Raw genomic sequence first — 57,531 nt, 5'->3', positions numbered from 1 at the left:
TTTTCAAAAGTCTGCTGAACAGTGGGTCGATGAATTTGGCGCATCCATTGGCTTTGATCAACAGCTCGTTATGGAAGATTTAACGGGAAGTATAGCGCATGTAAAAATGCTCGGTGATTGCAAAATTTTACCGCAAGATGACGTTACAGCTATCTTAGGTGGTCTTGAGCAGCTGAAAGTAAAGGCAGCGAACGATGAATTGGTTTTTGAAGTTGCAAACGAAGACATTCATTTGAATTTAGAAAAGCTACTGATAGATTTAATCGGTCCGGTTGGAGGGAAGCTGCATACTGGACGTAGCCGTAACGACCAAGTGGCGACAGATATGCACCTCTTTTTAAAACATCGTGTAGTTGAAATTATAGACAGTATCAAAGCGTTTCAAAAAGCCATAGTTAATCAAGCTGAGCAACATGTCGAAACCATTACACCTGGTTATACGCACCTACAACGTGCGCAACCTATTTCATTTGCTCATCATTTAATGGCCTATTTTTGGATGCTTGAGCGAGATCAGCAACGTTTGTCAGAATCGCTAAAACGGATTGATATATCACCACTAGGTGCCGGTGCACTTGCAGGTACGACATTCCCAATTGACCGTGAAAAATCAGCCAATTATTTAGGGTTTGAGCAAGTGTACCAAAATAGCATGGATGCCGTGAGTGACCGTGATTTCATCGTGGAATTTTTAAGTAATGCATCACTTGTGATGATGCACTTATCTCGTTTCGCTGAAGAAATCATCCTGTGGTCGAGCCAAGAGTTTCAATTTATTGAACTCGACGATGCGTTCGCCACAGGCTCAAGCATCATGCCACAAAAGAAAAACCCTGATATGGCGGAATTGATTCGTGGCAAGACAGGTCGTGTGTACGGAAACTTATTTAGTTTGTTGACCACGCTAAAAGGTTTACCACTCGCGTATAACAAAGATATGCAAGAAGACAAAGAAGGCATGTTCGATTCGGTTCAAACCTTGAATGGGTCATTACAAATTTTCGAGGGTATGGTTCGCACGATGACGGTCCATAGGAAACGATTAAATGAAGCGGTACATCAAGACTTTTCAAATGCCACAGAACTCGCAGATTATTTAGCGACGAAAGGCATGCCGTTCCGTGAAGCACATGAAGTCACAGGGAAGCTTGTTTTCCTTTGTATTCAACGTAAGATTTTCTTATTGGATCTAACACTTGAAGACTTACAAGAAGCTAGCAACTTAATTGAAGAAGATATTTTTGACGTATTGTCACCAATATCCGCAGTTAAGCGACGCAATTCGCTAGGTGGAACAGGATTTGACCAAGTACGATTGCAAATTGTGAAAGCAAAGACACTTATATAACATTCAAAAAATCCCATTTGTCTTTTTAGACAAGTGGGATTTTTTGTTGGGACTAAAGTTACGACAGCCAACTTACATTGATGGAAAAAAGCTGTATTCCTCAACATCGTGTATCCATACTCTTGCATTTCTTCCATCCGAATCAGCTATCCACAAATCCCCTTTTCCAGAGACAATATCACTTTTTCTTAACCAGGTTAATTTATTTATTGAAGGTAAGAAAATGGGATTGAAATCTACTTGATCTTTTGGAGGTGTCGTTATTTTCATCTGTTTTTCTCCTGTTAGTGTCAAAAAATATAATGAAGGTTTCGGTCGCTTATTCGCATCATTTGACCATTCACTTTCAGTAACCCTCGAAACAATGAGCGAGGTATCATCAACCCAAGTAAAATCCAGTTCCGCATAGGTTTTAGGCGTAAGATCGAAAGTATAATAAGCAGGTGGTTCCGTTACTTTTAAATTTTTATTTTTAAAACCAAATACAATGCGTCCTCCGCCCGCTATATACCCTAGGAAATCATGGTTATAAGCCCACTTTGGTGGGAATCCGAAGGCAAGCTCATCAATTACAGTAAACTCTTTACCGTCTACAGAAATCACACATAGCATCTCACTATCCATCGCCCATGAAGCAGTAGGAGACACAATAAAGGATATCCATTTTTTATTAGGCGAGAAAGATATTGAACTTGCGGTAATCGAAGGTATTTTAATTTCACCCGTTCCTACTTCTTTAGGAATTACAAAAAACCTCTTTACAATTTTTGTTGGAATTTTGATGTTTCGATAACCTTTCTCTATTGAAATGGTGTAAAGAATCGGATTAGTCCATCCATCTGGGCGAAGAGAAGCACTAGATGAAACAATAAAACCTTTTCCATCGGGCTGCCATTCATAATCGCTTACTCCTAGAGCGATATTATAAAAGCTGTTTAGGTCAGATATATTTAGAACGGGGCCACTTTGAAATGCCACAATATTTTCGTGTGGTGCCCATTTTGGATTATATCCATCGTAGAAGATTTTGGAATGCTTTTTTGTCTTTATGTCATAAACCCATAATTCATTTTGCATTTCCTTATTTTCATTGATGGTTTCTGTCACTTCTTTTTGATAAAGAAGCATCTTCCCGTCGAAAGACCACTGTGGAGGATTAGAGTACACTGCTTTTTTATCGGTCAGTACTTCTAGTTTGTCATTTTCTTGTATCCACAAAAATCCATCCTTAATAAATGCTACTCTCACACTTGGATCGGTCGGCTCTACATTTGCATGGATAATGGATGGGGAAATCAAACATAAGATAACAAGGATATGAAGTAATTTTGCCATATTATCACCTCTTGATTCATATGTTCTCCAAAAAATGAAAAATTAAGTATGACTGCATTTACATCTAACCTTTTGCTTTATTTCATGCATGTTTTGTTTATTATATGAATCAAATTATTTGAGGGAGGATTTGGAAGTTATAGGTCGAATATCTTCAAAGATAGTTTTTTCTGGCAAAGATAGCTCTTGGTTATTATCTGTCTATTTTCTAAAAGGTGTATATGGTAATCTTAACTTTAAATGTATATCTTTGGTTTATGCGTTAATGGAGGGATTTTTATGAGCTCAACTTTTACTGTATTGACACGTTTTTTATTTGTTGTAATTGGCATTATTCTGATAAGCGCTTTTGTCGGGTTATTTACTAATGGGATCCAGCTTGATGCCATATTGTTTTTGGAAAATATACTTCACATTGTGAAATCCTTGGTTTTTCCTGAAAATCTATTAATTTTAGGTCCAACTAACCGTCAGTATTCAATTTTCATTAATTTTTGGGATTATTACATTTACTCCCTAATAATTTTCCTCTCATCAATATGTATTTCGATGATCATTGGTTTGTTCATCACTTATGTAACGATTCTACTTCCACAAAAATTAAATGAAGGTGTATCCAAAATTATTTCTTTGTTGGAATCATTGCCAGATTTATTCATCATTATCGTTATTCAATTTACAGTGATTTATTATTTCCAGCAAACAGGGACCTTATTATTTCCTGTTGCGGGCTCTTCACAAAACAATACTTATTTCTTACCTATCTTTTCATTGGCTTTAATTCCGTCCTTTATGATTTATAGGATTAACCTCCATTTAGTAAATGAAGAGTGGAAAAAGCCATACATTGAATTAGCCAAAAGCAAAGGCTTTAACAAAAGCTATATTTTTTTCTCTCATGTATTAAGAAATATAGTACCTAGTCTGTTTAGTCATAGTAAAACGATAGTTCTCTATTTATTATCCTCAATGGTAATTTTCGAAAAATTATTCAATGTTTATGGAATATTTACATTCATTACGAGTTATCCAAATCCTAATGTAATTGCATTCACCTTAATTATGTTTTTTCTTCCCGTGTTCATTTTATACGCACTTATTACCACTCTGATTGAAAAAAATACTGGCCAAAGATTGGAATGGTGAAATAAATGTTCATTATGAAACGGTTGTTTTTAAATAAGCTGTTTATAACAGGATTTTTCATCATTAACTCGATGCTTTTAGTCAGTATTCTTTATTTTTTCATATTTAACGACCGTATACCCACATCACCATTACTATTTGATAGCAGTGGAAAACCTCTTCCAGCTCCATATAGTATGAAAATATTTCCTCCTTTTGGAACAGACAACTTTGGTCGAGATTTATTAATTGTGATGATAGTTGGTACGAAGTATACGATTGCAGCAACATTAATCATTACTTTTTTACGTGTTTTCCCATCCATATGGATCGGTTTATTCATTCATTTCTTTCTTCAGAAGATTGAACGACCACTTAAATCGATTGCAGATGCATTAAATTACTTCCCAATCACATTGTTGGCATTCTTGCTTTTGAATGTGATTCTAATCCAAGAAGTTATCGTATATGATATCGATGGGGTATTAGTGAGGGGCCCTGAACCTCTACCATATTGGAATAGGATTGTCCTTTTTTTAGTTGTATTGGCTGCGCTTTTTATTCCAACAAATTCTATCTTAATAGCAAATGAAGTTAAAGCTATTTACAACAAAGAGTTTATTGAAAGTTCAAGAACACTTGGGGCAAGTAATTGGCGTATAGTTTCAAAACATATAAAACTCTTTTTAGTTCCTCAAATAGCTATTATCTTTTTAAGAGATTTCATACAAACTTTGATTCTGATGTCACATTTAGCTGTATTGGGTATTTTTATTGGTGGATTTACTAGAAGAGGAGATTTATTTGGTTACACAAAACAACTCTCCAATTCAAACGAATGGGCTGGACTGTTAGGGATGTGGTGGGATTATTTATGGACTTCTTATCCGTGGATATCCTTCATCCCAATCCTATTTATATCAATTTTAATTTTATCCGCTAAAGCAATGATGGAAGGGCTTACGAATGTTTTAGCAACTGCTGATCACTTAAGGGAACCTATTGAGAGAAGAACAGAAACGGAATTTATCAAAAGCGATAACTCTTTTCAAAGAATTAAACTTTTTTAGATTGAATAGAATGGAGAGCGAAAGATGTCATTAAATGACAGTAGTAAAAAAAGTGACCTTCCAACTGAATTAGCGAAGCCAGCACGAAGAGCACTCGAGGGCGCTGGCTATGTAAAACTTGAACAATTCACTGTACTGAGTGAAGTTGAGGTCTTGAAATTACATGGTATGGGACCTAAAGCACTTGAACAAATTCGACTTGCTCTTAATGACAGAGGATTATCGTTTAGGAATTAATCTTAAAATAGCTCGTTGTTGTTTGACTGAAAATAAAAATGATGATAAAGGGGAGATTCTATTATGTACGAACTAAAAACGGAGGAAACTGAATCTAGTGTCATAGAGTTTATTGAAAACGTTGAAAATCTAAAAAAGCGAGAAGACGCATATAAATTGTTAGATATTTTTACTGAAACGACAGGTTTTCCGGCAAAAATGTGGGGACCAAGTATTATTGGATTCGGATCATATCACTATAAATACGACTCTGGACATGAAGGCGATGCTGCACTTGTTGGTTTTTCGCCTCGCAAAGCAAAGATCAGTTTGTATTTTACAACAGATGAAGCTATACGAGGTGAATTATTAAAAGACCTTGGAAAACATACGTCCGGGAAATCTTGTGTTTACATTAATAAAGTTTCAGATATTGATGTAGATGTCATGAAGGCCTTAATTGTCCAAACCGTCACTTTCATGCAAAACCTATATCCGAGCCGTTAAAAAGCTGCATGATAAGCTTTTTAAGGGAAACAGTCTTAACAAAAATTAGATGGTTTTGAGTTATCGAAGTAGATAACAACGAGGATTTAACATGCAGTGTTAAATCCTTATTTTTATTTCATGCAAATATAACAAATTGAAACTCTGAATGCTTCAATCTCGTCTTAGGTGTAATTAAAAAAGAGGTGAATGGATGGAGCTGACCAATATCGAGAGTAAGGCCACTTCTGAAACAAAACAGGATGAATGGTTAGAAGAAATAATGAACGAATATGGGGACAGATTGACGATACTGGCTTTTAGTTATCTTAAAGATTGGGGAAAAGCGCAGGAAGTGGTTCAAGATGTGTTTGTCACATGTTATAAAATGTACAAAACAATACCGGAAATCATTTCGTTTAAATCATGGATTTACCGTGTTACCGTAAATCGTTGCAAAGATGTGTTGAAGAGTTCACTTCTAAAACGGGTCATTGTAAATAATAGCCTTTTTGCAATTCTTCGTTCTCCTGAGCCATCTCCTGAACATACATCAATTAAAAAGGATGAACGAGAATTAGTTTCCGAAGGTGTTTTGTCATTGTCCATTAAGTATAGAGAAGTGATTATTCTTTACTATTATGAAAACCTGTCTATTCAAGATATTAGTGAATTATTGAAAACCAATCCAAATACCATAAAGACTCGATTGAAAAGAAGTAAAGCCATGTTGAAAACTTTATTAGAAAGCAGTGATATCAATGACGAATAAACTGACTAATCTGCGCGCTGCTATGGACAATACAGTTTTTAAAGGCCAAAAATTTACTGAGGAAAGTAAAATAAATGTCCGAAATCGTATTTCAAAAAAACATATTAGGATTAATTTGATTCCAAATTTCTTAACTTTAACTATAGCTGTTGGGTTTTTAGGCTTTGGTGCTTATTTCATGGGAGAAGAATTGAACTTGTTCAATCAAGGAAATCCAAACACAACACTGTCTAAAGAAACTCAGGAAATAGAAACAATTACAGATATTAATACAAAACAAGAAGTTGAAACTGTTGAACCTCCGGAAAACTCGATATTAATAGAATGGACTTCAGATAACATGGATAGCGGAAATCATGATTATGATTCTTTGACTCACAGTAACTTAGTAGTTGGCCTAGATTATTCAAGTATTGAACGCGGAGATGTCATTTACTTTAAATCGCCTAGCTTTAGAATAGAGAGCAATCCTGAATTCAAAATGCCTGATTATTATATAGCAAGAGTAGTGGGTTTACCGGGAGAAACGGTTGAAATGAAAAGTGGTCAAGTATATATTGACGATAAAAAATTAGAGGCTTTTTATGCCCAAACATTAAAAACAGGTATGGACGAAGAAGAATATTTTAAAAGAGTTGATCCAGTCAATAGAGGAAATGAAGAGGATGATAAAGATTACTTTGCTACTACAACTGATCCTGTAAAAGTTGTTGAGAACACGGTTTATGTTTTAGTGGACAATGGTTCGAGAGGTGTAGATAGTAGATATTTTGGGGTTTTATCCATAGAGAGTATTGTTGGAAACGTATTAGGTTATTCAAAGTAAAATGCATATTTAATTTTAAATAGGTAGCAAAGAAAAGGTGAGGTTGTGTTAAGTTTTCTAGTGGATATTATTGCAGGGTTGCTAGGTGGAATTAATGTTGATAATTCTTTAAATACGAGAAAAATTGACCGGAATATTGAGCGGTTAAAAAAACTAGAGTGGTTTAAAACGATATATGACGAAGAGAAATACCACAGTATGTTTTTTGTAAATAGACATGTTAGAGGCTATTTACAAAGCACAATACGAGTTAAGAAAATTATTCGTAGTGAAAAAGCCCAACTTAAATTTATGCGTTTTCTTGATAAACAAATATAACTGTAATTATCGTTGATAAAAAGAACTCCATTCAGTTATTCTTTGATTTATTAAGTAGGATACATTATTATTTTTCACATTTAAGTTGTATCTATCTAGAATTTTTCCACTACGAATAAAAGACGTTTTATTATGCAGGGTCTTATAAGGATCTCTAAGCTGTCTTTGTGATATCTTTTTCTTTTTGTATTAAAACAACGCTTCAGCCTTATCCATGAATCAATAATGATAAGAGATACAAAATCAACAAGTGAGCGGGGTAGAAAGCTCGGTAGAAAAGTCTTGGAATTTTTACTTTAGGTAGGTAATTTTTAAAAATTATTATGATTGTGGCAAAGATACTAAATGATTGTATAGAGTGCCAAAAACCAAAATAATTCAGGCTATATAAAACGTCTAAAATGATATGACCTATTAGTAGTGCTACTGATTTTTCTTTCAGAAAATAATAAAGTAAAAACAGTAAGTATCCATAAATACCATAGTCAGTAAAATCAGAAATAGGTAACATGATGAGACCTAATATCACGAGAATGAAAATTCCCCAAATCCTACTAACTTTTTCATACAGTACAACAGCACTCGCTCCGTACAATAAGGTGAAGATTACGTTTAGTGTATAGATTTCGAATAGGAGCGTAAAAGGAATTTGTGCTAATACGGCAATACCGACTAATCTATTAAAGTAGGTAGACCTATTTCTCGTTAATGTTAACCCCCTCACTAACAGGAACGTGTAAATAGGAAATGCAATTCTTCCTATGGTTCTCCAAGTTAGATCACCTGGGAAAAACTCATATCCAATATGATCAATTAACATGGTAATTATCGCTATCCATTCCAACATTATGAGCCCCTCATTTACTTAATAAATTCGATTTACACTAGCTATTAGTCATGTCGTTCTTTGAATTGATTTCTTATATTATATAATGTTTTTTGAAGAAAAAGGAAAATATCTGTACATGTAGAATAATGTAAAGGGGGCTAAACCCTTGGATGCATCGAATTTATGAAATGAGGTATAAATAATGTCTGATCAAGTACATTTAAAAGAACATCTATTACAGCTAGAAGAAAAATTATTGTTACCTGAAATACGAAGTTCACGTGAAGAACTTACAAATTTACTTGCGAGCGATTTTTTTGAGTTTGGAAGTTCCGGAACAGTATGGTACAAAAATGGAATTGAGGTAGATGGTAATGGCGTAGTAAAGATGACATTAAGTAATTTTGAAATTCATCAACTTTCTACCAACACAGTGTTAACCACTTACCGAATATATAACGAAATAAAAATGCAACATACTTTGCGTAGTTCCATATGGAAATTCAGTGATGGCAAATGGAAAATGTTTTTCCATCAAGGGACACCCACTCAAGCACAATAAAACGGGTTTTTCATTTCATACTGTTTTGTTGCAGGAGATGATTCTAAATGGGGGAATACAAATGATACGAAACATTATTGATAAAATACATAACTTGCAAAGTAATAATCAGTTCTCGGGGACAGCATTTGTTAAAAATGAAGACCAAGTTTTAGTAGATGTAAGCTACGGATACGCGAATCGTGCTGAACAAATTAAAAATCAAACAGACACTAGGTTTGGAATAGCTTCAGGCTGTAAGCTCTTCACTTCAATCGCAATTTGTCAGCTTGTAGAGGAAGGAAAAATTTCCTTTGACTCTACTTTAAGAGACAGCCTAAATGTAAAGTTTCCGCATTTTGACGAAACGATTACGATTCATCAGTTGCTAACTCATACTTCTGGAATACCTGATTATTTTGATGAAGAAGTAATGGATGATTTCGAAGAATTGTGGATTAATAATCCAATGTATCACATTAGATGTTTGAAAGACTTCTTACCTTTATTCCAAAATAAAAACATGAAATCTTCAGTGGGTGAACGTTTTCACTACAATAATGCAGGTTATATTTTGTTAGGTTTGATAATCGAACAAGCGAGTGGTCTTGCCTTTACTGACTATGTTCAGAAAAATATTTTTAAAGTAGCAGGCATGAAGGATTCAGGGTATTTTGCTTTTGACTCTCTCCCGAAGAAAGTTGCGCTAGGTTACATTGATAATGCTGATGGGACATGGAAAACGAATATTTATTCTTTACCAGTAAAAGGTGGGTCGGATGGTGGAGCATTTGTTACAGTAACTGATATGTCGAGGTTTTGGGAAGCCCTAATCAATTATCGACTGATAAACAAAGCACTCACCATTCAGTTACTCACTGATCATACCCAAGTCAAAGAAGATAGTTTTTATGGTTATGGAGTATGGATAAAGAAATATGGAAACCTGATATCGAAGTACCATATTATGGGCTATGATCCTGGAGTTAGCTTTCATTCAGCTTATTATCCTGATTCTTCATTCAAGCTGGTTGTATGCTCAAACAAGTCCGAAGGAGCATTTGCCATAATGAACGGAATTGAAGAAGAATTGTCGAAAATAACAAGTGACAAGACCACTATATAATATGAGGGAAGAAGAGGGCTAGGTAAACTTCCGGATACAATTAGATGTGTCCTAATATTGATAGGTACTCACTTTTTCAAATAGCAAAAAATAATAACAGATTGTAGGTTTCCTTATGTATCTTTTGAACGGAGTAACGGGATTTAGTGATGAAAAAGGTAATCCTGCTCCAACAGTTGATGGAAAGCAATTTAAAAAGATTTGTTTTGCTTTGGTCACGGAGAATGGCGGAGAAGTCTTGTCTTTTGGAGAACTGAAAGTAGCAACTAACTTTTATAAAGTAAATGTAAAGATTTTCGATGTCTATTTTTATATCTTACTCAATAGTAGTTATTCTTTTATTGCTTTTGCTTCTTCAGTTGAATATGGAAGTATAAGATTTGTTGATAATCAGCACCTAGCTAGAATGTTTAGTTCATTTTCTTGTGTGTTGAGTTCAATGGAACTGAATGAAACAGTAGTGTTTAAAAAGGTTAGGGGTAAAGTTATTTTAAGCAACGACAATGAATTAAACGACGCTGAATTACATGAATTATTCTATTGGAAACCTAGGAGAGTTGGAGATGTAATCTTTAATTTTTGGGATTAGGTTTTATTTCATATAACACCAAACCGACATGCATTTAGTTACTGGGATCAATCATTTCTCAAGTGCACATCTAAATTTAATAAACAATAATTACATAGAATGTTATAGGGAAGTGCATCTTATGTTTTTTCTTCAAATGTCTGGATTTCCGGGTTCGGGAAAATCAACTCTTGCTCGACAAGTTTCAAAAATAACAGGTGCTGTCATTATTGACCACGATATCGTCAAATCTGCATTATTAAAATCATTAGATACAGATAATATCGATTCGAATGCTGCTGGTAAAATAGCCTACGATATCGATTGGTCATTAATCGATTTTCATTTGTCTCAAGGCCAAAGCACCATATTAGATAGCCCATGCTTTTATACAGAAATGGTGGAAAAGGGCATAAGTATGACAGAGAAATATCAGGCAACATACAAATATGTGGAATGTTATCTTAATGAAATCCATGAAATTGAACGTAGAATAAAAAATCGAACACCTATGATTAGCCAAATTCAACAGGTTCCCTCTGAGAAGGCATTCATGGAATGGGTGAATAAAAGTAAAAAACCGTTAGACCTCGAATGTCTTAAAGTCGATTCTGGAAAACCTATAGAAAAATACATAGATGAGGTTATGTTGTATATCAATAAATAACGTGGACCAACATTCATTTAGGAGTGGGATTTTTGCTTATTGTTAATGTAGAAATCGCCATATATAAAGACGATAAGTGGCTTTTAATCCTTTAATGAATTTTTCACTAATTAAAATAGAACTTAGGAGGAAACTCAATGTGGACAAAACCAACTAATGAAGAATTCCCCTCATATTTTGAAAAGTATATTGATTTAGTTCCTGAAGATTCTTTAGAAGATACTCTTATCAAGCAGATTAAGGACACAACTGCATTCCTTTCAAACATGTCAGAAACACAGGCAAACTATCGGTATGCAACAGGGAAATGGACGCTCAAAGAAGTAATTGGTCATATCACAGATACGGAACGCATCATGAGTTACAGATTGCTTCGCATAGCAAGAGGAGACCAAAGTCCACTTGCTGGTTATGATGATGAGACGTATGTAAACGAAGCTGCATTTCATTCCCGCTCATTACCAGATTTACTTAAAGACTTTTCAGCCGTAAGACAATCCACAGTTTCACTGGTTCGAAGTATATCTGAGGATGTTTGGTCTAGAAAAGGGATTGCAAACAACAGCGAAATTTCATTAAGAGCTTTGGCATACATTATTGCAGGACATGAACTTCATCATGTGAAAATCATCAAGGATAAGTATGTAAATAGCTTATAAAATAGATTTAAAAACTGAACCAAGCAAGCTTCCCCCTTAACCTAAAGTTGTAAAAACTACATATCATAAGTGAGGAAATATGCAAAATAAAACAATAAGTCTTATTATGAGAAAATTAATTACTACGATTGTTGCTACAATTATCTTTTCGATTATGTTAGCTTTTGGAAACCAGAGTGGAAATGATTTAGATAGTGTTTATAACCAAGGAAATGATTTTATAGGTTGGTTTATTATTTACTTTCTGTATATAGGTGTAATTATCTTGATATATGGTAATTTGGTTTCTGTATGCATAGAATTTGTGCAAAGAAAATGGTTTCAACAGCACGATTGGCTTTATATTGTACTGCACAGTATTTTCGGGTTAGTTAATGGTGTATTTTTTCAAGAAAAGACTCTAGCCTTTTTTGGCGTGTTAGCTGCCTTATTATACGCATGTATAGATAGATGGTTATTTAAAAGAGAATTAAACAGTACGAGTGTGAAAATACTATTTGTTTTACCGATTATTTCACTGTTCTTATGTTGGGGTTATTTTCAATTAATTTCTCCACCTATGCCTCCGTTTACAAAAGAAGATGCGATTGAATTTGCTACAGATGGAGAAGGAACAATTGAAGATTCTTTCCCTAAGAAAATTGGCAAATGGCAAGGTGCAATAGATGGCTTTCAGGTCGAAAGAGAGACCGATGTAATTGAAATAGATGATGAAATTTATATTGTTAAGTTTAAGGAAAACTGGAGACAAGGAACGGTAACTGGGTTTTGGTCATCATCCTTTAAAGTAGAACGTGGAACTTTATCCGCTACAGGTGAAAAGGGCATTATGCCTCCCTACTATGAAGGGAACTAAAATAATCTTAAAACAATAAGGTATGTTTATTACAGTGTCAGTGTCGATCTATAAGGCGCCTTTAGCTTTTCTTTTCATAAATCGAAGTGGTACCGGAAAATCATTGAGCTGCTCAGAAACAGCTCTTTTTTTCGTCTGAAATTATGTATTGAGTAAAACGGGGTTGGTGAAGGGAAAACTAAACTGCTTGTCGAATTACATTTTATGCTTTTGGAAAAAGGTGGAATGCTTATGATTGAGAGAGCAACAGAAAAAGATATAAAATTCATATCGACTAGGGCTGCTGAATCTGCAAGTGAAGGTGCTCAGCAAGCACTAAGTGCAGAAAAAGCAATTAGTATGTTTGAAAGCATATTAAGTAAAGGTGGTTTTTACTTAGTCTATCGAAATGCAGATTGTTCAATAGCGGGTTGGATTTTGCTCGGTGAAAATACGGATTATTTTTCGGATAAGAAATTTGGTTTCATTTATGATATTTATGTTTTACCAGAATATAGAGGTAGAGGGATATCAAAGGAGTTTATACAAGAAGGAATAAGTACATTAAAAACATCTGCTATGAAGAAGTTCGATTAAATGTATTTGCCACTAATTATGCTAAAGAAATATATAAGAAATTAGGATTCAAAGATCTAAACTCTATTATGACGTTAGCTATTTAAATTAATATCATTACACCTAGTGCGTTACTAATAAGTAAGGCTATTTTCAAATAATATAGAAAATGAGGAAATGAAATGTCACCTACAGTAGAACTCACAAGATTTAAGGTTAAAGAAGGTAAAACAGAAGCAGTTGACCAATGGATGAAGCTTCTAAATGAAAATATGTCTAGTGTTTTATTGACACTTAATGATGAAAAGATGTACATAGAGACGATTTTTCGAGAAGAGATTGAAGGGGTTGAGTATCTTTACTGGTATTCTGTTCAGGGCAAAGGTGGAATTGAGGTTCAAGATTCACATCATGATATCGATAAACAGCACTTGGCATATTGGAATGAATGCATTGACCAAGATTTCCGACCAATCGATTTGAAAACTGAAGTGGTTATGATCCAAGAAAATATTCTTGCTGCGATGGAGTAAAAGAGTTTTTTAGACAGTCCGAGCAACCATCATCCTAAAGGAACCGATCCGTTTAAGTAAAATTGATAATTTCAATTGAAAAGCTCCGAAACACGATTGTTAAATACAATATGATTAAAGGGGATTCCCAATGAATCTTATATGGTTAATTATTTTATCAATGACTTTAGGATATTTCCTATTTATTATGGGTCCACTAATTGGTGGTATTATTGCCTTCGGTATTGTCGTTGGGTGTTTGTTTAAAGGGTTATTCTTACTAATTGATATTAAAAAGAAACTTTCAGTTCTTGTACCCGAAGCTGAGGAGATAGCAGCGAAGCGTGTTACTGTTAATTATTTGAGAGATAGAGATGTATATTTAAACTATCTGAAACAAAAGGAAAATAACACTGAACAATAGGATCATGCATCGACTTTCTTGCAGATAGGTTATACACACTAGCCTCTTTAGTATTTATTTGCTGTCAATTTGTAGTAAATACTAGAGAGAAATAAAGAATGTAAAAAACGACCGAAATTGCATCTTCGGTCGTTTTCTTTTTTGATAAATGGGTGTCACTTCTTTCGTTAAAATTAATGCTGGCACGACGGTTGTAGGGGAAAGAGTAGGAATAACGACTGATTTTGCTTAATCATCTAATAGAATTTGCTATATCGACTAATACTTCTTTTGTAACTGTATTTGAGATTCTCTTATCCACCAATAATGTATATTGCCACTCATGTTTTTCGAAAACTAATACATCTAGGGGTAATTTGGTACTGTAAATTGCTGCACTTCCATCATTTAATTTTATGGTGTGATCAATTTTTTCATCACTAAATTCTAACTTGTACTGTACTGACTTAACTCGTATTTGATAATGATTTTGTCCGACATTCTCATTTATATAGGTTATTTCAAGTTGATCGTTCTCTTTTCCAAAAGAGTGATTAAATCTGCCAAAGTTGTGAGTGAAAGTAACTGGAGGTAGTTGTGTTGGCAATGCAATATCACGCTTAAAATAATCTTTACTTTCTTGCAGTGCTTTATTAACTTCCTTATACCCAATATTTAAAAAAATTTTTTCAAGTGAATTTACATTTGTTTTGACCTTAGTGGCACTTGAAGGTTTTTGAAGATTAACTGCAACTGAATAATCTTTAAAAATAGTTTCTTGTGCTAATTCATTTGCTACTTCTTTCACGTCTTTTTCCACTTTATTTAGATACTGTTTGTTACCATTTACTCGAATTCGGATTTCTTTAATTTGGTAACTGATTCCTATTGCTGCTAAGTCTATATTTTTCTCCTCTTGAAGTTTATTCTCTATTTTTCGGGTTAACTTACGGGTAGTGTTCAAGAGAACTTCATCGGAGAATTCTTTCTCATCTTTAGAAGTCTGTATTATTTGATTTGACGTTTCAGAAGGTAGTGTTGATTGAAAGAAGGAATTAAAAAGCACAGCAAAAGTTAATACTATTATTTTCATATATGTAACCTCCAGTGTTTAAAAATCACCTTATCATTTCCTCGTTTTGTGTTATCTATGCTAATTTAATAAACGAAAGCAGCATTGTGCCCATTGAAAGTTGTAAAATGCGGATTTCTTTTCTCATAATAAAGAAAAGGAGGGATGTAAGATGAACAAAAACGTTCTTGTCATTGGTGCTGGAATCGGTGGGTTGACCGCCGCTTCCCTGTTAGCTAAAGATGGAGCAAACGTGACTCTTCTTGAATCGTCATCTGAACTTGGTGGGTGTGCGGGGAAGTTTAAGCGACATAATTATGTATTCCCTGTCGGTGCGACTCTTGGTATGGGATTAGAGCCAGGTGGCATTCATGAACGCGTATTTCGATATCTAGAAAAGCCAATGACCTTACAACCTCTTAATCAAGTAATGCAAATGGTACATCCGCAAGCAACGTTTACTTTTTATAAAGATCGCAAGCAACATGTTGAACAGATGGTGAAATATTTTCCACAAGCGGAACAAAATATCACAGCGTTTTATCGAGAAATTTATCAAACTGCTGAGACTGTGCGTTCCCTAATGGACAGATTGCCCGTCCTTCCGCCAACGACAGCTATAGAATGGCTTTATTTACTTGGCTCATTACAACCAAAACATATAAGATTACTGCCTTATTTTAATCAAACTTTAGAGAAGCGGCTACGTGTATATGGATTATCAGATTTGCACGAGTTTCGTCATATGTTAGATGGCTTATTAATTGATAGCATGCAAACGGGGAGTGAGGATGTATCTTATTTACTCGCAGCGATCGCACTCGATATTTATCATGAAGGCGCTTATTACGTACCAGGCGGTTTGTATCAATTAGCAGAAAGAATGGGAGAAAGCTTTATTGAAAACCGTGGCACTCTCAAAAAACGTCGGACGGTTAAGCAGCTCGAACGAAAAAATAATCAATGGAGAGCAACGGATCACCGTGGCAATACATATGAAGCACAACACGTGGTATTGAATGTACCGATTCACCAATTACCTAACATGCTGGCACCAGATTTGTTGGAACAGGTAAAGAAACCACTACGTGAAGGAATAACGACACCAACATGGACGACGTTGACGTTGTATATTGCAGTCGACTGGAGAAAGCTCCAAGCGCCACTTCCACCATTTCGGCAAATATCACTTGATGGTGAACAAGGACTTGCGGAAGGAGGACATTTTTTCATGTCAGTCTCAACTCCTGAAGATTCATTGAGAGCACCAGAAGGCATTCAAACCATTACGATTTCCACGCATTCGGAAGGGCACCGCTGGGATACAAAAGAAAAATATGATGCGGTACGTGACGAATTAAGTGAACGCATGCTCGAAGCAATCGAAAAAGTGATTCCTCATTTTAGGGAAGCAATTGTTCATTTTGAAACGGGTGCACCAAGAGGATGGGAACGATACACAGGTCGACTAAGCGGCTATGTCGGTGGATTTCCTCAAACGCTGAAGTCTTCTCTATTTAATTCCATCTCTCATCGATCAGGGCTACCGAATCTATATGTATGTGGCGATCATATTTTCCCAGGTGGAGGCACGATTGGTGCAGCGACAAGCGGAATTCACGCCGCTCGATCCATTTCCGGAGAACGACTTATTTAAAAACAAAGTGTTCGAGATCTTTCGAACACTTTTTTCTTGTGGATACTTTTAAACGCTTATTAGAGCGCACGCAATTAATTGAAAATATTTCCCACCCATTGATTAAGAACATTCGTTCGGGGTATAATCATGTTAAGAGAAAAGAACGTTTGTTCGTTTTAAGGAGGAGAACACCATGTATGAAAAATATCCGGATCGAAAAATCGTCTGTCTCGATATGCGTAGTTTTTATGCAAGCTGTGCAGCAGCGGATGAAGGTCTTGACGTGATGAAAACCCCGATTGCGATTATTGGCAATCAACAACAAAAGGGAAGTGTCGTTTTAGCTGCTTCACCCCCATTAAAAAAAGAGTTTGGTGTGAAAACAGGGACACGTTTATTTGAAATTCCTGATCATCCGGACATTCGGATAATCGAACCGAAAATGGGCTTTTTTGTGCGGGTGTCGATGGAAATTACGCGATTGCTTAGTGAGTATGTGCCGAAAGAAGCGATTCATGTTTATAGTGTGGATGAAAGCTTTATCGATTTAGCTGGAACGGAACGGCTGTGGGGACCAATTGAGCAAACCATTCAGCGCATTCAAGATGATTTAGTGGGAATGTTTCAATTACCGTCTGCGATGGGCATGGGACCGAATATGTTGATGGCGAAGTTAGCGCTGGATTTAGAAGCGAAGAAAACCGGATTCGCTCGGTGGACCTATGACGATGTGCAAACAAAGTTATGGCCAATATCCCCTCTTAGTGAAATGTGGGGCATCGGGTCGCGAATGGAAAAAAACTTAAATGCCATGGGGATTTTTTCAATTGGCGATTTAGCAAAAACCGAGTTAGCAACACTCGAATCGAAGTTTGGTGTGATGGGAAATCAGTTGTACCATCATGCATGGGGGATCGATTTATCAGAACTAGGTGCTCCGATTATCGATGGGCAAATTAGTTATGGCAAAGGACAGATACTGTTTCGAGATTATCGCAAGACGGATGATATTTTGGCCGTTGTACTTGAAATGACCGAAGACGTGGCGAGACGTGCGCGTGAAGCCGGAAAAGTTGGACGTACCGTTCACCTTGGGGTTGGCTACAGCAAAGATGCTTTTGGGGGAGGCTTCCATCGGTCTCTTTCAATGGAAGAAGCGACAAATGACACGATGAAAATTTACCAAGTATGCGTGAAGTTGTTGCACGAACACTTTGATGATCGACCGGTTCGACGTTTATCTGTGACTTTATCGAATATGGAGCCCGAGCATTCCATGCAGCTCAGCCTATTTGAAGCGGAAAAATGGCGCAAACGTAAACTCGGTTCTGCCATGGATCACATTCGTAGTAAATATGGTTCAACGGCTTTACTACGGGCAGTGTCCTATACGGATGCCGGAACAGCTCGAGCTCGTGCAAAATTAATCGGGGGACACAAAGCTGAATAAAACGAGAGCAGGATGCTCGGGTACATGACATTAAGCGAATGAAATTGTAACCCAGCAATTCACATCTCAAAAGAAATAGCAGTGTAAACTTACTCAAACTATTTCTGAACTCGAATAATTTTCATTTCGTATCTTCTCTAAATTCGGAACATTTGCTAAACTAATAAAGGCAGAAAAAAGAAAATCGGGGGATAGTTGCGTGAAAGTATTTTTAGATTTAGGGTGGTTTTTTAAAGAGAGAAAGAAACAGTATATAGTCGGCATCATCATGCTGATGGTTGTTGCATTTTTGCAACTGCTGCCACCTAAAATAATAGGTTATGTCGTCGATGAGATTCGACTAGGCACACTTACAGGTGAAGCGCTTTTTAAAGGACTGCTATTACTTGCTGGTGCTGCTATTGCCATGTACATCATTCGATATTATTGGCGTATGATGATTTTTGGGTCAGCGATTTTGCTCGCACGTCAATTGCGTGCGCGTTTATTCGAACATTTTACTCGCATGTCACCACGATTTTATCAAAAGCGACGTGTTGGTGATTTAATGGCACATGCGACCAATGATTTATCAGCCGTTCAACAAACAGCTGGAGCGGGTGTCTTAACACTAGTGGATTCGTTAGCAACAGGTAGTTTTGTTATAGCTGCGATGGCGATTACAATCGACTGGAAATTAACGCTAATTGCTCTTATTCCGATGCCGATTATGGCATATTTAACAAATTATTATGGCAAACAGCTACATCATCGCTTCCACTTTGCACAAGAAGCATTCTCGAACTTAAACGATAAAACACAAGAAAGTATCTCAGGAATAAAAGTCATCAAAACATTTGGTCAAGAAAAAGAAGACATCCAAGATTTCGTTCAGTTATCGGAAGATGTGGTAGAAAAAAATATTCATGTAGCAAAAGTTGATTCGCTATTTGATCCGACGATTTCTGCAATTGTTGGTGTTTCATTTTTCCTATCCATTGTGTTTGGTGCACGATTCATTATTGCAGGAGATATGACGATTGGCGATTTAATCGCATTCACTGCGTATTTAGGTTTACTCGTCTGGCCGATGCTTGCTTTTGGTTGGTTGTTTAACATTGTCGAGCGTGGCCGTGCATCTTACGACCGGATTCGTTCGCTCCTCGCCGAACCAGTAGATATTGACGATGCGTCACATGCACTGGATGTAAAAGCACAAGGTGACTTGGATGTTCATATCGACGAGTTTAAGTTCCCAGATGATGAACGAGCAGCGCTTAAAAATGTTCATTTCACATTAAAGCGTGGGGAAACTTTAGGCATTGTCGGAAAAACAGGGTCAGGCAAAACTGCGATATTAAAGTTATTACTACGCGAATTTGAAGGCTATGATGGATGGATTACATATGGTGGCCATTCAATCAATGAATACAAAAAAGAACGTCTACGTTCTGCGATAGGCTACGTTCCGCAAGATCACTTCTTGTTTTCAACGACGATTGCTGGCAATATCGCATTTGCTAATACGGGTGCTCCACTTGAAGAAGTCTATGAAGCATCTCGCCTCGCACATATTCACGAAGATATTTTAAATTTCACAAGTGGCTATGACACCATTGTTGGTGAACGTGGAGTGTCTTTATCCGGTGGTCAAAAACAACGTATATCGATTGCTCGTGCATTGATGATGAAACCAGAATTATTGATTTTAGATGACTCATTATCTGCAGTAGATGCACGAACTGAAGAAGCGATACTCGAGTCTTTGAAAGCATCTCGCGTGGATGAGACGACCATTATTACGGCTCATCGACTAAGCGCGATTCAACATGCACATCAAATCATCGTACTCCATGAAGGGACTATTGTTGAAAAAGGTTCCCATGAAGAACTGATGAATCTACAAGGACGATACTATGAAATGTATCAATTACAACAACTTGAAGCGCTCGTCGAAATGGGAGGTGAGGCATAATGGATGAACAGCCGAAACTAACCGGTCAAGATCAAAGTATCATTTTAAAAAGGCTCATTTCTTATTTGAAACCCCATAAAAAAGTGATTGCTTTTGCCTTGTTCTTACTTGGACTGACTGTTATAGGAGACGTAGTTGGACCAATCTTAATCAAAACATTTATTGACGATTATTTAACCGTTCGAAATTTCCCGCAGGGACCGCTTATTGGACTTGCGAGCGCATATATATTTATTCAACTATCCAATGTTTTTATTAGTTATTTCCAATTGCTAAAATTCCAAGAAATCGCTTTAAAAATCATTCAACAAATGCGTATCGATGTCTTTACAAAAGTACAAAACCTCGGCATGCGTTATTTTGACAAAACGCCTGCCGGCAGTATCGTATCACGTGTTACCAATGATACGGAAGCCATAAAAGACATGTTCGTCAGCGTTTTAGTAGGCTTTTTACAAAGTGCCTTTTTGGTTGTAGGTGTGTACATTGCCATGTTTATATTAAATGCAAAATTAGCAATGGTTACCTTATTGCTATTGCCGATTCTATTTTTAATTATTCGCACATATCGTCGTTATAGTTCTGTCTTTTATCAAGATTTACGTGAACGTTTGAGTCAATTGAATGCAAAACTGGCAGAATCTTTACAAGGCATGTCTATGATTCAAGCCTTTCGACAAGAACCACGTTTAAAAGATGAGTTCAATGACATAAATGAACAACATTGGGAAGCTGGAAAACGCAATATCAAAATGGATAGCTTGTTGCTTAGACCAGCAATTGATTTGGTGTATGCCCTTGCTTTGATTATGTTACTTAGCTATTTCGGTATTACTTCGTTCAATAACACAATTGAAGTTGGTGTGATCTATGCCTTTGTAACGTATATTGACAGATTCTTTGAACCAATTAATCAAGTGATGCAACGTTTATCGATTTTCCAACAAGCAATTGTTGCTGCTTCACGTGTATTTAAATTGCTAGATGAAGAAGAACTTGTTCCAACTCAAGGCAACACAAACGCACGTATCGATGCTGGGAAAATTGAATTCAATAATGTGACGTTCTCATATGACGGTCAAACAGATGTGTTGAAAAACATATCCTTTACTGCGAACCCTGGAGAAACAGTCGCATTGGTAGGTCATACGGGAAGTGGAAAGAGTTCCATTATTAATTTATTGATGCGTTTTTATGAATTTGAACAAGGTGATATATTAATAGATGGGAAGTCTGTAAAAGATTTTAACGTACAAGAGTTACGCAAAAAAATGGGCCTTGTGCTACAAGATCCATTCTTATTCTTCGGGGACATTGAAAGCAATATTCGTTTGCATAATCAATCTATGACCGACGAAGAAGTGCGAGCTGCTGCTGAATTCGTGCAAGCCGATGCCTTCATTAATCAGTTACCAGACGGCTACAAACAAAAAGTAACGGAACGGGGCTCGACATTTTCCAGTGGTCAACGCCAACTCGTTGCATTTGCACGTACTATGGCAACGGATCCGAAGATTTTAGTACTGGATGAAGCGACCGCAAACATTGATACTGAAACTGAAGTTGCCATTCAATCAAGTTTAGAAAAAATGCGTCAAGGACGAACGACGATTGCCATTGCACATCGTTTAAGTACCATTCAAGATGCTGAATTGATTCTCGTTCTTCATCAAGGTGAAGTTGTCGAACGAGGAAATCATCAACAATTGCTTGCAAGTAAAGGTCTATATCATAAAATGTATTTACTGCAAAATGGTATTGTAGAAGAAACCGTATAATCATAAAAGAGGACACAATTGTGTCCTCTTTTACTTAGACAAAAAAATGTCACAAGCAATAATGAAGTCATTTGACTGATTATTTGTTACGATGTTAGAAGAATTGTAAAGGAGCGACTTTGATGACGACAGATATCAATTTATTATTGGCATTTGGAGCAGGCTTTTTAAGCTTCATTTCGCCTTGTACTTTGCCATTATATCCAGCATTTTTATCTTATATTACAGGAATGACGTTAGACGAATTGAAGACTGATCGTGGTATTTTGCAAAAACGTGGCATGTTGCACACACTATTTTTCTTACTCGGTTTTTCGATTATTTTCATTGCGCTAGGTTTCAGCACTAGTCTGTTCTACACTTTGTTCCAGCAAAATCAAGATTTAATCCGCCAAGTCGGAGCAATTTTCATCGTAGTATTCGGATTAATCGTTATTGGCGTATTCAAGCCTGAATTTTTAATGAAGGACCGAAAAATCCACTTTAAAAACAGACCAGCTGGATATTTGGGAACAATTTTGATTGGTATGGCTTTTGCAGCTGGCTGGCAACCTTGTACAGGTCCCATTTTAATGTCAGTGTTTTTATTGGCATCAACCAACCCAGGATCCGGAGTTTGGTATATGTTGGCTTATGTTCTTGGTTTCGCAATTCCGTTCTTCGTCTTATCATTCTTTATTACACGTATGAACTGGATTCGAAAACACAATGCAAAAATCGTCAAAATTGGTGGTATTATTATGATTGCAGTCGGTATTTTATTGTTCTTTGACGGCATGACTTACATTATCCGTCTTTTAAGTCCGATTTTTGGTGACTTCCAAGGGTTTTAATAGCTAAACTTTGTGTATCGAAAGAGATGGTGTTGAAGATGAAATCCATAACAAAATACGAGCAATGGCTAGATATCATTCAACAAGAGAAACATCTCTTACTATTTGTGAAGACGACTAACTGCTCCGTATGTGAAGGGTTATATCCACAAATCGCCGCACTCGAAAGTGATACAACCATTCCGTTTTATGTTGCGAATGCAGCAGAGGTACCTGAACTAGCAGGGCAACTAAGTTTATTTACAGCTCCTGTAGTCATTTTAATGAAAAATGGCAAAGAGTACGCCAGGTTTGCCCGCTTCGTTCCTGTACAAGAAGTAATTGAAAAACTACAAGAATTAAAGAAATGGGAGGAATAGCATGTTTGAACAAATTCCTTCGCAGTGGATCGTCATTGGATCGACCATAATGGCAGTCGTAATGGGAACTCTAGTTATGACGGTAAGAGCAAAGTCTTCAAAAAAGCCTGTAAATGCTAAAAAAATTATATTACCACCACTGTTCATGTCTACCGGTGCTTTGATGTTTGTTTTTGAGTATTTTCGAGTGGCACCCATGCAAATTGCAGAATCAATCGGAGTTGGACTTCTGTTTTCTACGGTCTTAATCTGGACATCTCGATTTGAAGTGAAAAATAAAGACATCTACTTAAAACAATCAAAAGCATTTGTGTTTATTTTAATTGGATTATTGATTGTCCGATTAATTGGTAAAATCATCTTAAGTTCAACGATTGATGTCGGTGAGTTAAGTGGTATGTTTTGGTTACTTGCCTTTGGTATGATTGTACCTTGGCGCATTGCTATGTTGCTTCAATATAAAAAGCTCGAAAAAACAATTGGAAAAAAATCCACACAAAAGCCGACCTTTTCTTCATAAGGTCGGCTTTTTTCTTGTCATATTTCTTCACTAAAGTCTGTTACTTTATCTAAATAAATGTTCATACGGTGTCATGTCTATTTCCATAGACTCTAACTTTTTACGTAAGAATTTATGATCTCTCTTCGGTGTTGCTTGAATATACCCACGAATTAGATGGTCATGCTCAATAGATGATGCTTTTTCTTCTAAAGCAATTTGTGCTACTTTACCAGCTATTTTTTGTTTGGCCACTGGACGAAACAAGTCGGGAACAGGTGTCACTAGTTCATTTAACATTACTTTTGCTTGATCTCCCCATAAATGAAGGGATTCATTCACATAATACTCTTCCCAATCGAGCATCGATTTTCCATCGTCTTTCGGTAATACTTTTAAAAACTTGCGGAACATAAAATAGCCACCAATGGCAAAAAGTCCAGCTAATACAAAAACCCAAAATACGATAAACCATAAAAACCATCCATCCAATACTCTCACCTCTTATTACAACTATTCTTCTATTATAAAAGGTTCTGCGGAAAATAACACTCCCGATGTATTCTTTTCTTTAATTTCTCTCTATATAAAGAGGGAAAGGGGGTGAAACAATATGGCAATCGTTGACTTTACGGGTGCAGTGGTTCGTTTAACGTATGATGTTGGGATGACCCAAGACGGAAAAGTAATCAAAAAAGCAAGTTCTTATCGGAATATTGATGAATCTGCAACAGCTGAACAATTAATGGAAGTAACTAGTACTCTATCTGGTTTTTCATCATATCCGATTTTGGCTGCAGAAAAAATCGCAACTGGAAACATTCAAAACTAATGAAGGGGGGCTAACTAATGGCACAAGTATTAGAAATGCAATTTGAAACATCTGGTGGTAAAAAGTTAACGATTTCTGTAGAAGAGCCACGTGCGAATTTGACTGCGCATGAGGTAGAAACTGGCATGCAAGCACTTATCGCAAGTAATGTTTTTGAAGTAAATGGGTTCGGACTTGCAAGTGCATTCAGTGCACAGTTAATTGAACGCAATGTATCTGACTTAATGTAAATAACAAGACTGGCCACCTATAAATTGGTGGTCTTTCTTTATGACCTAAGTATTAGGAATACAACGACACAAATTCGTTAGAATCTTCTGATGCTCCTACCTTGAATTCGTAAATTTCATTCGCTAAGATGAAAAGGAGCGAAAGTGGGGAGAGTCCATGACGAAATATAAAAAAATGTTTATCTTTATTGCGTTGAGCGCAATCATTTTAACGGGATGTAATTCATCAAAGTTTAAAGCTGAGGCCGACTGGGAAGTTGAAACCTTTTCACATGAATCTCAAAGAGGCGAAGAAGTTTCATTAGAAAGTTTAAATGGCACCGTATGGTTGGCTACTTTTATTTTCACTAATTGTGAAACGGTCTGTCCGCCAATGACGATGAATATGACCCAAGTGCAAGACGAATTAATAAAAGCAGAAGTTGAAGATTATAAAATAGTCGCATTCAGTGTAGATCCAGCAGTCGATACTCCTAAAATTATGGCGGAATACTTAGCCAAATTTAACCCAGCAGATGAATCTAAGTGGGAGTTGCTTACAGGATATGACCCAGAGTATATGGAGCAGTTTGCACGAGATTCATTTAAATCTCTAGTGAAAATTGACCCCAACTCAGATCAAGTCATACATGGAACAAGCTATTTTTTAGTTGATCAAAATGGGATTGTTGTTAAGAGCTATGACGGTTATCAAGATGTACCAAAAGAAGAAATTGCTGCGGATATGAAAGCTCTAATTGAACAAGGAAAATAAAAACAAAATCAAGAATACAAATAGAGCTTCAATTCATTTAGTTGAATTGAAGCTCTTTCTATTTGAAATCAGTACTTTATAAATTCTGTTGGTTTTTTAATAAATCACGAATCTCAGCTAATAACTCTTCTTTTGCATCGATAGCCGGGCCTTCTTCAATCACTTCTTCTTTCTTACGTTGGAATTTCATTAAAATACGAACGAACATAAAGATTGCAAAAGCTATAATAATAAAGTTGAAAATTGATTGAATGAAGTTTCCGTACATTACTTCCGCGCTACCAACCTTAAACATTAACCCTGTGAAGTCCACTCCACCTAAAAGAATACCAACTAAAGGCATAATAATGTCGTCGACAAGAGATTTTACGATAGCTGCGAAGGCTGCTCCAATAACAACAGCAATTGCTAAATCCATAACATTTCCTTTTAATATGAACTTTTTAAAGTCTTCTATCATTTTTTCTCACCTCCCTTAATTAGTAAGTGTATATATATATAAATTATTTGTATATTTATATTCTGCTCAATTTTGTCGAATAGTATTAATTTTCAAAGTGTTCAAGAGTGACAGACATTTCCAGAATACTTGATAGATTTCATGTGTTGGAGCAGGATATTTGTGATAAACTAAAGAAAAAAACAGGATGCGGCAAAATGAAAATACGAAAAAAGAAGAAACCATTATCTATAGTGACAAAAAGCTTAGTTATCTTTCTTATGGTTCCGATCACGATGACCGTTTTCGTGTTGGCAAGTGTGTACTGGGGAGATTTGAAAAGAATTCCAATCATCCACACGTTGTCAGAATCCATACAGGCTCCAAATAAGATATTGGATATGGCTATTCCAAAAGAATACATCCCAATTTATCAAGAAGCTGCAACTGAATATGAAATCCCATGGACATTGCTAGCTGCACATCACCGTATTGAAACGAAATTCTCAACTATGGATCCACTTCTTTCTCCAGTCGGAGCTGAAGGGCATATGCAATTCATGCCTTGTACGTTTGTTGGTTGGCAACATCCAAGTTGCTCAGGTAAAGGAAAAGGTGCAATTTCAGAAGATGATAAAACGAATCCAAAGATTATAGCTAAATACGGAGGATACGGCGTAGATGCTAATAAGGATGGAAAAGCTGATCCTTATCAAATGGAAGATGCCATGCATAGTGCTGCGAAATATTTAGCCAGTAATGGTGCTGCATCTGGTAATTTGGAGAAGGCTATTCATATGTACAATCATAGTGACGAATATGTAGAAGATGTTCTTTATTATTATAATAAATATGAAGAGGAGCAGAGGGAAGAAGGACAAGCTCAGTCTACATCACAATAAAAAAGAGTCGTTCGAAATTCGAACGACTCTTTTTTATACTATTATTTACGAAGTGCTTTTAAAATCATGCTAACGATGAAGATTAAAATAATTGCACCAATTAAAGCTGGAATGATTTGAATACCGGCAATTGCTGGTCCGAAACTGAATAACATTCCGCCGATCCATGCACCAATAATACCCGCAATAATGTTACCAATAATTCCGCCTGGTACGTCTTTACCTAAAATAAGTCCTGCTAACCAACCAATAATACCACCGATAATAAGATATAAAATGAATTCCATGTGTGTCATCTCCTGTTCAATAATTGTTGTCTTGCTTACTTAATAGATAGCCTCTAACGATAAGGTTCAAACCACTTTTTAAAAATTATTATTTTTAAAGTGATTTTGTTTATTTACTTTTTTTATTAAGAATACCTATTATGTAAATATGATTTCCAAATGTTCATTTTTTATGTATTTCGACATAATATAACGAAGTAAGTGATACCTTTATTTTATAAATAAATTGTAAAAATATTTTGCGAATTCTAAATTCGAGGAGTATAATCTAAGGAAAGGAGTGGTTGAGATGGATCAAATCATGATGAAGAAACTAAATAAACAGGCACTATGGTTTGTGGTTATTCATACAGTATTTATCTTTAACCTCGCGTTCGATATAATTGAATTTTTATGAAAAAATGTGGATAGGAAACCTATCCACATTTTTTAAATAGAATGATAAAGTCTTTGTAAAAGGGGAGTTAAATTGAAAAATCCATGGAATCGTCATACATATGTTCAATCATTTGAAAACCTTCGTAATGAACGACTTGCTGAACCAATGAAAGCATACATGAAGCATCATTTTCCTTTTTTAGGTATTAAAAGCCCTGAAAGAACGGAAGCATTAAAGGCATTTTTTGCTATACATGAATTGCCCGGAAAAACGGAATTACTTAATGAAGTATGGGAGATTTATAGACTACCGGAGCGAGAGTACCAATATGTCGCCATTGCTTTACTGAGTAAAAAACTTAAATCATTAGCTGTCGACGATTTAGGGTTTCTTGAGAAATTAATAACCGAAAAATCATGGTGGGATAGCGTGGATTCAATTGCACCAACCATTGTTGGAGATATTGTCAAAAGAGATCGTCTAGAAGGTGAGAAAGTCATGTTCCAGTGGTCAGATTCGGATAATATGTGGTTAAATCGTGCAGCCATTCTTCATCAATTAAAATATAAAAAAGAGACTAATGAAAAAATATTAATTGAAATTATTTTGAAACATGTACATTCAAATGAATTTTTTATTCAAAAAGCCATTGGATGGGTGTTAAGAGAATATGCAAAAACCAATCCGGCTTTTGTTCGTAAATTTGTCGAAGAATATGAGTTGAAGCCATTATGTAAACGCGAAGCCTTAAAGCATATTAAATGAAAAAGCAAACTAATCGTAACGGGTTCTCTTCTGAGGTGAAAAATTTAAAGTACAACACAAAAGGAGCACCAATTCGCAATTGAATTGGTACTCCTTTATTTGTTGATGCATGAACTTTCTTACTCTAAAATCACTATTTTTAACGCTATAATTAACGAGCTATTTGGAGAAGTTGTGGCAATTAAATATTATGCTAATCGATATGTTAATTAGGATATGAGATGAGTTTAGAAATATTAGAATGAAAACATCATACTTAATTAGCATCTGCAAATTGCTTATCAAACTAACTACGTAGGGTTATTTCGGAAAATTGGAGATACTAATGGAATAAGTTAATTGGCTCATTAATATTAACCGCATCGTCCATATTTTGTAGCAAAGGAGGGATTAAATGTATTCTTACAAAAAAATAATGGTGGTATCTATATATGCACTAGTCCTACTGATTTTAAGTGGATTCATCAAGGAAGGTCGAGAAGAATGTTTAGAATGTGTAGAGTGCTATGATAGGGCTTGGGATGATGGCTATGAATTAGGAAAAGCAACGGGAGTAGTTAATGAAAGATACAGAATAATTCGCAATCTTATTAATGCCCAAATGACCGATGAACAAATTATTCAGTACGCACATACATCCTATGTGGAATTAGAAGATGTCAAAAACCAATTAAAAGTTTTAAATGGTAAATTTGAATTTGAAATGCCTCAATGACCCATTGATCAACTAACAAGTGTTTGAGATGACCAAGACTTAAAAATATTTGGCGGAAAAACTCAGCCTCTTGGTTGGGTTTATTTGTTCGATATTAACAAAAAAGCACCGCTAAAAATGCGATGCTAATTTGGTATCCTTTTAAATGCTTTTTTCTGCTCGTTTTTTTTCTCCTCAAGAGAACCCGTTAGCCTAATCGGCTGCATTTGTTATTTTACAGAATCACTAGTAAATAAATGATCTTTATAATACATGTTTTTTACTAATACATTAGGACCTAGGCATTTAACGGCCGGACAATGACAATTTAACTCTTTAGCAAGAGGGGATTGTAGCCAATTATTGAAGATAACAGGCAAAGAATCACTTTTTAGATTTCCTAGTACAGGTGCGTCTCCAAAGTCGGTGACAATTACTTCACCAGAAAAAATATTGATATTTAAACGGGAACGTCCATCTGGATCATTTCGAACCGTTACATTAAACTCGTCTTTCAGTCTTTTCTGAAGGTTACGATCCTCAGCACTTGCACTACATGGGTAAAATGGCAAAGTTCCGAACAGCATCCATGTGTTTTTATCTCGAATATCAAGCAGATGATGAATCGCATTTCGCGTTTCTTCAAGGGTCAAAGATGTTAGACTGCTAGCGAAATCTGAAGGGTACATTGGATGAATTTCGTGTCGAGCACACTTCATTTCTTCTACGACTTGTCGATGTATATTTTCTAAATATGGCAATGTCTTTTTGTTTAACATGGTTTCTGCAGATACCATGACACCTGCTTCTGATAACATACGACTATTTTCTATCATGCGAGTAAAAAGTTTCGCGCGTTGATCGTAGGAAGGTTTACGTGCCATAACTGCAAAGCCGGTTTCTACAAACTCGTCCACCGTTCCCCAGTTATGAGAAATATGTAAGACATCTAAATAAGGAGCTATTAACATATAGCGCTCTGGATCTAATGTTAAGTTCGAGTTAATTTGAGTACGTACTCCACGCTCGTGTGCATATTTCAAAAGTGGGAGTACATAATTTGTCACTGATTTTTTCGATAACATCGGCTCGCCACCAGTTATGCTTAACGTTTGTAAATGAGGGATTTCATCTAACCGTTGACGGAGCAAATCAAAAGGTAGTGCCTCTGGGTCTTTAGTTTGTAAAGTATAACCTACTGCGCAATGAGCGCAACGCATGTTACACAGGGTTGTTGTCGTAAATTCAATATTTGAGAGTGTGAGCTTACCGTGTCTTTCTATATCTGAATAAGCTTCCCAAGGATCATACGAAGGAGTAAGTTTTTGAAGTGTAGTGTTTATCATAAAATAATCGTCCTTTCTAACATGAAATATTGTCGCATATGAAGTGAAGAATGAAAACGTTAGATTGTCGTTTATTTGTCGATTCAAGTAATATAAGAAGAAAAGGTGAATTTTATGGATACTAAATCCCCAGTTCTTTTTTACGATGGAAGCTGTGGTTTTTGCCACCAATCAGTCCAATTTATCTTGCAACATGAACGGGCTGAAGAAATCTATTTTGCTGCTCTTGATAGCGAACTTTCCAATCAACTAAAAAAACAACATCCTAAACTGCAATCAATTGATTCAATTGTGGTACTTAAGGGAAAAGAGTTATTAGTAGAATCCGATGCAGTGTTTGCATTGACAACTTATTTGAAGGCACCATATCATTTTGCAAAATATGCACGTTTTATTCCGAAGACGTTGCTAAATCATGTGTATCGATTTGTCGCAAAGCATCGACACCGCTTCATTCGTCAAAATGAATCGTGTTTATTACCTTCACCGCAACAACGAAAACGATTTTTGCATTAATCAAAGGAGAGATTTACATGTTTTTAGAAGACAATAATAAAATTCGAAAAGAGCTATTTCAAACGATTAAATGGATAACGGACGAGCAATTTAATCAGAATCCATCTAACGGGGGATGGTCTCCAAAACAAATTTTTGAACATCTTGTACGTATGGAAACTGTCATCGCAACAAATATTGCGAGGGAATTAAAGAATCCAGAAAGTCCAAAGTCAAAGAAAAAACCAATTGGCCTTTCTACAAATCGTTTAATAAAAGTAGAGGCACCAGGATATACGGAACCAACTGAAGATTATAAAACAAAACTTGAAATGCAAAAAGAGTTACATGATTCACGTCTCTTCTTATTAGATGTATATGAATCAAGCTCAAAAGAAGCATTCCTTGAAAAATCATTTAAGCATCCGATTTTTGGTCAAGTGCCATTAATACAATGGTTCCCATTCGTTGGATTGCATGAAAAACGTCATTTGAAACAATTGAAAAAAACGATTGAAATGTTGTAAGGTCATAACAAATACTTATCACAACCTATAATTTTAATGTAATTTACTTATAAACTAGACTACGTTATGATTAGTACTGGAGAAAAGTCGCTACCAATAGATGAGAGCCTTTTCATAAATAAAAGGAGGAATAGACATGGCAAAAAGTAACTTGCATAATAGCCGTACTTCTTTCGACTTAAACGGTAAAACGTATAACTATTACCGTCTAGCAGCGTTAGAAGAGGCAGGGATCGCAAATGTGTCCCGACTTCCTTATTCAATTAAAGTATTACTTGAGTCCGTTTTGCGTCAACATGACGGATATGTCATCAATGATGACCATGTAGAAAAATTGGCAAAATGGGGTAAAGACGTTGATCCGGAAGCGGAAGTTCCGTTTAAACCATCACGTGTTATTCTCCAAGATTTCACTGGTGTACCAGTAGTAGTAGACTTGGCAGCACTTCGTTCAGCAATGGCTGAAATGGGTGGAGATCCTGACAAAATCAACCCGGCAATTCCGGTTGACTTAGTTATTGACCACTCTGTACAAGTAGACAAATATGGTACATCTGACGCACTTCGCGTAAATATGGAATTAGAATTCGAACGTAATGCAGAGCGTTACCAGTTCCTTAGCTGGGCTCAAAAAGCATACGATAACTACCGTGCTGTACCACCAGCAACAGGTATCGTTCACCAAGTAAACTTAGAGTATTTAGCTAACGTTGTTCATGCAGTTGAAAATGAAGAAGGTACATACGAAACGTATCCAGATACTTTAGTAGGTACTGACTCTCATACAACGATGATTAATGGTATCGGTGTTCTTGGGTGGGGCGTTGGTGGTATTGAAGCTGAAGCAGGTATGCTTGGTCAACCTTCATACTTCCCGATTCCTGAAGTTATCGGAGTTAAGTTAACTGGTGACCTTCCAAACGGTACAACAGCTACTGACTTAGCACTTAAAGTAACTGAAGTACTTCGTAAAAAAGGCGTAGTAGGTAAATTCGTTGAGTTCTTCGGAGCTGGCGTAACGAAACTTCCACTAGCTGACCGTGCAACAATTGCTAACATGGCACCTGAGTACGGCGCAACTTGTGGTTTCTTCCCAGTTGATGAAGAAGCACTTGATTACATGCGTTTAACTAGCCGTGACGCAGAACATATCCAAGTAGTTAAAGAATACTTAACTGTAAATGGAATGTTCTTTACAGTTGATAATGAAGATCCAATCTACACGGATGTTGTAGAACTTGATTTATCAACAATTGAACCAAACATGTCTGGACCTAAACGTCCTCAAGATTTAATTCCATTGTCTGAAATGAAACTTGAGTTCAACAAAGCGGTTGTAGCTCCTCAAGGCAACCAAGGTTTCGGTTTATCTAAAAAAGAATTCAAGAAATCTGCAACTGTTACTCTTGATGGGAAAGAAGTAACGATTCCTACAGGCGCTATTGGAATTGCAGCAATTACATCTTGTACAAATACTTCGAATCCATTCGTTATGATTGGGGCGGGTCTTGTTGCTAAAAAAGCAGCAGAAAAAGGCTTGCGTCCACCAGCATACGTGAAAACTTCACTTGCACCAGGTTCGAAAGTAGTAACAGGCTACTTACGTGACGCTAATCTTCTAGAGCCACTTAGTGCTGTAGGATTTGACTTAGTTGGTTACGGATGTACGACTTGTATCGGTAACTCAGGTCCAATGCTTCCTGAAATCGAAAAAGGTATCATCGAAAACGACTTATTAATTACGTCTGTTCTTTCAGGTAACCGTAACTTTGAAGGTCGTATTCACCCATTAGTAAAAGGTAACTACTTAGCTTCACCACCACTTGTAGTTGCTTATGCATTAGCAGGTACGGTTGATATTGATCTTCAAAACGAATCACTTGGTAAAGACCATGCAGGAAACGATGTATTCTTTGCTGACATCTGGCCAACAACGGAAGAAATTAAAGAAGTTCTTCTTAAAACAGTTACTCCTGAATTGTTCCGTAGTGAATATGAACGTGTATTCAATGAAAACGAGCGTTGGAATGCGATTGAAACACCAAATGATTCATTGTATACATTTGATGAAGATTCAACGTATATTCAAAACCCGCCTTACTTTGAAGGTTTAGCAATTGAGCCAAGCCCTATTCAAACGCTTGCTGGACTTCGTGTAGTTGCGAAATTCGGAGATTCAATTACAACTGACCACATTTCACCAGCGGGTGCGATTGGTAAAGATACGCCAGCAGGTAAATACTTGCGTGAACGCGGAGTAGCAGTACGCGACTTTAACTCTTATGGTTCACGTCGTGGTAGTCATGATGTTATGATGCGCGGTACATTTGCTAACATTCGTATTCGTAACCAAATCGCAGCAGGTACAGAAGGTGGATTTACAACTTACTGGCCAAATGGCGAAATCATGGCAATCTATGATGCTGCAATGAAATACCAAGAAGATGGTACTGGCTTAGTTGTTTTGGCAGGTAAAGATTACGGTATGGGATCTTCACGTGACTGGGCAGCGAAAGGTACGAACTTACTAGGTATTAAAACAGTTCTTGCTGAAAGCTATGAACGTATTCACCGTTCAAACTTAGTTATGATGGGTGTTTTACCACTTCAATACATGGCAGGTCAAAGTGCAGAATCACTTGGCTTAACTGGTAAAGAAGAAATCAGCGTTAACATTGCTGAAGGTGTTAAACCTCGTGATATTCTGAAAGTAACGGCTAAATCTGCTGACGGTTCTGTAAAAGAATTCGACGTATTAGCACGTTTCGATTCAGAAGTTGAAGTTGATTACTACCGTCATGGTGGTATCTTACCAATGGTATTACGTGATAAATTGAAAAACTAAAGTTTTTAAGAAGACTGTCCTTAGGGGCAGTCTTTTTTTGCGGGAAAATAGTCGTGCGAACCTCATTCAAGTGATTTTTACAATGTCCAAGGGCACATCCTACGAGTAGGTAGTGGTATTATGATGGATGACAACTGAGATCCATTAATCACCCAATTTCTCATCGTTTTTTGTATAATAGAAAAGAGGTGACTGAATCATGTTTATTAGTGAAAAAGAAATTGAAATACGTTATGCCGAAACGGATCAAATGGGTGTTGTCTATCATGCCAACTATTTAGTATGGATGGAAATTGGTCGTACAACATTAATAGAGGACTTAGGGTATACGTATGCTGGATTAGAGCAAGAAGGATACTTATCGCCTGTTACGGATTTATCGATTCAATATAAGGCTTCGATGAAATATGGTCAGAAAGCGACCGTTCGAACATGGGTGGAGTCACATGGTAAACTACGCACGATTTATGGTTATGAAATCTTACACATGGATGGAACGATAGCAGCAACTGCTAAATCAGAGCATGTATTAGTTAAGAAAGACACATTTCGACCCGTGTCATTGAAGAAAGTGGATGCCATATGGGATGCGAAGTATAAAGAAATAGCAAAGGTGAAAGAGTAATGGCTTTTGGCATTAAACGACCGGAACTCGTGTCATGGAAAGAGGCTGTAAGTAAAGGAGAAATTGCGTTTCTTACTCATTACTGGATAGATGAGAGATTCCCAGGATGTAAAACGGTGACAAAAGTGGGTTGTTCAGATATTGAACGACTGATTACATGGGGTACTCAATACGGATTAAAACCAGAGTGGATTGATTATAAAGAAGCATACCCTCATTTTGATTTGTTTGGACAGCATCAACAAGCGATTATGAAAAAAGAAGGCATGTTGAAACAATTGAAGCGATTCGAACAAAAATAATAATCCACTAAGAGTTATGACTCTTAGTGGATTATATTATTTCTTATATGAATACGTAAGTTCTTGTAATTTCGAGTCAATATTGACGTGGAGATCATGACCGTCAAAATACCATACATCTCGTTCTTCAATATAGAAATGGATATTTTCTTCGATAAGTTCAACAGCCAGCTCCATAGGCTCTTCTTTCGTTACACCTAAAGAGAAACCCTCATGCAACTGACTTGAACCGCCATACCGAGCATAAAACCGAATGTATTCTCCTGCTGTAGTTTCCATTTCTTCTTTAAACCAGGCCATTGCTTCATTTGATAAAACAATCTTCATGTGAACATCAACCTTTCGTGGACTAATCTTATTGTATTATATCCACTTTACTTTTGGTTCAGTTCCTGCTTTGATTCGCGCAATATTCGCTCGATGGCGATATAATATAAACGACGATAATAACACGATTACGACTAGTAATGGAATATCTATTTCAAAGAATACATTATATGCAATCGTATAAACGAGTGCAATTACACCTAGTATCATAGACGTAAAAGAAACCATTTTTGTTAGTTTCAATACGATAAAGAACGATAAGAGCATAAGAAGGAAGATGGGCCAGTGATATGCTAGCAACACGCCCCCAGAGGTCGCTACAGCTTTGCCACCCTTGAATTTAGCAAATATCGGATACATATGACCAATGACTGCTACTACCCCTAAAATGAGCGGGTGGATGTTTGTATCAGTAAAGAAAGGAAGGAGCGGTAGTAAAGTAGCTGCAGTTCCTTTTAAAATATCCATTATGGAAACAATTAAACCTGCTTTTAGTCCTAATATACGAAATGTATTCGTTCCTCCTAAGTTACCACTTCCATGTTCGCGAATATCGATTTTGTAGAAAAGTTTGCCTATCCATAGTGCGGAAGGAATCGATCCTAGCAAGTATGCTAGTAAGATGAGAATAACAATATTCATAAAGTGCTCCTTTAAAATTAATTAGTACTTGCTCTTAATATGTAAAACTAGTTTATCACTAGTCACAATCTGTCACAACGCATTAGTAGAACTTTCATTTAAACAAGATTAATAGTTGAAGTACAGTATTATAGCTCAAGACACATTGCAAAGGTAGCATTCATTCTATACAATGAAAACATCTGTTTGTTTTTTGGAGGAGAAAGATTTGGCGAAAAATCAATCATTAACAGCTTATAACGACGATGCAATTCAAGTACTCGAGGGACTTGAAGCGGTACGTAAACGTCCAGGAATGTATATTGGCTCTACTGATGCTAGAGGACTGCACCATTTAGTGTATGAAATTGTCGACAACTCTGTAGATGAAACATTAGCAGGTTATGGTCATCACATCATCGTCAATATACACGAAGATCAAAGTATCAGCATTCGAGACTTTGGACGTGGAATGCCCACTGGTATACATAAGACAGGAAAACCGACTCCGGAAGTTATCTTTACAGTACTTCATGCTGGAGGGAAATTCGGTCAAGGCGGTTATAAAACAAGTGGAGGGTTACATGGTGTTGGTGCTTCAGTAGTAAATGCCTTATCATCATTTTTAGAAGTTACCATTCATCGTGACGGTAAAAAGTATCGTCAACGATTTGAAAATGGCGGACACCCCGTAACCACACTTGAACATATTGGTTCAACAAAAGAATCTGGTACGTCTATTCATTTCCTACCTGATCCATCCATCTTTTCTGTAACTAAATACAACTATGAAACGATTTGTGAGCGATTACGTGAATCTGCCTTTTTATTAAAAGGATTAAAAATAGAGTTAAATGACTTACGTAACGGCACTCAAGATATCTTCTTTTATGAAACTGGGATTGAAGCATTCGTTGGTTATTTAAACGAAGAAAAAGATGTGTTACATCCGGTTTCATACGTTGAAGGAACTCAAGATGACATTGAAGTGGAATTTGCGTTCCAGTTTAATGATGGCTACTCGGAAACGATTTTATCTTTTGTAAACAATGTACGAACACGTGACGGCGGAACGCATGAAACGGGTGCGAAATCAGCATTAACACGTGTTTTTAATGAATATGCTCGGAAAACAAGCTTATTAAAAGAAAAAGATAAAAACTTAGACGGCACAGATATTCGTGAAGGAATAGCTGCGATTATCTCAGTACGTATACCTGAAGGAATTCTTCAATTTGAAGGACAAACGAAAGGTAAACTTGGTACGAGTGAAGCACGTGCAGCAGTTGATGCTGTCGTGTCAGATAAACTGCTATATGTATTAGAAGAAAATGCAGAATTGAGTGCATCTCTTGTACGTAAAGCCATTCGTGCACAACAAGCTCGTGAAGCGGCACGCAAAGCACGTGAAGACGCACGTAGTGGAAAGAAATCGAAAAAAGCAAGTTCGATTCTTTCGGGTAAGTTAACTCCAGCTCAATCTCGAAATGCTGCAAAAAATGAACTTTATTTAGTCGAGGGTGACTCTGCGGGTGGTTCAGCTAAGCAAGGACGCGACCGTACGTTCCAAGCTATTTTGCCTCTTCGTGGGAAAGTTATTAATACGGAAAAAGCAAAACTTGCAGACATTATGAAAAACGAAGAGATTTCTACGATTATTCATGCAATTGGTGGGGGAGTCGGCTCTGATTTCTCTGTACCTGACATTGCCTATGACAAAATTGTTATCATGACAGATGCCGATACTGACGGGGCACACATACAAGTGTTGTTGTTAACATTCTTCTATCGATACATGAAGCCATTAATAGAAGCGGGAAAAGTATACATCGCATTACCTCCACTGTATAAAGTTTACAAAGGTGTAGGGAAGAAAGAAGTGCTTATTTACGCATGGACTGAAGCTGAGCTTGAAGTTGCCATTAAAAAAATCGGCAAAGGCTATTTGATTCAACGTTACAAAGGTTTAGGTGAAATGAATGCCGTTCAATTATGGGAAACGACAATGAATCCTGAAACCAGAACGTTAATTCGAGTAGAAATTGATGATGATGCTCGTGCGGAAAGACGCATCACGACGTTGATGGGCGACAAAGTAGAACCTAGACGACTGTGGATCGAAAACAATGTTAATTTTGGTATAGATGTGGAAAGTAATATTTTAGAAAATGAGCTCATCCATACCGAGGAGGATTCAGAATGACACAAACCGAACGTTATCAAGATTTACCACTAGAAGAAGTCATCGGCGACCGGTTTGGCCGTTATAGTAAATATATTATCCAAGATCGTGCCTTACCAGACGCACGAGATGGCTTAAAACCAGTACAACGACGTATTTTATATGCGATGTTCCATGAAGGTAACACGAACGAAAAACCTTTCCGTAAATCGGCAAAAACCGTAGGTAATGTAATCGGTAACTATCATCCACATGGTGATACTTCTGTTTATGACGCTATGGTGCGTATGAGCCAAGACTGGAAAGTACGACATATGCTGATCGAAATGCACGGGAATAACGGTTCGGTCGATGGAGATCCTCCAGCTGCAATGCGATATACAGAAGCACGGTTATCTGCAATCGCAGGGGAAATGTTACGAGATATTCAGAAACAAACCGTTGATCTTGTACAAAACTTTGATGACTCGGAATTAGAGCCTACTGTATTACCAGCACGTTTTCCTAACTTACTCGTGAATGGTGCATCAGGTATTTCTGCAGGATATGCTACAGATATGCCACCACATGCACTTCATGAAGTGTTGGATGCCGTATTAATGAGAATGAATAAACCTGAATCCACGGTTGACGACTTGATGACGGTATTAAAAGGACCTGATTTTCCTACTGGCGGTATTATTCAAGGTGTCGATGGTATCAAAAAAGCCTATGAAACTGGTAAAGGAAAAATTGTTGTACGGTCTAAAGCGGACATTGAACCGTTAAAAGGCGGAAAAGAACAAATCGTCATTACTGAGATTCCGTTTGAAGTGAATAAAGCGGTGTTAATTCGAAAAATCGATGATCAACGTTTGGACAAACGGTTAGATGGTATTGCAGATGTTCGTGATGAATCAGATCGAACTGGATTGCGTATTGTTATAGAATTAAAGAAAGACGTAGATGCAAAAGGTATTCTGCAGTTCTTATTTAAAAATACAGATTTGCAAATTGCCTACAACTTTAACATGATTGCCATTCATAATCGTCGACCAACTATGATGACACTACCACTACTATTAGACGCTTATATTGCACATCAAAAAGATGTTGTAACAAGACGTTCTAACTTTGATTTACAAAAAGCAAAAGATCGTATTCATATTGTAGAAGGTTTAATGAAAGCATTGTCGATATTGGACGAAGTGATTATTACCATTCGTAAATCTCAAGATAAACGGGATGCGAAAAACAATTTAATTCGTGCGTTTTCTTTCACAGAAGAACAAGCCGAGGCGATTGTTTCTCTACAACTATATCGATTAACTAACACAGACATTACTGATTTGAGAAATGAAGAAGCAAGTCTGAAAAAATTAATTAGTGAATTATTAGAAATTCTAAATAATGAATCCCAATTGGCAAAAGTAATTAAGCAAGAGTTGCAATCGATCCGTAAGCAATTTGCAGAGCCAAGAAGATCGATTATTGAGGATGAAATCGAAGAAATTAAAATAACGTTAGATGTTATGATTCCGAGTGAAGAAGTAGTGGTTACTGTAACGAAAGATGGCTATGTAAAACGCACAAGTACGCGTTCTTATAGTGCTTCAAACGGCAAAGACTTCGCGATGAAAGAATCAGATTATCTGTTATTTGAGTCGATGATGAATATGCAACATCACATATTATTATTTACGAGCTTAGGCAATTATATATATCAACCAATTCACGAGTTACCGGAGATTCGTTGGAAAGACTTAGGTCAACATGTGTCAAGTATTGTATCACTTGATTCAAATGAGACCATTATTAAAGCGATTCCAATCGAGAAATTCGATGACACACGCTTTATATTAGCTGTTTCTAAACTAGGTCAAATCAAACGATCTTCGCTTGCTGATTATCAGGTTCAACGCTATTCTCGTGCGTTAAACACGATGAATTTGAAAAAAGGCGATCAATTGGTTTATATTGATTTAGTTACACAAGAAGATGAAGTTTTTATTGCAACTTTAAATGCTTATGCTGTGAGATTTAACATGGATGAAGTTCCTGTAACTGGTGTTAAAACTGGTGGTGTTAAAGGAATTAACTTAAAAGACGGTGATGTTGTTGTAAATGCAACGACTATTCCAGCTGGTGCACGTGGAGATTTATTCTTAGTCACTCATCGTGGAGCCGTTAAAAAAATGTCCTTAAAAGAATTTGAACAAGGCACTCGTGCCAAACGCGGAATTGTTGTATTACGCGAATTAAAATCAAATGCCCACCGAGTAAGTGGCGTATTTTATGTCCAAGACAATGAACAAGTGGTGATTGAGACGGCAAAAGGTGTTCGTGAAGTAGTGGATACAAAACCTGTGCGCATCTCAGATCGTTATTCAAACGGTTCATTTGTTGTTGATACTGATAAAGATGGTGTTGTTGTTCGTCTATGGAAAGTGCTGAAAAAGAGCATCGAAAGCAAGAAATCGTGAAAGGGTACAACTAGGGAGCTATAATAGCTCCCTTTGTTGTATACAGGGAAGAGTATGTGGAAGAATCGCAATGTGTGGATTATATTAATTGGTGAAATGATTGCTGGTCTTGGATTGTGGTCCGGAATCATCGGAAATTTGGAGTTTATGCAAGAACGAATTCCTTCAGATTTCTTGAAATCAGTTATTATGGCCATTGGTCTGCTAGCAGGTATTTTAGTTGGTCCACTTGCTGGAAAAGTAATTGATCAATCAAAGAAAAAGACCGTTCTCTTAATATCAGGATTTGGTCGGATGATTAGTGTTTGCTTTATGTTATTTGCTATTGGCACGGGGTCTATTTGGTGGATGGTCGCGTTTATGATCAGTATTCAACTATCAGCAGCGTTTTATTTCCCAGCGCTACAAGCAACGATTCCATTAGTCGTCAAAGATGAGAATTTGCTGCAAATGAATGGGTGGCATATGAACGTAGCAACGATGGCCCGCGTCATAGGCACAGCGCTTGCAGGAGTAGTATTAGTGTATTGGACATTAGATGCTCTATATTACATGTCAATTATTGCTTATGGTGGCTTGTTAATCACTACGTATATGTTGCGTATCGAAGAAGAAGAGGGAACAGAGGCAAAAGTAAAAGTTTCTGCATCAGGTAAAGGCGGCTTTATGGAAGTCTTTCCAATCCTGAAATCTTATCCAGCAGTTATGATGACGTTAGTGATGACATTAATTCCATTGCTATTTATTGGTTCATTTAACTTATTAGTCATCAATATTAGCGAAATGCAAGATTCGGCATCGATTAAAGGAACTATATACGCAGCAGAAGGTATTGCATTTATGCTCGGTACAGTCGTAGTGAAATATATCGCTAAAATATGGAGCACAGGCACCATATTATTCTTCTTTGCATTCGTTATTGGGTTAGCAGAGTTAATTTTAATATTTGCGGCTAATCCATTTTTGTCTGTAACAGCATTTGCCGTGTTTGGTTTTGCAGTTGGTAGTTTTTTCCCAACAGCTATGACGATATTCCAGAAACAGATGCCGAAAGCGTTCCATGGAAGATTTTTCTCATTCAGAAATATGCTGGAGCGAGTGATTTTCCAAGTCGTTTTGTTAGCAACAGGTGCATTATTAGATTTAATCGGCTTACAATGGATGGTCGTCGTATTTGGGGTACTTAGTTTATCACTAACAACGATTTTCTTAATTCAAATGAAGCGTCGAAACATAATATTAGATACAAACGATCAAACCGCCGAAATTGCTTAATTTCGGCGGTTTTTTTCTGTTTTGTCTCACTGTTACAAGTATACTTGCTTACTGAGATGTAGCTTCCTATAATTTATATTATGACCGGGGCGTTTTGTTATATGAATATAATAACATCTTTCTACTGCTTACTCTACTCTATATCTATAACTCATGTCCTTACTTTGTTTTATATCAATGTACTGGATACTAAATTCAATTACATCATTAATATATAAATTATGGTTTTTTGCAAACTCCTTGAGTTGAATTAATAACTCTTTATCATAAGTTGTTTTGTATTGAATACGATCATTAGGTCTCATATGTTTATTGAATGTGATATTCCCGTCAGCTAAAACTGCTTTCAATCCACTTTCAATTAAATAATTAACATGTGTATCATTATCTGCTGCTAATTTTTTTAATGACTCAATAACAGATTGACTAATATTCGTTCTGAATTTAACTCTTGATTCATCGGTCATATGAATAAGTCTGCCATTTAATAATTTCCACATAATTATATTCTCCTAACTTTTCTGTCTTACATTTCATTAAGTCGCTGTGACATTTTTTCTCTTTTATGATAGACATGATTTTCGAGTGTGTCATTATAAATAATCTGGGCAAGTTTAGGCAGTTCAAACTTTCCTTTAACCCATACGCGGTAAATCAATTTCCCTAATTTTGTTTGCTCAACTGTCATTTCTGATCTTAAGGACCATGATTGAAATACAGATAAGAGCCCACATGAAAATTCTTTACTTGCAGAGGTAACATTCATAACGTATCCTGTTTTTTGTACCCACCCATCTCCATCTATTACCCCTCTAACGAACGAAGGTAAATACTCTTCTGGTACAGCTGGAAATGGAACAATTAATGATTTCTTTGCTGTGATGCCCATTAATTCCAGATCTTTTTTAATTCCTTTTGAATTAATAATTAAAGTTGGTGTGGTTTTTGTTCTTCCAAATGCTGTTAACACATAATCAGCAGCCATAAAATGTGCAATCAATTGAAGAATGCGTTCATCTTTTTGAGAAAAATAGATGCTGTGATATTTATTATGAATATGGCCATCTGTAACCAATAAACCAAGTACCCAGGCCATTTCATGCGTCCAAACTTTGAAGAAATCTTCGTTCACTTTATTTTTTCTTGGTTGACCTGAGAATTGCTCTCTATTCATTTTTATACCATGCTTGTATAACACATTACGAATCGCTCTATCAGAAAGCCCAATTATCGTAACCATCTCTTTAAAAGACATATCACTTTTGTACATATTGATAATCGTTTCATCTGTTATTCCCGGATTACGAGGCATAGTTTAGGCTCCCTTCCAGCGAAATATGAATGAATTATGTTATTTCAATTATACAAACAAACGTTCTGTCATGTCTAGTAATTACCTTAGAATAAGTAAAACTTTCAAAAGCTGTTTATTTTTCTCGTATTTACCCTTGCCATCGCTTTGTACAAATACATGCCATTTCTAAAGTCGGCTCTAGGGGAAAGTGGATCCACATTCCAATTGCCATATGTATTTTCAAGTGTAAAGCCATTCATGTTCAACAACCTATCCCTTAGGTTATGTATTCCTTAAAATGATATTAGTTAATAGTTTTTCCGTAATTTGTCCTTCGGAGTCTTTCTTTTTTCGCAGCGTTTGATAATTATGTATTCCATTGATTTTAAAATACATTTTCTTATTTGATCACACATAACATGGACTGTGCTAAAAAAAGGAGGAGAATAATGGCAAATGAGTTTGTTGTACGCTCATTGGATGAAATTCGATTTTGGGCGAGAATAATGAAGGAGCATGCACTTTTCTTAAGTCTGGGATTTACTTATAATGAACAAAAACTAATTGATGAAGCAAAAGCATTTATTGCTGTATTCGAAAGAATTGAAGAACAATTAAACGGCTTTACAATTCACTCTGATCCTCGTCAAATTGAAGCTTTTAACGTTCACGTTTACCAAGCAGTGGCCAATATCTGGGCTTATAAAAGAAAGGTGTTAGGACTCATTCTACGCTGCGAGATTCGTTCAAATAATTACGCATTACTGGTCGATCATACGAGTAGAGAAGCTGCTTATTTTGCCAATCGATTAAAAGAACTCAACGAAGGGAAATTACAACCTTTACCAGAAGCTATTATAAAAGAAAATGTCTTTTTCTTAAAAATCATGGCTGACCATGCTAAGTTTATTGGACATCTTTTAGATCCTAGCGAACGTAAATTAGTTGAACAAGCACGAGATTTCAGTCACGACTTTGACCAACTGTTATTCCAGGCTGTCGATTTAGATAGTATGAGACCTGAGTCTGAGACGCCTGGTCTGTTAGATCAACTCCTTGATCAAAATAGAGTATCCGTTGTTTCCTTAAGAGACTTTAAGAAGACGGCAAGAGATTTAATCGAAGAATGTCGTATTAAAAGTAACATCCACCCACTCTTGGCTGATCATGTTTTTAGAGAAGCAGAGAGATTTATTGAAATCATTGATATTTTTGAAGAAAGCCTAACGTCAAACAAAAAAGAATCTACGGCAATGTAAATAAAAGGAGAGGCTTCAAACCTCCCTTTTTCGTTTTATTTTTATTAAAAAGCAATCAATTTAAATAGAAGTTTTAACTTTAGTAAGATTTAAATCCCATCTTTCTTCAATTAATTCAGTTCCTGTCCATTCATCATTTGATTTTTCTTCAGTTAATGTGAAATTGTATTTTTTATATAGATAGCGCGCCGTTTCCAAAATACTCACTGTCCATAAGAACACATGTTGGTAGCCTTGATTGTGACAGAAATTGATTGCAGTCTCCATTAGCTTCTTCCCTATTCCAAGCCCCTGGTAATTCTCATCCAGTACAAACCACCTAAGCTGAGCTACTGTATCATTTGATTTTGTAATGGCAATCGAACCAACAATTTTTCCATTGACCTCTGCAATCCACAACTCTCCTCCATCACTATTTATCATAAATTCTGCTAAGCCTTTCAAAACGTAATATTCGAACATCGGTCCAAACTTATATGTTTTATCGTATAAAATTCCATGAAGGTGAGCAACGTATCCCACATCCCCTGCTCTAAAGGATCTAATAGTGACTTTTGACTGATCAGAATATTCCTTAGTAAAAATTGATTCAATGATTTCCATTGATGTAATCAGGTTTAACAAATCAGGTAGAGAAATAGATTCAATCATTTTCTCTACTCCTTGATTTGCATTTTCAACTAATCCGCCACATAGTTCTTCACCATGCTTTGTTAGATAGAGAGAATACTGACGTTGATCATTGGATGAGCGTTTTTTAGTAATGATATTTTCATCCTCTAATTTTTGTAGTATCCTGCTCATATAACCACGGTCTATGCCTAGTTTTTCTCTGATTTCTGTCGCAGTAGTTCCATTTGAATAATGGAGTTCAGTAATAACACGCGCTTCCGTAAGTGGAAAAGGTTGATTATCAATATCTTGATCGATTTTCCCTAAGATATTCGCATAATTTCTATTAAATCTCCTTATTTTTTCTATATGTTGTATGCGCTCCATTAGATACACCTCTTAATATTCTGAATATTATTTCTATAAACAGTATATTCAAATTAGTTGACTAAGTCAACTATATAAAGAATGTATTCGTAGATTACGATATACGCCTTATTTTTTTTTGATTAAAAATCAATACTAGATTTTTCTCTTTTACCGATACAACAATTGATTTGAAAGTGATTTTCAATATGTTATAATAACACTAATAAAAGCGTAAACTAAAAAAGATCGCTGGTGCGCTAACACCAACGATCGACGTAATAGCAGGTTCCCATCAAGGGGATTGGCTACTAAATGGTAGGAATAACCCATCTGAGCGGCTAACTCAAGGATGGGTTATTTTTTATGGTTAAATGACAGGATTGACACGATTAATGCTGCGAACGTTACTGCAAACATCAATGCTTCGAATACTGACATGGCACCACCCCCTTTCGAACGGGAGTGAGCCAACCACCCTTGAGTACCTATTCTATTACCTTGCTATTATAGCATACGTACGTTCGTATTCAGAGAAGACATATGACCCCTTTTTTTATACTTCACAATATACAATAAAGATCTCGCTATTTCTTCTTTCCTATATACAGTAAATGCGATGAAATGCCCAACACATGTGGATCGCTTGCGATTTCTTTTAAAAGCTCCATCAATTGATTGAATTCATCTTCTCCACGATTTCTCCAATATGCCCATTGTTCACTAGATAAAAGAGTGCCAATATTGGACGAACCAATTAAATCTAGCGTCTCGAAATCATGTGACTCCATAAATGGTTTGATATCTTCTACATTAAAGTAATATGCTCCCGTAAACCTGCCATCATCGATATGATTGAACTCACCTCTCTTCATGAATTCCACAATAGAATCCATCTTATCGTTAGGTTTCCAATTCCCTGGATTCATCAAAGAAGCCAATACATGCTTGGTTCTTGGCATGAAAGCTACAAACACAATCCCTTCCTTCTTGGTCACGCGATACAATTCTTGAATTGCTTTTTGTCGGTCATTTTCTTTTTGCAAATGGTACATCGGTCCAAGCGCAAGCGAAGCATCATACTGCTCATCTGCCAATACAGACAAATCTCTAGCATCTGCTACATGAAAACCTTTAAATTGTTGATCTAAATTCATTTCCTGCGCTTTTTCTTGCGCTACTTCTACAAGTTTAGGAACAAGGTCCGTCAATGTGACCTTATAGCCTTGTTTAGCCAATCTCATGGCATATTTACCCGGTCCCGCTCCGTTGTCCAGCACACTACCGGTCGACGGAAGATATGTTTGAATGAAGTGCCAATTAATTTGGAACTCTAAAGGTTCTCGATCAAGTCTTCCCCATTCATCAAATGTAGAATAGTACTCAATAATTTTGCTCATAAACAAATCTCCTTTTAGGTTTATATTTTCCCCATTTACAACCTATCAAATTTCATTCGTAATCAACCTTTCCATAATTTAAGACGCAAAAAAACCCATCGCTCAAAAGAGACGACAGGTTTACCCTTCGTGGTACCACTCTTATTGATTTGCAAACTTAACAAACCTTCTTAAGACTTTATGACGGAAGTGAACCGTTCAGACCTACAGATCAGCCTGACCTCTCATAAGCGAGTTGGGGAATTTATTGACTGTCTTTCACCAATCGACAGCTCTCTATACAATAAATGTTCCTTAATACTCTTAATCACCGAGTTTAATATATGGGAAATTTTTCTTAATGATACAATTCCCTGAAAATTTAGTCAAGACGTTATTTGATTTTTTTCACTATCTATATATGCCACTAGCATCTTTCCGAAACGCGTTCAGCCGCTTCATGTAAATTCGTCGATGTTAATAACCCAATCAATAATTCCCATACTGCTTCATCATAACCTGATGAAGCAACATACCAATAATTTGCATCTTTCAAATTTTGGCGGTACCCCATAATAGCAAAAAGGCAGAAAAGGATTTAAGAATCCCTTCCTGCCTTATTAATATCTATCTATTAAGCTATCTTCTTTTTCAGTAAGCCAGCCATTAAAGCTGTGACAATTGAACCTGCGATTATTGCTAGAGCATATAACAATACTTTACTCATACCGCCGTCAACAAGTCCCATAACGAATATTCCACCGTGAGGGGCACGTAAAGCGATATCGAACAACATTACGAGTCCACCAGTTATAGCGGCTCCTGTTACTGCCGAAGGAATAACACGTGCAGGATCTGCTGCAGCAAAGGGAATTACCCCTTCTGTTATAAAGCATGCCCCAAGAACATAAGCAGTTTTCCCCGCTTCTCGCTCTGGCTTCGTGAAACGGTTTTTGAACAATGTCGTCGCTAAAGCCATTCCAAGTGGCGGTACCATACCCGCTGCCATGACTGTTGCGATGTATGTGAAGTTTTGTGCATCGAGCATCGCGATGCCGAATGTGTAGGCAGCTTTATTGATGGGTCCACCCATATCGATTGCCATCATTCCACCCAAAATCAATCCTACTAATATTGCATTTGTTCCACCTAGTCCCTCCAAGAAAGTAGAGATTCCTGTGTACACTTTTGTTAATTGTGGATTCACAAGCATCATGATGATACCTGTAATGGCAATACTGAATAACGGGAAAAATAATACAGGTTTCAAACCTTCTAGAGCCTCCGGTAATTTCGAGAACATCTTCTTCACAAACAACGTGACGTATCCTGCAAGGAAACCTGCGATAATCCCGCCTAGGAAACCAGAACCTCCACTAGCCCCTTCTACACCTGTTACTGTTATTGCGATTAATCCACCAATCATACCTGGTGCAAAACCTGGACGATCCGCAATGCTACTAGCAATAAACCCTGCAAGGACTGGAACCATAAGGAAGAATGCTTTCGCACCACCAATCGTTCCTAACATCGCTGCAAATGCATTATATTCTGGACTATCCGGATTACCCGAATTGATCCCCCAGAAGAATGAAATGGCAATTAATATCCCACCACCCACAACAAATGGCAACATATTAGAAACACCATTCATCAAGTGTTTATAGAAGCCGTTGCTCGATTCTTTTCCAGTGGTTTCTTCTTTCGACGAGTCATGATGATAAATTGGTGCGTCATTTGTGACTGCACGATTTAGTAAGCTATCAGTCTCGTAGATGGCTTTTCCAACTTTCACTTGAATCACAGGTTTTCCATTGAAACGAGCCATTTCAACTTTTGTGTCAGCTGCCACGATAATAGCATCTGCTTCTGCGATATCTGCGTCAGTCAAGCGGTTCTTGACACCACTTGAGCCGTTTGTTTCAACTTTCAGTGATATGCCTAGTTCTTTTGCTCGTTCTTTCAGTTTTTCAGCAGCCATGTACGTATGAGCGATTCCTGTTGGACATGCAGTGACGGCTAGAATTCTCTTAGATGAATTTACAGCATCATGGGTTTGTTCTGTTTCCAATCCAGCATCAGGTCCATCTACTTCCGTTTCTTTATCGCTTATAGCACTTAATACTTCTTCAATAGAAGTAGCTTCAAGTATTTTTTCTCTGAACTTCGAATCCATTAAGAAAGTAGCTAATCGAGAAAGAGCGTCTAAATGATCATTATTTGCCCCTTCACTCGCTGCAATCATGAAGAAGAGATGCGCTGGTTGACCATCAAGTGATTGATAATCAAGACCACTAAGAGAACGACCAAACGCGATAGCAGGTGCTTTTACAGCAGAAGATTTCGCATGGGGAATTGCAATTCCATCCCCAATGCCAGTTGTACTCTGTTCTTCACGTGCGAGTATGTCTCTCGTAAATGCTTGTTTATCTTGTAGTTTACCAGCTTGGTCTAGCTTGTTAACCAATTCACTTAATACTTCGTCTTTAGAAGCTGCTTGTAAATCCAAAATAATTGTATTCTCAGTAAGTAATTGCGTAATTCTCATCATGTCACATCCTGTTCCATTGGGGTTAGTAGTACTTGTTCTAGCAATTCTTCGACATCACATTTTTCACATAAATCCGAGCGGAAAGCGGTGGCACTGCCACTAGCTACACCATACCGGAATGCCTTTTCTGCATCTTTATCCTTTGTATATGAAGCAATAAATCCAGATATCAGAGAATCTCCCGAACCCACCGTGTTTACAACTTTTCCTTTCGGTGATTCTGCGGAAACAACTAGATCTTTCGTGACAAGAAGAGCACCTTCTTCTCCCATCGAGACGATGACATGTTGAACACCTTGATTGACAAGCTTTTTAGCATAATAGGAGGCTTGCTGTTTATTCACTATAATCGTATCGAATAATTCGCCTAACTCATGTTCATTCGGTTTGATTAGAAATGGCTCTGTGTGTACTAATTCTTTAAGCGCAGGTCCGGATGTATCTAGAACAAAACGGACATCTTGCTCATTACAAATCGATGCGATTTCCATAAAGAACGATTGCGGAATCGACTCTGGTAAACTTCCAGCAAGAACAAACCAATCACCTGTTTTCAGTGTTTTGATTTTATTCATTAAAGCTGATTGTTGTTGCGCATTTATGACTGGGCCAGGACCGTTTAATTCTGTTTCTTCTTGTGCTTTAATCTTCACATTGATTCGTGTAATGTCGTCCGTTTGTATGAAGTCGGTATCAATACCTTCTTTCATTAGAAACTGTTCAATATAGTTTCCTGTAAATCCACCAGCAAATCCGAGTGCAATGTTGTCAACGCCCAACCGTTTTAGCACGCGTGATACATTGATCCCTTTTCCTCCTGGATAATAAAAAACTTCATTTGAACGATTGAGTGTACCTTTATGAAAATCAGGTAAATAGGTCGTGTAGTCGATCGATGGTGTAATGGTACATGTATAAATCATGTCTTCTCCACCTTTACAGTCGTTTTATTTTTCAAAGACTCAAGAGCTTCCATTGGAAGATAATCAACAAGTAAAACCGCCTCTTCTAAATCGATGATTTTAGTAAAACTTACTTTTTCATGTTTCGTGTGGTCTGCAACCACATACGTTTTTTTAGCAAGTGAACTAGCTAGTTTCTTTATTGAAGCTTCTTCAGGATCTGGCGTCGTATATCCATAGTTCTCATGAAAACCATTTACACCAAGAAAACATTTATCAAATCGATAGCTTTGTAATGCCTGAATGGTTTGAGAGCCAACGAGAGCTGCTGTTCTAGACTTGATTAAGCCACCGGTCAGATACGTTGTAATTCCATATTCATTCAATGAATCAATATGCGTAAGACCGTTAGTGACAACAACAATGTTTTTGTCCTTCAAATAAGGAATCATTTGGAATGTAGTACTGCCAGCATCAAGAAAAATGCAATCTCCTTCACTAATGAACGAAGCCGCAAATTCAGCTAAGCGTTTCTTTTCTTGAAGGTTTTTGGTAGACTTATCTACGATGCTTGGCTCCAATGAATTTCGATCTGATAGTGTTGCCCCGCCGAAGACTCGTTCTAACTTATGTTGATTTTCAAGCTCCGTCAAATCTCTTCTTATCGTTGACTCTGAGGCACCCGTAGCGTCTACAATATCTTGTATTTTTATGGTTTGTTTCTCAACTAATAAATTTAATATCATGTCATGTCGTTCATTTGTTAACACATTGACACCCTCTTTATTGTTATTAAAATAGATATTACTTGAAATCGCTTTCAGAATCAATCATAATCAATCAAGAACAGTCACAATCAATCAGAAACATCTTGGTGGCCATGCAAAAACCATTAAATTATAGGAGGAATTACAATGATTGAAAAACAATATAACATCACATCTGCAGAAGGTATTCATGCACGTCCAGCATCAGTTTTAGTAGGTGCTCTTGCTCCTTTTAAATCGGATATTACACTTGAGTGGAATGACAAAAAAGTGAATTTAAAATCGATATTAGGTGTTATGTCTCTTGGCGTTTCATCTGGTGCAAGCATCACGATAGCAGCTGACGGTGAAGACGAAGAACAAGCAATGGCGAAAGTAGCAGAAATCATGGAAACTCAAGGAATTGGGAACTGATGAATCAAAAATTATCCGGAATTGCAGCGTCAAATGGAATTGCCATTGCCAAAGCTTTCAGACTTGAAAATCCGGAATTAATTGTTGAAAAAACTGCTATTTCTGATACGGATGCTGAGCTGACTCGTTTTGAATCAGCAATCAACCAATCGAAATCAGAACTCGAAATAATAAAAGAGCATACAGCAAAACAAATGAATGATGAAGAAGCCGCGATTTTCAGTGCTCATCTTCTTGTCTTGAGTGATCCAGAATTACTTGGACCGATCACCGAAAAAATCAAGTCAGAAAATGTCAATGCAGAATTTGCTCTGCAAGAAACTTCGAATATGTTCATCGGACTATTTGAATCGATGGACAATGATTATATGAAGGAACGTGCAGCAGACATTCGTGACGTCACTAAGCGCGTCTTAGCACATCTATTAGGTGTTTCCATTCAAAGTCCGAGCATGATTACAGACGAAGTGATTATCATTGCTGAAGATTTGACTCCTTCGGATACCGTTCAATTGAATCCGATGTTTGTTAAAGGGTTTATTACAGATATCGGCGGTCGCACATCGCATTCAGCAATTTTAGCGCGGACTCTTGAAATTCCAGCTGTTGTTGGAGCACAGACTGTAATGTCTTCAATTCAAAATGACATGATCGTAATTGTGGACGGGCTGGACGGCGACATCATCGTCAATCCAGATGCAGATACAATTGCTCGTTATGAAGAGAAAAAAGCTAGCTATGATGTGCAAAAAGCAGATTGGGCAAGATTGAAAAATGAAGCAACTGTGACTTCTGACGGTCAACATGTAGAACTTGGGGCCAATATTGGTACACCTAAGGATGTCGTTAGTGTTCTTGAACACGGTGGTGAAGCGATTGGCTTATACCGAACGGAATTTCTTTACATGGGACGCAATCAGTTCCCTACTGAAGAAGAGCAAGTCGAAGCATATGCATCCGTTCTTAATCAAATGGACGGAAAACCAACAGTTGTTCGCACACTTGATATTGGTGGCGACAAAGAACTCTCTTATTTACAATTACCGAAAGAACTGAATCCATTTTTAGGTTTACGTGCGATTCGTTTATGTTTAGAAATGGAAGAGATGTTCAGAACTCAACTTCGTGCATTATTGCGCGCTAGTATTCATGGGAATTTAAAAATCATGTTCCCAATGATTGCGACGATTGAGGAATTCAGACAAGCAAAAACGCTTTTCCTTGAAGAAAAAGCGAAGCTTGAAGAAGAAAATATTGAAGTTAGTAACACAATCGAAGTGGGAATTATGGTTGAAATTCCATCTACAGCAGTCATGGCAGATGTTTTTGCTAAAGAAGTAGACTTCTTCTCGATTGGCACGAACGATTTGATTCAGTATACAATGGCTGCTGACCGCATGAATGAACGTGTTTCCTACCTTTATCAACCGTTTAATCCTGCTATCCTACGCCTTGTGAAAAACGTCATTGACGCTTCACACAAAGAAGGAAAATGGACAGGTATGTGTGGAGAAATGGCTGGTGATGAAATAGCCATTCCAATCCTTTTAGGTCTAGGATTAGATGAGTTTTCTATGAGTGCTTCGTCTATCTTGAAAGCCCGCTCACAGATTAGTAATCTATCAAAAGTGGAAATGGAAAGTCATATTGATGCTATCCTCTCCCTATCTACCTCAGATGAAGTAGAGTCTTACGTAAAAGCTTTACAAAACTAACAAAAAGGCATGTAAATTCCTCATCGGAATTACATGCCTTTTTGTATCTAAATATTATTCTTAGTTTTAGTTCTAAGTGTTATAATTTAAATGTCTTACTATTCAAACAAAACGTAATTTCAAAGGAGTGAACGAAATGGCTATTGAAATTTATATGAATTTTGATGGGAATTGCCGAGATGCAGTAGAATTCTATACAGAGGTTTTTAAAACAGAACAACCGAAGATTATGACCTTTGGGGACATGCCACCAAATGAAGAATATCCGCTTCCAGAAGAAGCTAAAAACCTGATTATGCATACGCGTCTGAATATGTGTGGCAGTGTCGTGATGTTTTCTGATATATTTCCTGGTATGACTTTTGTTCAGGGCACCAACATCACTCTAGCAATTGTTAGTGACGACCTAGATGAGATCAAGTCATTATTTAATCAATTGAAAGAAGACGGAACTGTTGGTATGGAACTACAAGAAACCTTCTGGAGCAAATGTTACGGTAGTGTGAAAGACAAGTTTGGAATTGAATGGCAATTCAACTATGGCACTGGTGAAATGTAAGCTTAGCTATCTTAAAATCAATATGAATATAGAAAACCCGTTGAAAAGTTAATTTCAACGGGTTTTCTGCTAATCCTTATACTCGATTGTTGTCAGCTTTCCAGTTAACAATCGCTTGTTTAATTTCATTTGGCTTTAAGTTCTCTTTGACTGCACGTTCACAAAGAGATGGAAACTCCTGTTCATCAGCAAACCGCAAGGCAATAATTTGGCTGTTACTTAAACTTGGATTTAATAACTTACCTGTTAATACATAATGACGTAAATTTTCTTCTGCTCGTATTGCTCGATCTTGGCTCTTCAATGGATAAAGTCTGACCAGGATTGCAATAATAATGATGGCTACTGTCATCAGTAATAGTAAAACGGATTGCAAAACGTTATTCTCAGCATTAATAGAGCGGACCATGTTGATTATTGCCACGACAAATGATGCTAACAAGAGGACTGATAATACGTAATGGTAAAGCGGGTCCATTCTGACATGTGTTTTGTAAGTTTGATTTTCCATAATAATCTCCTTTAGTGTTTTCTATTTTATTCCCATTTAAACGTGTAGCTAGCGACGATAAATGCGCCAACTGTCCAACATGCTAGAATTAACGCATCAGAGCCTAATTCCATAAACGGAGTACCAACGTTCATCGTTTCACGTAAGGCATGACTTAAATGAGAAATCGGTAATACGTTAACGATTGGTTGGAGAAAATCGGGCATATCGCGAATTGGGAAAAATACCCCGCCTAAGAACAACATGGGAAACGATAAAAACCCAGCGATCGGTGCTGCGCTTTCAGGTGTTTTGGCGATACCAGCAATGATAAAGCCGATTGCCATAAAAGCGAGTGTTCCTAAAACAACAAAGGTAATTAAACTTAGCCACGAACCGTTAACACTAATTCCGAAAATTAGGTTGGCAACAGCTAATACGATAAGTGCCTGCAAACCATTAAGCATGAGCCTTGCTGTAATCTGAGCAGCAATAAATGTAGAAGCTTTTAACGTAGTACCTTGCATTCTTCGCAAAATTCCACGTTCTCGCCAAGCTGCAATCTGCCCCGCTACTCCGTTCATATTGTTACTCATGATCATCATGGCTAAAATTCCTGGTACTAAGAAATCAATATATTTCAAATCTAAGGCTTCAATGCCACTTGAATTCGTCACAATGCTTGGCGTGTAATTCACTTTTTCTTTACTTATCCCATCTACTACACTATTGACAATGGTCAAACCAATTTGCGAAACTGCGAGATTGGTTTCATTGTAATAAACAGGTACTTCAAAAGGCTTCGTGTTTGCCGAATCTTTCATCATGTCTTCGTACCCTTGAGGGATAACAACAACAAGTTGAAGATCTCCGTTTTTCACTTGCTCAAGTGCTTTCTCTTTACTGTTGCTAGATTCAAGTTGAACCGCTTCATTTTTACCAAGTATGGATGAGAATTCTTTCGATTGAGCGGTTTTATCTTGGTCCACTACACCAATCGAAACAGATATCCCATTACCGTTCCCTAAAAAAGTACCAAGCATTACCATTAGAAAAATTGGGAATGCAAGCGTCCAGAAAAGAACTTGGCGATTTCGAAGGAAAATACGCAATTGTGCTAGTGTTAATTGCCAATATGCTTTCATTCTTCTCTCAGACTCCTTCCTGTCATGTGAATAAAGACATCTTCTAAGGTAGAGGTCCTCGTTTGAAGATCGGTCAATTTCAAGTTTTTCTTTGAAGTTAATTGAATCAAACTGATTAATGTAACTTGAAGATCGTCAGTATAGAGTACATATGTATCCTTATGCTTGCCGACTTGTTTCACTCCATCTATTGATTCAAGCTCATCCGCAAGAAAATCTCCTTCGAAACGAAACTCTACTGCACTATCAGACTCTAAACTTTTCACAAGTCCAGAAGGCGTGTCTAAAGCTATTAAATTCCCTTGATCCATGATTGCGATTCTGTCACAAAGGACATGTGCTTCATCCATGTAATGGGTCGTTAAAACAGTGGTCTTTCCTTTATCTTTTAATTTTAATACGATATCCCATAGCGTTCGTCTAGCTTGCGGATCGAGACCTGTCGTCGGTTCATCCAAGAAAAGAATCCATGGATCATGAACAAGCGCAAGCGCAATAGCAAGACGTTGTTTCTGACCACCTGATAACGTTTTGATTCGACTTTTTGCCTTTTCTGTTAAACTCACATCTTCTATTAATTCAGGAATGGATACCGTTTTTTGATAAAAGCTTCCGTATAAACGAAGAATTTCTTCAATCGTTAACAGTTCAAATAATGTGGTCGATTGTAGTTGTATGCCAATGACTTCTTTGACTTTATTTAAGTCACGCGAAATATCAAATCCCCCGATTATTGCCGTACCCCCATCAGGCTTTCTAAGGCCTACCATCATTTCTAGAGTGGTGGATTTCCCTGCTCCATTGGGTCCAAGAAGGCCAAATATCTCTCCTTTTCCCACAGTAAAATCAATGCCATTTACAGCTGTGAAACTTCCATACTTCTTAACTAAACTTTTTACTTCAATCATTGTTTCTTGCTGAATCCCCATATTACACTCTCCTACTGTGTTTCATTACTTTTAAAAAAGATAAATATGCCTATTTTCCGAATAGAGAACATTTGTTCCATTAGGCTAATTGAAAAAGAAAAAGCCCCTTGGACTACTTTAATAGTACAAAGGGGTTACATCAATTAGTGATAATTAATATGTTAAACTAGCTGCCACTAGTAAACCTACTACGATAGAAATTGAAAATAAGCTTAAACCAACAGCTAGATTTCCTTTTTCTACTTCTTCAGCTAAGTTGGTGTTCGGAGTCAGGCCATATTCTACAATCCAGTACGCAATAACTTGAGTAGCAATCCCGACAAGTCCCCAAATAAATGCATCTAGCAAATTTACACTACCTGCCCACACTGTATAAATAACAATGCCAAGACCGATGGCTTTTCCCCATAATTTTAAAGCAACTGCGATATTTCCTTCTTTGATTAATTTCACTTCAGAAAACTTCGTTGTAAATGCAAAGACGGTTAAACCAAGAGCCATCAATAAAATTCCTACTCCAAAATGAGCTAAAAAGCTCAAAACTGCTTCTAGTGTTATTAGTTCCATATTCATCATCCCTTCAATTTCTGTTCAATTCCAACGGGTAAAAAATAAGATAAGTTATTCGTAATCGCACTGCCAGCACGTATTCCTAGCGCTCCCGCTTTGTTATTCAATATAAAGCAACCATACATAAGATGTTGATGCTTTTCACCAGCGGTCGTTTGCACGATTGCTTCGGGTAGTGCGTGGAATGCTTGGTACACCGGTAAGGTATCAGAATATGTTTTCTGTGGTTCTGCGTTGATGCTTTCACCCTTCCCGTTAAAGATTTCTACTGTATCCCCTTCGCGTCCAAACGAAGGTTTTCGAACGTAAGGCTGATTTGTTTTCAAAAACTCATCAGGTTCTAAATAGGTCGGTAAAAAATATTGACTAATAATGTTATGCTCATCTTCTGTGAAATACTTGTTATCTTCATGCAATCCCCAAATAAGTGCTTGAACAGCTTTTGATTGCAATAAAAATGCAGAAGGAGGATTGATGACCATCACTTTATTTTC

The 57,531-nt window shown here is 36.8% G+C and carries 63 protein-coding genes, 1 pseudogene and 1 other annotated feature (1 of these 65 only partly in view); of the genes and pseudogenes, 42 read left to right on the top strand and 22 right to left on the bottom strand.

Annotated elements, in window-relative coordinates; genetic code table 11:
* Positions 1–1,348 carry the 3' portion of an argininosuccinate lyase gene (gene argH, locus WBG45_RS13555; protein WP_424415365.1) on the top strand. The gene continues 23 nt to the left of window position 1, outside the view, so 1,348 of the gene's 1,371 nt are visible here — the last part of the coding sequence; its start codon lies beyond the left edge, outside the window; the stop codon is at positions 1,346–1,348.
* Positions 1,349–1,420: 72 nt separating this feature from the next.
* On the opposite strand, the gene WBG45_RS13550 is transcribed toward argH, so the two are convergent.
* Complete coding sequence (locus WBG45_RS13550; RefSeq protein ID WP_424415364.1) at positions 1,421–2,683, bottom strand: TolB domain-containing protein; 1,263 nt, start codon at positions 2,681–2,683, stop codon at positions 1,421–1,423.
* A 279-nt stretch (positions 2,684–2,962) separates the two neighbouring features.
* Between WBG45_RS13550 and WBG45_RS13545 the strand changes: the two genes are divergently transcribed.
* The 7 genes from WBG45_RS13545 (at position 2,963) to WBG45_RS13515 (ending at position 7,496) form a co-directional block, all read left to right on the top strand.
* Positions 2,963–3,829, top strand: coding sequence for an ABC transporter permease subunit (locus WBG45_RS13545; RefSeq protein WP_424415362.1), 867 nt, complete (start codon positions 2,963–2,965; stop codon positions 3,827–3,829).
* 176 nt (positions 3,830–4,005) lie between these two features.
* The gene (locus WBG45_RS13540; RefSeq protein WP_424415361.1) at positions 4,006–4,878 is read left to right on the top strand and encodes an ABC transporter permease subunit; all 873 of its coding nucleotides are present in this window, start codon (positions 4,006–4,008) and stop codon (positions 4,876–4,878) included.
* A gap of 24 nt (positions 4,879–4,902) precedes the next feature.
* Positions 4,903–5,115 carry a DNA-binding protein gene (locus WBG45_RS13535; RefSeq protein WP_424415359.1) on the top strand — a complete coding sequence of 71 codons (213 nt, stop codon included), beginning with the start codon at positions 4,903–4,905 and terminating at the stop codon, positions 5,113–5,115.
* 63 nt (positions 5,116–5,178) lie between these two features.
* The gene (locus WBG45_RS13530; RefSeq protein WP_424415357.1) at positions 5,179–5,601 is read left to right on the top strand and encodes a DUF1801 domain-containing protein; all 423 of its coding nucleotides are present in this window, start codon (positions 5,179–5,181) and stop codon (positions 5,599–5,601) included.
* 193 nt (positions 5,602–5,794) lie between these two features.
* A complete protein-coding gene (locus WBG45_RS13525; RefSeq protein ID WP_424415355.1) occupies positions 5,795–6,352 on the top strand; it encodes a sigma-70 family RNA polymerase sigma factor in 558 nt (185 codons plus the stop codon).
* On the top strand, positions 6,342–7,178 hold the full coding sequence (gene lepB / locus WBG45_RS13520) for a signal peptidase I (RefSeq protein WP_424415353.1): 837 nt from the start codon (positions 6,342–6,344) through the stop codon (positions 7,176–7,178). Before WBG45_RS13525 ends, lepB begins: the two co-directional genes overlap by 11 nt.
* A 60-nt stretch (positions 7,179–7,238) precedes the next feature.
* Positions 7,239–7,496, top strand: a complete 258-nt coding sequence (locus WBG45_RS13515; protein ID WP_424415351.1) for a hypothetical protein — start codon at positions 7,239–7,241, stop codon at positions 7,494–7,496.
* Between the two features lie 208 nt (positions 7,497–7,704).
* Here WBG45_RS13515 and WBG45_RS13510 read toward each other — a convergent pair whose 3' ends face one another.
* Positions 7,705–8,343, bottom strand: a complete 639-nt coding sequence (locus tag WBG45_RS13510; protein ID WP_424415349.1) for a TraX family protein — start codon at positions 8,341–8,343, stop codon at positions 7,705–7,707.
* Between the two features lie 184 nt (positions 8,344–8,527).
* Here WBG45_RS13510 and WBG45_RS13505 point away from each other — a divergent pair, with 184 nt between their 5' ends.
* The 9 genes and pseudogenes from WBG45_RS13505 to WBG45_RS13465 all read left to right on the top strand — a co-directional run bounded on the left by WBG45_RS13505 (position 8,528) and on the right by WBG45_RS13465 (position 14,233).
* Complete coding sequence (locus tag WBG45_RS13505) at positions 8,528–8,887, top strand: DUF4440 domain-containing protein (RefSeq protein ID WP_424415347.1); 360 nt, start codon at positions 8,528–8,530, stop codon at positions 8,885–8,887.
* Positions 8,888–8,948: 61 nt separating this feature from the next.
* Entirely contained in the window at positions 8,949–9,992 is a 1,044-nt protein-coding gene (locus WBG45_RS13500) for a serine hydrolase domain-containing protein (RefSeq protein WP_424415345.1), read from the top strand.
* Positions 9,993–10,116: 124 nt separating this feature from the next.
* On the top strand, positions 10,117–10,581 hold the full coding sequence (locus WBG45_RS13495; protein WP_424415343.1) for a hypothetical protein: 465 nt from the start codon (positions 10,117–10,119) through the stop codon (positions 10,579–10,581).
* Positions 10,582–10,702: 121 nt separating this feature from the next.
* The gene (locus WBG45_RS13490) at positions 10,703–11,227 is read left to right on the top strand and encodes an AAA family ATPase (RefSeq protein WP_424415341.1); all 525 of its coding nucleotides are present in this window, start codon (positions 10,703–10,705) and stop codon (positions 11,225–11,227) included.
* 137 nt (positions 11,228–11,364) lie between these two features.
* Positions 11,365–11,886, top strand: a complete 522-nt coding sequence (locus WBG45_RS13485) for a DinB family protein (protein WP_424415339.1) — start codon at positions 11,365–11,367, stop codon at positions 11,884–11,886.
* Positions 11,887–11,992: 106 nt separating this feature from the next.
* Positions 11,993–12,742, top strand: coding sequence for a hypothetical protein (locus tag WBG45_RS13480; protein ID WP_424415337.1), 750 nt, complete (start codon positions 11,993–11,995; stop codon positions 12,740–12,742).
* A 231-nt stretch (positions 12,743–12,973) separates the two neighbouring features.
* Positions 12,974–13,404, top strand: a pseudogene (locus tag WBG45_RS13475) (GNAT family N-acetyltransferase).
* Positions 13,405–13,479: 75 nt separating this feature from the next.
* On the top strand, positions 13,480–13,830 hold the full coding sequence (locus WBG45_RS13470; RefSeq protein WP_424415335.1) for a DUF6176 family protein: 351 nt from the start codon (positions 13,480–13,482) through the stop codon (positions 13,828–13,830).
* 130 nt (positions 13,831–13,960) lie between these two features.
* Complete coding sequence (locus WBG45_RS13465; RefSeq protein WP_424415334.1) at positions 13,961–14,233, top strand: hypothetical protein; 273 nt, start codon at positions 13,961–13,963, stop codon at positions 14,231–14,233.
* Between the two features lie 232 nt (positions 14,234–14,465).
* Here the strand turns inward: WBG45_RS13465 and WBG45_RS13460 are convergent, their stop codons facing one another.
* Complete coding sequence (locus WBG45_RS13460; protein WP_424415332.1) at positions 14,466–15,305, bottom strand: hypothetical protein; 840 nt, start codon at positions 15,303–15,305, stop codon at positions 14,466–14,468.
* 151 nt (positions 15,306–15,456) lie between these two features.
* On the opposite strand from WBG45_RS13460, the gene WBG45_RS13455 reads away from it, so the two are divergent.
* The 7 genes from WBG45_RS13455 (at position 15,457) to WBG45_RS13425 (ending at position 23,817) form a co-directional block, all read left to right on the top strand.
* Positions 15,457–16,941 carry a phytoene desaturase family protein gene (locus tag WBG45_RS13455; protein ID WP_424415330.1) on the top strand — a complete coding sequence of 495 codons (1,485 nt, stop codon included), beginning with the start codon at positions 15,457–15,459 and terminating at the stop codon, positions 16,939–16,941.
* A gap of 175 nt (positions 16,942–17,116) precedes the next feature.
* On the top strand, positions 17,117–18,373 hold the full coding sequence (locus WBG45_RS13450; RefSeq protein WP_424415328.1) for a DNA polymerase thumb domain-containing protein: 1,257 nt from the start codon (positions 17,117–17,119) through the stop codon (positions 18,371–18,373).
* 199 nt (positions 18,374–18,572) lie between these two features.
* A complete protein-coding gene (locus tag WBG45_RS13445; RefSeq protein WP_424415326.1) occupies positions 18,573–20,327 on the top strand; it encodes an ABC transporter transmembrane domain-containing protein in 1,755 nt (584 codons plus the stop codon).
* A complete protein-coding gene (locus WBG45_RS13440) occupies positions 20,327–22,105 on the top strand; it encodes an ABC transporter ATP-binding protein (RefSeq protein WP_424415324.1) in 1,779 nt (592 codons plus the stop codon). Before WBG45_RS13445 ends, WBG45_RS13440 begins: the two co-directional genes overlap by 1 nt.
* Positions 22,106–22,227: 122 nt before the next feature.
* The gene (locus tag WBG45_RS13435) at positions 22,228–22,938 is read left to right on the top strand and encodes a cytochrome c biogenesis CcdA family protein (protein WP_424415322.1); all 711 of its coding nucleotides are present in this window, start codon (positions 22,228–22,230) and stop codon (positions 22,936–22,938) included.
* A gap of 38 nt (positions 22,939–22,976) precedes the next feature.
* Entirely contained in the window at positions 22,977–23,297 is a 321-nt protein-coding gene (locus WBG45_RS13430; RefSeq protein ID WP_424415320.1) for a thioredoxin family protein, read from the top strand.
* 1 nt (position 23,298) lies between these two features.
* Positions 23,299–23,817 carry a CcdC family protein gene (locus WBG45_RS13425; protein WP_424415318.1) on the top strand — a complete coding sequence of 173 codons (519 nt, stop codon included), beginning with the start codon at positions 23,299–23,301 and terminating at the stop codon, positions 23,815–23,817.
* A 45-nt stretch (positions 23,818–23,862) separates the two neighbouring features.
* Here WBG45_RS13425 and WBG45_RS13420 read toward each other — a convergent pair whose 3' ends face one another.
* Positions 23,863–24,297 (bottom strand): DUF2621 domain-containing protein, encoded by a 435-nt coding sequence (locus WBG45_RS13420; RefSeq protein WP_424415317.1) that lies wholly within the window; start codon positions 24,295–24,297, stop codon positions 23,863–23,865.
* 112 nt (positions 24,298–24,409) lie between these two features.
* Between WBG45_RS13420 and WBG45_RS13415 the strand changes: the two genes are divergently transcribed.
* The 3 genes from WBG45_RS13415 to WBG45_RS13405 all read left to right on the top strand — a co-directional run bounded on the left by WBG45_RS13415 (position 24,410) and on the right by WBG45_RS13405 (position 25,612).
* Positions 24,410–24,628: a DUF1659 domain-containing protein gene (locus tag WBG45_RS13415; protein ID WP_424415315.1), complete on the top strand. Its 219-nt coding sequence runs from the start codon at positions 24,410–24,412 to the stop codon at positions 24,626–24,628.
* Between the two features lie 17 nt (positions 24,629–24,645).
* The gene (locus tag WBG45_RS13410) at positions 24,646–24,858 is read left to right on the top strand and encodes a DUF2922 domain-containing protein (RefSeq protein WP_424415313.1); all 213 of its coding nucleotides are present in this window, start codon (positions 24,646–24,648) and stop codon (positions 24,856–24,858) included.
* A 157-nt stretch (positions 24,859–25,015) separates the two neighbouring features.
* On the top strand, positions 25,016–25,612 hold the full coding sequence (locus WBG45_RS13405) for an SCO family protein (RefSeq protein ID WP_424415311.1): 597 nt from the start codon (positions 25,016–25,018) through the stop codon (positions 25,610–25,612).
* A 76-nt stretch (positions 25,613–25,688) separates the two neighbouring features.
* Here WBG45_RS13405 and mscL read toward each other — a convergent pair whose 3' ends face one another.
* Positions 25,689–26,072: a large conductance mechanosensitive channel protein MscL gene (gene mscL / locus WBG45_RS13400; RefSeq protein ID WP_424415309.1), complete on the bottom strand. Its 384-nt coding sequence runs from the start codon at positions 26,070–26,072 to the stop codon at positions 25,689–25,691.
* Between the two features lie 197 nt (positions 26,073–26,269).
* On the opposite strand from mscL, the gene WBG45_RS13395 reads away from it, so the two are divergent.
* The gene (locus WBG45_RS13395) at positions 26,270–26,953 is read left to right on the top strand and encodes a lytic transglycosylase domain-containing protein (RefSeq protein ID WP_424415307.1); all 684 of its coding nucleotides are present in this window, start codon (positions 26,270–26,272) and stop codon (positions 26,951–26,953) included.
* A gap of 41 nt (positions 26,954–26,994) precedes the next feature.
* Here WBG45_RS13395 and WBG45_RS13390 read toward each other — a convergent pair whose 3' ends face one another.
* Positions 26,995–27,240: a GlsB/YeaQ/YmgE family stress response membrane protein gene (locus WBG45_RS13390; protein WP_024534640.1), complete on the bottom strand. Its 246-nt coding sequence runs from the start codon at positions 27,238–27,240 to the stop codon at positions 26,995–26,997.
* Between the two features lie 469 nt (positions 27,241–27,709).
* Here WBG45_RS13390 and WBG45_RS13385 point away from each other — a divergent pair, with 469 nt between their 5' ends.
* Positions 27,710–28,384, top strand: a complete 675-nt coding sequence (locus tag WBG45_RS13385) for a DNA alkylation repair protein (RefSeq protein WP_424415305.1) — start codon at positions 27,710–27,712, stop codon at positions 28,382–28,384.
* Between the two features lie 394 nt (positions 28,385–28,778).
* Positions 28,779–29,099, top strand: a complete 321-nt coding sequence (locus WBG45_RS13380; RefSeq protein WP_424415304.1) for a hypothetical protein — start codon at positions 28,779–28,781, stop codon at positions 29,097–29,099.
* Positions 29,100–29,308: 209 nt separating this feature from the next.
* Here WBG45_RS13380 and yfkAB read toward each other — a convergent pair whose 3' ends face one another.
* Positions 29,309–30,424, bottom strand: coding sequence for a radical SAM/CxCxxxxC motif protein YfkAB (yfkAB, locus tag WBG45_RS13375; protein WP_424415302.1), 1,116 nt, complete (start codon positions 30,422–30,424; stop codon positions 29,309–29,311).
* Between the two features lie 114 nt (positions 30,425–30,538).
* On the opposite strand from yfkAB, the gene WBG45_RS13370 reads away from it, so the two are divergent.
* The 5 genes from WBG45_RS13370 (at position 30,539) to WBG45_RS13350 (ending at position 35,218) form a co-directional block, all read left to right on the top strand.
* Positions 30,539–30,940, top strand: coding sequence for a thiol-disulfide oxidoreductase DCC family protein (locus tag WBG45_RS13370; RefSeq protein ID WP_424415301.1), 402 nt, complete (start codon positions 30,539–30,541; stop codon positions 30,938–30,940).
* A 17-nt stretch (positions 30,941–30,957) separates the two neighbouring features.
* Positions 30,958–31,446 (top strand): DinB family protein, encoded by a 489-nt coding sequence (locus WBG45_RS13365; RefSeq protein ID WP_424415300.1) that lies wholly within the window; start codon positions 30,958–30,960, stop codon positions 31,444–31,446.
* Between the two features lie 136 nt (positions 31,447–31,582).
* Positions 31,583–34,291: an aconitate hydratase AcnA gene (gene acnA, locus WBG45_RS13360; RefSeq protein ID WP_424415298.1), complete on the top strand. Its 2,709-nt coding sequence runs from the start codon at positions 31,583–31,585 to the stop codon at positions 34,289–34,291.
* Positions 34,292–34,490: 199 nt separating this feature from the next.
* Positions 34,491–34,916 carry an acyl-CoA thioesterase gene (locus WBG45_RS13355; RefSeq protein ID WP_424415296.1) on the top strand — a complete coding sequence of 142 codons (426 nt, stop codon included), beginning with the start codon at positions 34,491–34,493 and terminating at the stop codon, positions 34,914–34,916.
* A complete protein-coding gene (locus WBG45_RS13350; RefSeq protein ID WP_424415294.1) occupies positions 34,916–35,218 on the top strand; it encodes a hypothetical protein in 303 nt (100 codons plus the stop codon). The genes WBG45_RS13355 and WBG45_RS13350 overlap by 1 nt, the downstream gene beginning before the upstream one ends.
* Positions 35,219–35,254: 36 nt before the next feature.
* Here WBG45_RS13350 and WBG45_RS13345 read toward each other — a convergent pair whose 3' ends face one another.
* Together WBG45_RS13345 and plsY are read right to left on the bottom strand one after the other, a co-directional pair.
* Positions 35,255–35,545 carry a HesB/YadR/YfhF family protein gene (locus WBG45_RS13345; RefSeq protein ID WP_424415292.1) on the bottom strand — a complete coding sequence of 97 codons (291 nt, stop codon included), beginning with the start codon at positions 35,543–35,545 and terminating at the stop codon, positions 35,255–35,257.
* 36 nt (positions 35,546–35,581) lie between these two features.
* The gene (plsY, locus tag WBG45_RS13340; protein WP_424415291.1) at positions 35,582–36,187 is read right to left on the bottom strand and encodes a glycerol-3-phosphate 1-O-acyltransferase PlsY; all 606 of its coding nucleotides are present in this window, start codon (positions 36,185–36,187) and stop codon (positions 35,582–35,584) included.
* A gap of 208 nt (positions 36,188–36,395) precedes the next feature.
* Here plsY and parE point away from each other — a divergent pair, with 208 nt between their 5' ends.
* The 3 genes from parE to WBG45_RS13325 are packed head-to-tail and all read left to right on the top strand — an operon-like array spanning position 36,396 to position 42,085.
* Positions 36,396–38,369, top strand: a complete 1,974-nt coding sequence (parE, locus tag WBG45_RS13335; protein WP_424415290.1) for a DNA topoisomerase IV subunit B — start codon at positions 36,396–36,398, stop codon at positions 38,367–38,369.
* Positions 38,366–40,810, top strand: coding sequence for a DNA topoisomerase IV subunit A (gene parC / locus WBG45_RS13330; RefSeq protein ID WP_424415289.1), 2,445 nt, complete (start codon positions 38,366–38,368; stop codon positions 40,808–40,810). The genes parE and parC overlap by 4 nt, the downstream gene beginning before the upstream one ends.
* Before the next feature lie 54 nt (positions 40,811–40,864).
* Positions 40,865–42,085: an MFS transporter gene (locus WBG45_RS13325; RefSeq protein WP_424415287.1), complete on the top strand. Its 1,221-nt coding sequence runs from the start codon at positions 40,865–40,867 to the stop codon at positions 42,083–42,085.
* 128 nt (positions 42,086–42,213) lie between these two features.
* Here WBG45_RS13325 and WBG45_RS13320 read toward each other — a convergent pair whose 3' ends face one another.
* Positions 42,214–42,585, bottom strand: coding sequence for an rRNA methyltransferase (locus tag WBG45_RS13320; RefSeq protein ID WP_424415285.1), 372 nt, complete (start codon positions 42,583–42,585; stop codon positions 42,214–42,216).
* Between the two features lie 26 nt (positions 42,586–42,611).
* A complete protein-coding gene (locus tag WBG45_RS13315; RefSeq protein WP_424415283.1) occupies positions 42,612–43,397 on the bottom strand; it encodes a hypothetical protein in 786 nt (261 codons plus the stop codon).
* Positions 43,398–43,828: 431 nt separating this feature from the next.
* On the opposite strand from WBG45_RS13315, the gene WBG45_RS13310 reads away from it, so the two are divergent.
* Positions 43,829–44,638, top strand: coding sequence for a DUF2935 domain-containing protein (locus tag WBG45_RS13310; RefSeq protein WP_424415282.1), 810 nt, complete (start codon positions 43,829–43,831; stop codon positions 44,636–44,638).
* A gap of 60 nt (positions 44,639–44,698) precedes the next feature.
* Here the strand turns inward: WBG45_RS13310 and WBG45_RS13305 are convergent, their stop codons facing one another.
* The 6 genes from WBG45_RS13305 to WBG45_RS13280 form a co-directional block, all read right to left on the bottom strand.
* Positions 44,699–45,637 (bottom strand): bifunctional helix-turn-helix transcriptional regulator/GNAT family N-acetyltransferase, encoded by a 939-nt coding sequence (locus WBG45_RS13305; RefSeq protein ID WP_424415280.1) that lies wholly within the window; start codon positions 45,635–45,637, stop codon positions 44,699–44,701.
* A 566-nt stretch (positions 45,638–46,203) separates the two neighbouring features.
* Positions 46,204–47,016, bottom strand: a complete 813-nt coding sequence (locus WBG45_RS13300; protein WP_424415278.1) for a class I SAM-dependent methyltransferase — start codon at positions 47,014–47,016, stop codon at positions 46,204–46,206.
* Between the two features lie 104 nt (positions 47,017–47,120).
* Positions 47,121–47,336, bottom strand: a binding site (T-box leader).
* A gap of 86 nt (positions 47,337–47,422) precedes the next feature.
* The gene (locus WBG45_RS13295) at positions 47,423–47,569 is read right to left on the bottom strand and encodes a hypothetical protein (RefSeq protein WP_424415277.1); all 147 of its coding nucleotides are present in this window, start codon (positions 47,567–47,569) and stop codon (positions 47,423–47,425) included.
* A gap of 60 nt (positions 47,570–47,629) precedes the next feature.
* Positions 47,630–49,543 carry a PTS fructose transporter subunit IIABC gene (locus tag WBG45_RS13290; protein ID WP_424415275.1) on the bottom strand — a complete coding sequence of 638 codons (1,914 nt, stop codon included), beginning with the start codon at positions 49,541–49,543 and terminating at the stop codon, positions 47,630–47,632.
* Positions 49,543–50,469: a 1-phosphofructokinase gene (gene pfkB, locus WBG45_RS13285; RefSeq protein WP_424415273.1), complete on the bottom strand. Its 927-nt coding sequence runs from the start codon at positions 50,467–50,469 to the stop codon at positions 49,543–49,545. Before pfkB ends, WBG45_RS13290 begins: the two co-directional genes overlap by 1 nt.
* Positions 50,466–51,218: a DeoR/GlpR family DNA-binding transcription regulator gene (locus WBG45_RS13280; RefSeq protein WP_424415271.1), complete on the bottom strand. Its 753-nt coding sequence runs from the start codon at positions 51,216–51,218 to the stop codon at positions 50,466–50,468. Before WBG45_RS13280 ends, pfkB begins: the two co-directional genes overlap by 4 nt.
* Before the next feature lie 144 nt (positions 51,219–51,362).
* On the opposite strand from WBG45_RS13280, the gene WBG45_RS13275 reads away from it, so the two are divergent.
* The 3 genes from WBG45_RS13275 (at position 51,363) to WBG45_RS13265 (ending at position 53,903) form a co-directional block, all read left to right on the top strand.
* On the top strand, positions 51,363–51,629 hold the full coding sequence (locus tag WBG45_RS13275) for a phosphocarrier protein HPr (RefSeq protein WP_424415269.1): 267 nt from the start codon (positions 51,363–51,365) through the stop codon (positions 51,627–51,629).
* Positions 51,629–53,344 (top strand): phosphoenolpyruvate--protein phosphotransferase, encoded by a 1,716-nt coding sequence (gene ptsP / locus WBG45_RS13270; protein WP_424415268.1) that lies wholly within the window; start codon positions 51,629–51,631, stop codon positions 53,342–53,344. The genes WBG45_RS13275 and ptsP overlap by 1 nt, the downstream gene beginning before the upstream one ends.
* Positions 53,345–53,480: 136 nt before the next feature.
* Positions 53,481–53,903: a VOC family protein gene (locus WBG45_RS13265; RefSeq protein WP_424415266.1), complete on the top strand. Its 423-nt coding sequence runs from the start codon at positions 53,481–53,483 to the stop codon at positions 53,901–53,903.
* Between the two features lie 76 nt (positions 53,904–53,979).
* Here the strand turns inward: WBG45_RS13265 and WBG45_RS13260 are convergent, their stop codons facing one another.
* From WBG45_RS13260 to WBG45_RS13240, 5 genes are all read right to left on the bottom strand, one after another.
* The gene (locus tag WBG45_RS13260; protein WP_424415264.1) at positions 53,980–54,414 is read right to left on the bottom strand and encodes a DUF6526 family protein; all 435 of its coding nucleotides are present in this window, start codon (positions 54,412–54,414) and stop codon (positions 53,980–53,982) included.
* Positions 54,415–54,440: 26 nt separating this feature from the next.
* A complete protein-coding gene (locus WBG45_RS13255) occupies positions 54,441–55,538 on the bottom strand; it encodes an ABC transporter permease (RefSeq protein ID WP_424415262.1) in 1,098 nt (365 codons plus the stop codon).
* A complete protein-coding gene (locus WBG45_RS13250; RefSeq protein ID WP_424415260.1) occupies positions 55,535–56,467 on the bottom strand; it encodes an ABC transporter ATP-binding protein in 933 nt (310 codons plus the stop codon). Before WBG45_RS13250 ends, WBG45_RS13255 begins: the two co-directional genes overlap by 4 nt.
* Before the next feature lie 153 nt (positions 56,468–56,620).
* On the bottom strand, positions 56,621–57,034 hold the full coding sequence (locus WBG45_RS13245; RefSeq protein WP_424415258.1) for a DUF350 domain-containing protein: 414 nt from the start codon (positions 57,032–57,034) through the stop codon (positions 56,621–56,623).
* 5 nt (positions 57,035–57,039) lie between these two features.
* The coding region (locus WBG45_RS13240; protein WP_424415256.1) for a glutathionylspermidine synthase family protein at positions 57,040–57,531 on the bottom strand (492 nt) is incomplete at its 5' end.

This window comes from Paenisporosarcina sp., from assembly GCF_049671445.1.
Classification (GTDB): Bacteria; Bacillota; Bacilli; order Bacillales_A; family Planococcaceae; genus Paenisporosarcina.
The sequence above is the reverse complement of the archived record's forward strand: the minus strand, read 5'-3'. Positions and strand labels throughout refer to the sequence as shown.

Excerpts from the sequence above, each read along its gene's own strand:
- WBG45_RS13510 (WP_424415349.1), bottom strand. The coding sequence starts at position 8,343 with ATGTTGGAATGGATAGCGATAATTACCATGTTAATTGATCATATTGGA.
- WBG45_RS13540 (WP_424415361.1), top strand. The coding sequence starts at position 4,006 with ATGAAAATATTTCCTCCTTTTGGAACAGACAACTTTGGTCGAGATTTA.
- WBG45_RS13505 (WP_424415347.1), top strand. The coding sequence starts at position 8,528 with ATGTCTGATCAAGTACATTTAAAAGAACATCTATTACAGCTAGAAGAA.
- WBG45_RS13305 (WP_424415280.1), bottom strand. The coding sequence starts at position 45,637 with ATGGAGCGCATACAACATATAGAAAAAATAAGGAGATTTAATAGAAAT.
- WBG45_RS13370 (WP_424415301.1), top strand. The coding sequence starts at position 30,539 with ATGGATACTAAATCCCCAGTTCTTTTTTACGATGGAAGCTGTGGTTTT.
- WBG45_RS13310 (WP_424415282.1), top strand. The coding sequence starts at position 43,829 with ATGGCAAATGAGTTTGTTGTACGCTCATTGGATGAAATTCGATTTTGG.
- mscL (WP_424415309.1), bottom strand. The coding sequence starts at position 26,072 with ATGATAGAAGACTTTAAAAAGTTCATATTAAAAGGAAATGTTATGGAT.
- WBG45_RS13290 (WP_424415275.1), bottom strand. The coding sequence starts at position 49,543 with ATGAGAATTACGCAATTACTTACTGAGAATACAATTATTTTGGATTTA.
- WBG45_RS13430 (WP_424415320.1), top strand. The coding sequence starts at position 22,977 with ATGAAATCCATAACAAAATACGAGCAATGGCTAGATATCATTCAACAA.
- WBG45_RS13405 (WP_424415311.1), top strand. The coding sequence starts at position 25,016 with ATGACGAAATATAAAAAAATGTTTATCTTTATTGCGTTGAGCGCAATC.
- WBG45_RS13440 (WP_424415324.1), top strand. The coding sequence starts at position 20,327 with ATGGATGAACAGCCGAAACTAACCGGTCAAGATCAAAGTATCATTTTA.
- WBG45_RS13380 (WP_424415304.1), top strand. The coding sequence starts at position 28,779 with ATGTATTCTTACAAAAAAATAATGGTGGTATCTATATATGCACTAGTC.
- lepB (WP_424415353.1), top strand. The coding sequence starts at position 6,342 with ATGACGAATAAACTGACTAATCTGCGCGCTGCTATGGACAATACAGTT.
- WBG45_RS13450 (WP_424415328.1), top strand. The coding sequence starts at position 17,117 with ATGTATGAAAAATATCCGGATCGAAAAATCGTCTGTCTCGATATGCGT.
- WBG45_RS13295 (WP_424415277.1), bottom strand. The coding sequence starts at position 47,569 with ATGGGGTACCGCCAAAATTTGAAAGATGCAAATTATTGGTATGTTGCT.
- WBG45_RS13250 (WP_424415260.1), bottom strand. The coding sequence starts at position 56,467 with ATGGGGATTCAGCAAGAAACAATGATTGAAGTAAAAAGTTTAGTTAAG.
- WBG45_RS13480 (WP_424415337.1), top strand. The coding sequence starts at position 11,993 with ATGAGAAAATTAATTACTACGATTGTTGCTACAATTATCTTTTCGATT.
- WBG45_RS13435 (WP_424415322.1), top strand. The coding sequence starts at position 22,228 with ATGACGACAGATATCAATTTATTATTGGCATTTGGAGCAGGCTTTTTA.
- WBG45_RS13425 (WP_424415318.1), top strand. The coding sequence starts at position 23,299 with ATGTTTGAACAAATTCCTTCGCAGTGGATCGTCATTGGATCGACCATA.
- WBG45_RS13365 (WP_424415300.1), top strand. The coding sequence starts at position 30,958 with ATGTTTTTAGAAGACAATAATAAAATTCGAAAAGAGCTATTTCAAACG.
- WBG45_RS13550 (WP_424415364.1), bottom strand. The coding sequence starts at position 2,683 with ATGGCAAAATTACTTCATATCCTTGTTATCTTATGTTTGATTTCCCCA.
- WBG45_RS13535 (WP_424415359.1), top strand. The coding sequence starts at position 4,903 with ATGTCATTAAATGACAGTAGTAAAAAAAGTGACCTTCCAACTGAATTA.
- WBG45_RS13395 (WP_424415307.1), top strand. The coding sequence starts at position 26,270 with ATGAAAATACGAAAAAAGAAGAAACCATTATCTATAGTGACAAAAAGC.
- pfkB (WP_424415273.1), bottom strand. The coding sequence starts at position 50,469 with ATGATTTATACATGTACCATTACACCATCGATCGACTACACGACCTAT.
- WBG45_RS13265 (WP_424415266.1), top strand. The coding sequence starts at position 53,481 with ATGGCTATTGAAATTTATATGAATTTTGATGGGAATTGCCGAGATGCA.
- WBG45_RS13255 (WP_424415262.1), bottom strand. The coding sequence starts at position 55,538 with ATGAAAGCATATTGGCAATTAACACTAGCACAATTGCGTATTTTCCTT.
- WBG45_RS13260 (WP_424415264.1), bottom strand. The coding sequence starts at position 54,414 with ATGGAAAATCAAACTTACAAAACACATGTCAGAATGGACCCGCTTTAC.
- WBG45_RS13320 (WP_424415285.1), bottom strand. The coding sequence starts at position 42,585 with ATGTGGAAATTATTAAATGGCAGACTTATTCATATGACCGATGAATCA.
- WBG45_RS13525 (WP_424415355.1), top strand. The coding sequence starts at position 5,795 with ATGGAGCTGACCAATATCGAGAGTAAGGCCACTTCTGAAACAAAACAG.
- WBG45_RS13470 (WP_424415335.1), top strand. The coding sequence starts at position 13,480 with ATGTCACCTACAGTAGAACTCACAAGATTTAAGGTTAAAGAAGGTAAA.
- WBG45_RS13465 (WP_424415334.1), top strand. The coding sequence starts at position 13,961 with ATGAATCTTATATGGTTAATTATTTTATCAATGACTTTAGGATATTTC.
- ptsP (WP_424415268.1), top strand. The coding sequence starts at position 51,629 with ATGAATCAAAAATTATCCGGAATTGCAGCGTCAAATGGAATTGCCATT.
- WBG45_RS13350 (WP_424415294.1), top strand. The coding sequence starts at position 34,916 with ATGGCTTTTGGCATTAAACGACCGGAACTCGTGTCATGGAAAGAGGCT.
- WBG45_RS13410 (WP_424415313.1), top strand. The coding sequence starts at position 24,646 with ATGGCACAAGTATTAGAAATGCAATTTGAAACATCTGGTGGTAAAAAG.
- WBG45_RS13545 (WP_424415362.1), top strand. The coding sequence starts at position 2,963 with ATGAGCTCAACTTTTACTGTATTGACACGTTTTTTATTTGTTGTAATT.
- WBG45_RS13460 (WP_424415332.1), bottom strand. The coding sequence starts at position 15,305 with ATGAAAATAATAGTATTAACTTTTGCTGTGCTTTTTAATTCCTTCTTT.
- WBG45_RS13345 (WP_424415292.1), bottom strand. The coding sequence starts at position 35,545 with ATGAAGATTGTTTTATCAAATGAAGCAATGGCCTGGTTTAAAGAAGAA.
- WBG45_RS13325 (WP_424415287.1), top strand. The coding sequence starts at position 40,865 with ATGTGGAAGAATCGCAATGTGTGGATTATATTAATTGGTGAAATGATT.
- WBG45_RS13300 (WP_424415278.1), bottom strand. The coding sequence starts at position 47,016 with ATGAGCAAAATTATTGAGTACTATTCTACATTTGATGAATGGGGAAGA.
- parC (WP_424415289.1), top strand. The coding sequence starts at position 38,366 with ATGACACAAACCGAACGTTATCAAGATTTACCACTAGAAGAAGTCATC.
- yfkAB (WP_424415302.1), bottom strand. The coding sequence starts at position 30,424 with ATGATAAACACTACACTTCAAAAACTTACTCCTTCGTATGATCCTTGG.
- plsY (WP_424415291.1), bottom strand. The coding sequence starts at position 36,187 with ATGAATATTGTTATTCTCATCTTACTAGCATACTTGCTAGGATCGATT.
- WBG45_RS13455 (WP_424415330.1), top strand. The coding sequence starts at position 15,457 with ATGAACAAAAACGTTCTTGTCATTGGTGCTGGAATCGGTGGGTTGACC.
- WBG45_RS13245 (WP_424415258.1), bottom strand. The coding sequence starts at position 57,034 with ATGGAACTAATAACACTAGAAGCAGTTTTGAGCTTTTTAGCTCATTTT.
- WBG45_RS13355 (WP_424415296.1), top strand. The coding sequence starts at position 34,491 with ATGTTTATTAGTGAAAAAGAAATTGAAATACGTTATGCCGAAACGGAT.
- WBG45_RS13530 (WP_424415357.1), top strand. The coding sequence starts at position 5,179 with ATGTACGAACTAAAAACGGAGGAAACTGAATCTAGTGTCATAGAGTTT.
- WBG45_RS13490 (WP_424415341.1), top strand. The coding sequence starts at position 10,703 with ATGTTTTTTCTTCAAATGTCTGGATTTCCGGGTTCGGGAAAATCAACT.
- WBG45_RS13415 (WP_424415315.1), top strand. The coding sequence starts at position 24,410 with ATGGCAATCGTTGACTTTACGGGTGCAGTGGTTCGTTTAACGTATGAT.
- WBG45_RS13500 (WP_424415345.1), top strand. The coding sequence starts at position 8,949 with ATGATACGAAACATTATTGATAAAATACATAACTTGCAAAGTAATAAT.
- WBG45_RS13485 (WP_424415339.1), top strand. The coding sequence starts at position 11,365 with ATGTGGACAAAACCAACTAATGAAGAATTCCCCTCATATTTTGAAAAG.
- acnA (WP_424415298.1), top strand. The coding sequence starts at position 31,583 with ATGGCAAAAAGTAACTTGCATAATAGCCGTACTTCTTTCGACTTAAAC.
- WBG45_RS13275 (WP_424415269.1), top strand. The coding sequence starts at position 51,363 with ATGATTGAAAAACAATATAACATCACATCTGCAGAAGGTATTCATGCA.
- WBG45_RS13315 (WP_424415283.1), bottom strand. The coding sequence starts at position 43,397 with ATGCCTCGTAATCCGGGAATAACAGATGAAACGATTATCAATATGTAC.
- WBG45_RS13390 (WP_024534640.1), bottom strand. The coding sequence starts at position 27,240 with ATGGAATTCATTTTATATCTTATTATCGGTGGTATTATTGGTTGGTTA.